General features: G+C 66.1%; 54 protein-coding genes, 1 tRNA gene and 1 other RNA gene (2 of these 56 cut by a window edge). 37 read left to right on the top strand and 19 right to left on the bottom strand.

Annotated features, from left to right (window positions below; genetic code table 11):
* Positions 1-366 carry the end of a DUF4232 domain-containing protein gene (locus tag AC4PRM_RS02155; RefSeq protein ID WP_492038620.1) on the top strand. Its footprint begins 555 nt before the window's first position, so 366 of the gene's 921 nt are visible here — the last part of the coding sequence; its start codon lies beyond the left edge, outside the window; the stop codon is at positions 364-366.
* An 85-nt stretch (positions 367-451) separates the two neighbouring features.
* Complete coding sequence (locus tag AC4PRM_RS02150; protein WP_492038619.1) at positions 452-1,783, top strand: dihydroorotase; 1,332 nt, start codon at positions 452-454, stop codon at positions 1,781-1,783.
* Positions 1,784-1,786: 3 nt separating this feature from the next.
* Here AC4PRM_RS02150 and AC4PRM_RS02145 read toward each other — a convergent pair whose 3' ends face one another.
* A complete protein-coding gene (locus AC4PRM_RS02145) occupies positions 1,787-2,536 on the bottom strand; it encodes a hypothetical protein (RefSeq protein WP_492038618.1) in 750 nt (249 codons plus the stop codon).
* A 74-nt stretch (positions 2,537-2,610) separates the two neighbouring features.
* On the bottom strand, positions 2,611-2,988 hold the full coding sequence (locus tag AC4PRM_RS02140; RefSeq protein WP_492038617.1) for a HesB/IscA family protein: 378 nt from the start codon (positions 2,986-2,988) through the stop codon (positions 2,611-2,613).
* A 65-nt stretch (positions 2,989-3,053) separates the two neighbouring features.
* Between AC4PRM_RS02140 and AC4PRM_RS02135 the strand changes: the two genes are divergently transcribed.
* The 14 genes from AC4PRM_RS02135 (at position 3,054) to lpxC (ending at position 20,288) form a co-directional block, all read left to right on the top strand.
* The gene (locus tag AC4PRM_RS02135) at positions 3,054-4,229 is read left to right on the top strand and encodes a deoxyguanosinetriphosphate triphosphohydrolase (protein WP_492038616.1); all 1,176 of its coding nucleotides are present in this window, start codon (positions 3,054-3,056) and stop codon (positions 4,227-4,229) included.
* Positions 4,230-4,299: 70 nt separating this feature from the next.
* Entirely contained in the window at positions 4,300-5,073 is a 774-nt protein-coding gene (locus tag AC4PRM_RS02130) for an SPOR domain-containing protein (RefSeq protein WP_492038615.1), read from the top strand.
* A gap of 5 nt (positions 5,074-5,078) precedes the next feature.
* Positions 5,079-6,125 carry a beta-N-acetylhexosaminidase gene (nagZ, locus tag AC4PRM_RS02125; protein ID WP_492038614.1) on the top strand — a complete coding sequence of 349 codons (1,047 nt, stop codon included), beginning with the start codon at positions 5,079-5,081 and terminating at the stop codon, positions 6,123-6,125.
* Positions 6,122-6,574: a hypothetical protein gene (locus AC4PRM_RS02120; RefSeq protein WP_492038613.1), complete on the top strand. Its 453-nt coding sequence runs from the start codon at positions 6,122-6,124 to the stop codon at positions 6,572-6,574. Before nagZ ends, AC4PRM_RS02120 begins: the two co-directional genes overlap by 4 nt.
* Positions 6,571-7,392: a segregation and condensation protein A gene (locus tag AC4PRM_RS02115; RefSeq protein ID WP_492038612.1), complete on the top strand. Its 822-nt coding sequence runs from the start codon at positions 6,571-6,573 to the stop codon at positions 7,390-7,392. The genes AC4PRM_RS02120 and AC4PRM_RS02115 overlap by 4 nt, the downstream gene beginning before the upstream one ends.
* Positions 7,389-8,054 (top strand): SMC-Scp complex subunit ScpB, encoded by a 666-nt coding sequence (gene scpB / locus AC4PRM_RS02110; protein WP_492038611.1) that lies wholly within the window; start codon positions 7,389-7,391, stop codon positions 8,052-8,054. Before AC4PRM_RS02115 ends, scpB begins: the two co-directional genes overlap by 4 nt.
* A 198-nt stretch (positions 8,055-8,252) precedes the next feature.
* The gene (gene murC / locus AC4PRM_RS02105; RefSeq protein WP_492038610.1) at positions 8,253-9,692 is read left to right on the top strand and encodes a UDP-N-acetylmuramate--L-alanine ligase; all 1,440 of its coding nucleotides are present in this window, start codon (positions 8,253-8,255) and stop codon (positions 9,690-9,692) included.
* Entirely contained in the window at positions 9,689-10,600 is a 912-nt protein-coding gene (gene murB / locus AC4PRM_RS02100) for a UDP-N-acetylmuramate dehydrogenase (RefSeq protein ID WP_492038609.1), read from the top strand. Before murC ends, murB begins: the two co-directional genes overlap by 4 nt.
* A gap of 12 nt (positions 10,601-10,612) precedes the next feature.
* Positions 10,613-11,548, top strand: a complete 936-nt coding sequence (locus AC4PRM_RS02095) for a D-alanine--D-alanine ligase (RefSeq protein ID WP_492038608.1) — start codon at positions 10,613-10,615, stop codon at positions 11,546-11,548.
* Entirely contained in the window at positions 11,536-12,435 is a 900-nt protein-coding gene (locus tag AC4PRM_RS02090; protein WP_492038607.1) for a cell division protein FtsQ/DivIB, read from the top strand. Before AC4PRM_RS02095 ends, AC4PRM_RS02090 begins: the two co-directional genes overlap by 13 nt.
* Before the next feature lie 21 nt (positions 12,436-12,456).
* Positions 12,457-13,782: a cell division protein FtsA gene (gene ftsA, locus AC4PRM_RS02085; protein WP_373255856.1), complete on the top strand. Its 1,326-nt coding sequence runs from the start codon at positions 12,457-12,459 to the stop codon at positions 13,780-13,782.
* Between the two features lie 196 nt (positions 13,783-13,978).
* Complete coding sequence (locus tag AC4PRM_RS02080) at positions 13,979-17,377, top strand: TonB-dependent receptor domain-containing protein (RefSeq protein ID WP_492038606.1); 3,399 nt, start codon at positions 13,979-13,981, stop codon at positions 17,375-17,377.
* A 249-nt stretch (positions 17,378-17,626) separates the two neighbouring features.
* Positions 17,627-19,186 (top strand): cell division protein FtsZ, encoded by a 1,560-nt coding sequence (ftsZ, locus tag AC4PRM_RS02075; RefSeq protein WP_492038605.1) that lies wholly within the window; start codon positions 17,627-17,629, stop codon positions 19,184-19,186.
* 175 nt (positions 19,187-19,361) lie between these two features.
* Positions 19,362-20,288 carry a UDP-3-O-acyl-N-acetylglucosamine deacetylase gene (gene lpxC / locus AC4PRM_RS02070; protein WP_373255853.1) on the top strand — a complete coding sequence of 309 codons (927 nt, stop codon included), beginning with the start codon at positions 19,362-19,364 and terminating at the stop codon, positions 20,286-20,288.
* A gap of 26 nt (positions 20,289-20,314) precedes the next feature.
* Here lpxC and pgeF read toward each other — a convergent pair whose 3' ends face one another.
* The 3 genes from pgeF to lgt are packed head-to-tail and all read right to left on the bottom strand — an operon-like array spanning position 20,315 to position 23,088.
* The gene (pgeF, locus tag AC4PRM_RS02065) at positions 20,315-21,097 is read right to left on the bottom strand and encodes a peptidoglycan editing factor PgeF (protein ID WP_492038604.1); all 783 of its coding nucleotides are present in this window, start codon (positions 21,095-21,097) and stop codon (positions 20,315-20,317) included.
* The gene (locus AC4PRM_RS02060) at positions 21,094-22,179 is read right to left on the bottom strand and encodes a class I SAM-dependent methyltransferase (RefSeq protein ID WP_492038603.1); all 1,086 of its coding nucleotides are present in this window, start codon (positions 22,177-22,179) and stop codon (positions 21,094-21,096) included. The genes pgeF and AC4PRM_RS02060 overlap by 4 nt, the downstream gene beginning before the upstream one ends.
* 3 nt (positions 22,180-22,182) lie before the next feature.
* Positions 22,183-23,088 (bottom strand): prolipoprotein diacylglyceryl transferase, encoded by a 906-nt coding sequence (gene lgt / locus AC4PRM_RS02055; RefSeq protein WP_492038602.1) that lies wholly within the window; start codon positions 23,086-23,088, stop codon positions 22,183-22,185.
* Positions 23,089-23,276: 188 nt separating this feature from the next.
* Between lgt and AC4PRM_RS02050 the strand changes: the two genes are divergently transcribed.
* The 3 genes from AC4PRM_RS02050 (at position 23,277) to AC4PRM_RS02040 (ending at position 24,942) form a co-directional block, all read left to right on the top strand.
* On the top strand, positions 23,277-23,564 hold the full coding sequence (locus AC4PRM_RS02050) for an accessory factor UbiK family protein (RefSeq protein WP_492038601.1): 288 nt from the start codon (positions 23,277-23,279) through the stop codon (positions 23,562-23,564).
* A gap of 64 nt (positions 23,565-23,628) precedes the next feature.
* Positions 23,629-24,132: a type III secretion system chaperone family protein gene (locus AC4PRM_RS02045; protein ID WP_449495841.1), complete on the top strand. Its 504-nt coding sequence runs from the start codon at positions 23,629-23,631 to the stop codon at positions 24,130-24,132.
* Positions 24,133-24,135: 3 nt separating this feature from the next.
* Positions 24,136-24,942, top strand: coding sequence for a pyrroline-5-carboxylate reductase family protein (locus tag AC4PRM_RS02040; RefSeq protein ID WP_492038600.1), 807 nt, complete (start codon positions 24,136-24,138; stop codon positions 24,940-24,942).
* On the opposite strand, the gene AC4PRM_RS02035 is transcribed toward AC4PRM_RS02040, so the two are convergent.
* The 3 genes from AC4PRM_RS02035 to AC4PRM_RS02025 all read right to left on the bottom strand — a co-directional run bounded on the left by AC4PRM_RS02035 (position 24,932) and on the right by AC4PRM_RS02025 (position 27,594).
* Entirely contained in the window at positions 24,932-25,426 is a 495-nt protein-coding gene (locus AC4PRM_RS02035) for a hypothetical protein (protein WP_492038599.1), read from the bottom strand. The two genes, AC4PRM_RS02040 and AC4PRM_RS02035, sit on opposite strands and share 11 nt — an antisense overlap.
* An 86-nt stretch (positions 25,427-25,512) precedes the next feature.
* Positions 25,513-26,856, bottom strand: coding sequence for an ATP-binding protein (locus tag AC4PRM_RS02030; protein ID WP_492038598.1), 1,344 nt, complete (start codon positions 26,854-26,856; stop codon positions 25,513-25,515).
* Between the two features lie 6 nt (positions 26,857-26,862).
* Entirely contained in the window at positions 26,863-27,594 is a 732-nt protein-coding gene (locus AC4PRM_RS02025; RefSeq protein WP_492038597.1) for a response regulator, read from the bottom strand.
* A gap of 88 nt (positions 27,595-27,682) precedes the next feature.
* On the opposite strand from AC4PRM_RS02025, the gene AC4PRM_RS02020 reads away from it, so the two are divergent.
* Positions 27,683-28,561, top strand: coding sequence for a branched-chain amino acid aminotransferase (locus tag AC4PRM_RS02020; protein ID WP_492038596.1), 879 nt, complete (start codon positions 27,683-27,685; stop codon positions 28,559-28,561).
* On the opposite strand, the gene AC4PRM_RS02015 is transcribed toward AC4PRM_RS02020, so the two are convergent.
* Complete coding sequence (locus AC4PRM_RS02015) at positions 28,552-29,163, bottom strand: TetR/AcrR family transcriptional regulator (RefSeq protein WP_492038595.1); 612 nt, start codon at positions 29,161-29,163, stop codon at positions 28,552-28,554. The two genes, AC4PRM_RS02020 and AC4PRM_RS02015, sit on opposite strands and share 10 nt — an antisense overlap.
* Positions 29,164-29,247: 84 nt before the next feature.
* Between AC4PRM_RS02015 and AC4PRM_RS02010 the strand changes: the two genes are divergently transcribed.
* The 4 genes from AC4PRM_RS02010 (at position 29,248) to thrC (ending at position 33,917) form a co-directional block, all read left to right on the top strand.
* A complete protein-coding gene (locus AC4PRM_RS02010; protein WP_492038594.1) occupies positions 29,248-30,360 on the top strand; it encodes an aldo/keto reductase in 1,113 nt (370 codons plus the stop codon).
* Positions 30,361-30,558: 198 nt separating this feature from the next.
* On the top strand, positions 30,559-31,830 hold the full coding sequence (locus tag AC4PRM_RS02005; RefSeq protein WP_492038593.1) for a NupC/NupG family nucleoside CNT transporter: 1,272 nt from the start codon (positions 30,559-30,561) through the stop codon (positions 31,828-31,830).
* A 16-nt stretch (positions 31,831-31,846) separates the two neighbouring features.
* Positions 31,847-32,467: a glutathione S-transferase family protein gene (locus tag AC4PRM_RS02000; protein WP_373255842.1), complete on the top strand. Its 621-nt coding sequence runs from the start codon at positions 31,847-31,849 to the stop codon at positions 32,465-32,467.
* A 67-nt stretch (positions 32,468-32,534) separates the two neighbouring features.
* On the top strand, positions 32,535-33,917 hold the full coding sequence (gene thrC, locus AC4PRM_RS01995) for a threonine synthase (protein ID WP_492038592.1): 1,383 nt from the start codon (positions 32,535-32,537) through the stop codon (positions 33,915-33,917).
* A gap of 13 nt (positions 33,918-33,930) precedes the next feature.
* On the opposite strand, the gene hemF is transcribed toward thrC, so the two are convergent.
* Entirely contained in the window at positions 33,931-34,809 is an 879-nt protein-coding gene (gene hemF / locus AC4PRM_RS01990) for an oxygen-dependent coproporphyrinogen oxidase (protein WP_373255840.1), read from the bottom strand.
* A 45-nt stretch (positions 34,810-34,854) separates the two neighbouring features.
* Positions 34,855-35,310 carry a tRNA (cytidine(34)-2'-O)-methyltransferase gene (locus AC4PRM_RS01985; protein WP_487922942.1) on the bottom strand — a complete coding sequence of 152 codons (456 nt, stop codon included), beginning with the start codon at positions 35,308-35,310 and terminating at the stop codon, positions 34,855-34,857.
* Between the two features lie 138 nt (positions 35,311-35,448).
* Here AC4PRM_RS01985 and petA point away from each other — a divergent pair, with 138 nt between their 5' ends.
* From petA to AC4PRM_RS01950, 7 genes are all read left to right on the top strand, one after another.
* Positions 35,449-36,045, top strand: a complete 597-nt coding sequence (gene petA / locus AC4PRM_RS01980; protein ID WP_492038591.1) for a ubiquinol-cytochrome c reductase iron-sulfur subunit — start codon at positions 35,449-35,451, stop codon at positions 36,043-36,045.
* Positions 36,046-36,058: 13 nt separating this feature from the next.
* Positions 36,059-37,387 carry a cytochrome b gene (locus AC4PRM_RS01975; RefSeq protein ID WP_373255837.1) on the top strand — a complete coding sequence of 443 codons (1,329 nt, stop codon included), beginning with the start codon at positions 36,059-36,061 and terminating at the stop codon, positions 37,385-37,387.
* Positions 37,388-37,395: 8 nt separating this feature from the next.
* Complete coding sequence (locus AC4PRM_RS01970) at positions 37,396-38,262, top strand: cytochrome c1 (RefSeq protein WP_492038590.1); 867 nt, start codon at positions 37,396-37,398, stop codon at positions 38,260-38,262.
* Between the two features lie 145 nt (positions 38,263-38,407).
* On the top strand, positions 38,408-40,054 hold the full coding sequence (locus AC4PRM_RS01965) for a M28 family metallopeptidase (protein WP_492038589.1): 1,647 nt from the start codon (positions 38,408-38,410) through the stop codon (positions 40,052-40,054).
* 82 nt (positions 40,055-40,136) lie between these two features.
* Complete coding sequence (locus AC4PRM_RS01960; protein ID WP_492038588.1) at positions 40,137-41,735, top strand: M28 family peptidase; 1,599 nt, start codon at positions 40,137-40,139, stop codon at positions 41,733-41,735.
* A 76-nt stretch (positions 41,736-41,811) separates the two neighbouring features.
* Positions 41,812-42,240 carry a thiol-disulfide oxidoreductase DCC family protein gene (locus tag AC4PRM_RS01955; RefSeq protein ID WP_492038587.1) on the top strand — a complete coding sequence of 143 codons (429 nt, stop codon included), beginning with the start codon at positions 41,812-41,814 and terminating at the stop codon, positions 42,238-42,240.
* Entirely contained in the window at positions 42,237-43,898 is a 1,662-nt protein-coding gene (locus tag AC4PRM_RS01950) for a saccharopine dehydrogenase family protein (RefSeq protein ID WP_492038586.1), read from the top strand. The genes AC4PRM_RS01955 and AC4PRM_RS01950 overlap by 4 nt, the downstream gene beginning before the upstream one ends.
* Here AC4PRM_RS01950 and AC4PRM_RS01945 read toward each other — a convergent pair.
* The 5 genes from AC4PRM_RS01945 to AC4PRM_RS01925 all read right to left on the bottom strand — a co-directional run bounded on the left by AC4PRM_RS01945 (position 43,862) and on the right by AC4PRM_RS01925 (position 47,395).
* Entirely contained in the window at positions 43,862-44,980 is a 1,119-nt protein-coding gene (locus AC4PRM_RS01945) for a beta-ketoacyl-ACP synthase III (protein ID WP_492038585.1), read from the bottom strand. The genes AC4PRM_RS01950 and AC4PRM_RS01945 overlap by 37 nt on opposite strands.
* 148 nt (positions 44,981-45,128) lie before the next feature.
* Positions 45,129-45,962, bottom strand: a complete 834-nt coding sequence (locus AC4PRM_RS01940; RefSeq protein ID WP_492038584.1) for an HpcH/HpaI aldolase/citrate lyase family protein — start codon at positions 45,960-45,962, stop codon at positions 45,129-45,131.
* Complete coding sequence (locus AC4PRM_RS01935) at positions 45,962-46,639, bottom strand: SDR family NAD(P)-dependent oxidoreductase (protein ID WP_492038583.1); 678 nt, start codon at positions 46,637-46,639, stop codon at positions 45,962-45,964. The genes AC4PRM_RS01940 and AC4PRM_RS01935 overlap by 1 nt, the downstream gene beginning before the upstream one ends.
* Before the next feature lie 136 nt (positions 46,640-46,775).
* A complete protein-coding gene (locus tag AC4PRM_RS01930; protein ID WP_492038582.1) occupies positions 46,776-47,270 on the bottom strand; it encodes a GAF domain-containing protein in 495 nt (164 codons plus the stop codon).
* A 49-nt stretch (positions 47,271-47,319) separates the two neighbouring features.
* Positions 47,320-47,395 (bottom strand) — tRNA-Ile (locus AC4PRM_RS01925).
* Positions 47,396-47,595: 200 nt separating this feature from the next.
* On the opposite strand from AC4PRM_RS01925, the gene AC4PRM_RS01920 reads away from it, so the two are divergent.
* Positions 47,596-48,357 carry an SIMPL domain-containing protein gene (locus AC4PRM_RS01920; protein ID WP_492038581.1) on the top strand — a complete coding sequence of 254 codons (762 nt, stop codon included), beginning with the start codon at positions 47,596-47,598 and terminating at the stop codon, positions 48,355-48,357.
* Position 48,358: 1 nt separating this feature from the next.
* On the opposite strand, the gene AC4PRM_RS01915 is transcribed toward AC4PRM_RS01920, so the two are convergent.
* Positions 48,359-48,679 (bottom strand): hypothetical protein, encoded by a 321-nt coding sequence (locus tag AC4PRM_RS01915; RefSeq protein WP_492038580.1) that lies wholly within the window; start codon positions 48,677-48,679, stop codon positions 48,359-48,361.
* Positions 48,680-48,756: 77 nt separating this feature from the next.
* Complete coding sequence (gene panD / locus AC4PRM_RS01910) at positions 48,757-49,113, bottom strand: aspartate 1-decarboxylase (RefSeq protein ID WP_373255826.1); 357 nt, start codon at positions 49,111-49,113, stop codon at positions 48,757-48,759.
* A gap of 213 nt (positions 49,114-49,326) precedes the next feature.
* On the opposite strand from panD, the gene sppA reads away from it, so the two are divergent.
* From sppA to AC4PRM_RS01895, 3 genes are all read left to right on the top strand, one after another.
* Positions 49,327-51,102, top strand: a complete 1,776-nt coding sequence (gene sppA / locus AC4PRM_RS01905; RefSeq protein ID WP_492038579.1) for a signal peptide peptidase SppA — start codon at positions 49,327-49,329, stop codon at positions 51,100-51,102.
* A gap of 112 nt (positions 51,103-51,214) precedes the next feature.
* A complete protein-coding gene (locus tag AC4PRM_RS01900; RefSeq protein WP_492038578.1) occupies positions 51,215-51,535 on the top strand; it encodes a hypothetical protein in 321 nt (106 codons plus the stop codon).
* An 18-nt stretch (positions 51,536-51,553) separates the two neighbouring features.
* Complete coding sequence (locus tag AC4PRM_RS01895; RefSeq protein ID WP_487922953.1) at positions 51,554-52,315, top strand: N-acetylmuramoyl-L-alanine amidase; 762 nt, start codon at positions 51,554-51,556, stop codon at positions 52,313-52,315.
* Between the two features lie 154 nt (positions 52,316-52,469).
* Here AC4PRM_RS01895 and AC4PRM_RS01890 read toward each other — a convergent pair whose 3' ends face one another.
* On the bottom strand, positions 52,470-52,928 hold the full coding sequence (locus tag AC4PRM_RS01890) for a hypothetical protein (RefSeq protein ID WP_487922954.1): 459 nt from the start codon (positions 52,926-52,928) through the stop codon (positions 52,470-52,472).
* Positions 52,929-54,334: 1,406 nt separating this feature from the next.
* Between AC4PRM_RS01890 and rnpB the strand changes: the two genes are divergently transcribed.
* Positions 54,335-54,715: RNase P RNA component class A (gene rnpB, locus AC4PRM_RS01885), an RNA gene on the top strand.
* A gap of 539 nt (positions 54,716-55,254) precedes the next feature.
* A protein-coding gene (locus tag AC4PRM_RS01880) for a division/cell wall cluster transcriptional repressor MraZ (protein WP_292172912.1) crosses the window boundary here: on the top strand, positions 55,255-55,378 show its start. 332 nt of this gene lie beyond the right edge of the window; the window shows 124 of its 456 coding nt (coding positions 1-124); it begins with the start codon at positions 55,255-55,257; the stop codon falls past the right edge of the window.

Below are 55,378 nucleotides of genomic sequence, written 5' to 3'. Positions count from 1 at the left end.
AACACGGGCACCCAGGCCTGCAGCCTGACCGGCTATCCCGCCGTCACCGTTCAGGATCGACAGAACCGCACCCTCAGCGCGATCCGTTCCGAGACGACGCCCGGCAGCTATCTGCGGGCCGGTCAGGCTCCGGCCCCGGTCAATCTGGCCCCCAATGCCAAGGCCTTCTTCGACATCGCCTGGAATGTCGTGCCGAACGAAGGTCAGGGCCAGACCACCTGTCCGTCGGTCACCCGCATCCGCGCCACGGTGCCGGGCGACGAGACCGCCGTGACCCTGGCCCAGGCGCTGACACCCTGCGGCGGGCGCATCCGCATCAGCCCGTTCCGCGCCGAGGCCGAGCCGGAACCCGCCTCCGCCGAGTGAGCCGCAAAAAAGTCGGTTCGAACCTGCGCAAGGGTCGCCGGGCCGCGCTATAAGGCCGTTCTCGCTCGCTGCCAGGACCTTCGCCATGACCCAGACCTACGACCTGATCGTCCGGGGCGGCGAAGTGGCCAATCATGCGGGACGTGGTCTGGCCGACGTCGGTGTCCGCGACGGCCGCATCGCCTTCATCGGCGATCTGTCCCAGGCTTCGGCGGGAGAGGTGGTCGACGCGACCGGCCTGACCGTCCTGCCCGGCGTCATCGACACCCAGGTCCATTTCCGCGAACCGGGCCTGGAGTGGAAGGAAGACCTCGAAACCGGTTCGCGCGCCGCGGCCCTGGGCGGCGTCGTCGCCGTATTCGAGATGCCGAACACCAATCCCAACACCACCGATCCGGCCACGCTTGAGGACAAGCTGGCTCGCGCCCGCGACCGGATGTGGACCGACCACGCCTTCTACATCGGAGGCACCCACGGCAATGCGGCGTATCTGGGCGAGCTGGAGCGGCTGCCCGGCTGCTGCGGGGTCAAGGTCTTCATGGGGGCCTCGACCGGCGACCTCCTGATCGCCGACGACGACGGCGTGCGCGAGGTCCTGTCGAACGTGAGCCGTAGAGCCACCTTCCATTCCGAGGACGAATACCGTCTGGCCGAGCGCCGCGACCTGGCCCGTCCCGGCGACTGGACCAGCCACACCGACGTGCGCGACGCCGAGAGCGCCATCATGTCTACCCGCCGCCTGGTCCGCCTGGCGCGCGAGGTCGGCCGGCGCATCCACGTCCTGCACGTCTCGACCGCCGAAGAGATCGCCTTTCTGGCCGAGCACAAGGACGTCGCCACCGTCGAGGTCACGCCCCAGCATCTGACCCTGGATGGTGACGAGGCTTACGAACGCCTCAAGGGCTATGCCCAGATGAACCCCCCGATCCGCAACGCCCCGCACATCGCGGGCCTGTGGCATGGCATTCAGCAGGGTGTCGTCGATGTTCTGGGTTCCGACCACGCGCCGCACACGATCGAGGAAAAGGCCAAGCCCTATCCGGCCTCACCCTCCGGCATGCCGGGCGTCCAGACCCTCGTGCCCGTCATGCTGACCCATGTGGCGAACGGAAAGCTGTCGCTGGAGCGGTTCATCGATCTGACGTCCGCCGGGGCCCAGCGCGTCTTCGGCACCGCGAACAAGGGCCGCATGGCCGAGGGCTATGACGCCGACCTGACCCTCGTCGATCTGAAGGCGAAACACACCATCCGGCATGAGGACATGGCCAGCCGCTGCGGCTGGACGCCCTTTGACGGCTTCGAGGCGACCGGCAAGGCCGTCGCCACCCTCGTGCGCGGTCGCGTGGTCATGAAGGACGGCGAACTGATCGGCCAGGCGCACGGTCGGCCCGTGCGGTTCATGGAGACCTTGGCCTGAGCCTCAGTAGTAGGGGTCCATAGACCGGATATTGCCCGAGGCCGTCACGCGGCAGATCGAGCGATAGCTTCCTGTGGCCATGGTCAGTTCCAACTCCCCGTTGCCGGCATCGCGCACGCTGATCGGGACGCTGGAGCCATAGGGGCGGTTCTGGAACTCGTCCGCGCGACGCGAACACGCCTGCTGCGCGGCATCCGGGGCACCGCGAACCCACCGGCTGTTGGAGTGACGGCGGTTGCTGGCCTCGGCCTCACCCGCCAGATAGCCGTCGTGATAGCCTTCGGTCTCGTGGCGATCGTCATAGTCGGCCCCGTAAAGCGCCGCCTGATAGCCGCGCTCATACTCCCGATCGTGATCCCGATCCGTCTCGCCGTGCCGCCGGTTGTGGGACGCCAGCGCCGCGACCAGCCCGATCAGGGCCACACCGGCCACCGCTGCTGCGGCTCCGTCAGACGAAGAGTTGCTGCCTTCGCCACACTCGCTTCGCCCGGCCTGATTGATGGAATCGTACCGCCCGTCCCGCGTCATGATCGACACGCATTCGTCGCCGCGCCGCCAGTAGGTCATGCGACCGTCGCCGACGACCTCGCTGCGGTCCGTGGCCTGATAGCCCCTGCGCTGAAGTTCGCCCTCGGCCTGTCCGGCGCGCGCCCCGACCATGTCCGACAGTCTAGGGGGCGTCTGGGCCGATGCGGTCGAAGCCAGACCGACGGTGAAAGCGAGTGATGTGGCTGCAAGGCGGCGTGCGAACATGGTGGTTCTCCCTTCCCTGACGAGAGAAAACCACGATACGCAGACGGGTTCCAGCACAGGCGTGCTTAACGCCCTCAGATCGAGAAACTGACCCCGCAGCCGCAGCTGGAGGCCGCGTTCGGATTGCGGATCACGAACTGCGCGCCCGCCAGTTCATCCACCCAGGCGATCTCCGACCCCTTGAGGAAGGGCAGGGAGACGGCGTCCACCAGGGCGGTCTGTCCGTCGTTATCGATGCGGATGTCGTCGGCCTCTGCGGCCTGGACCAGATCCAGCCGATACTGGAAGCCCGAACAGCCGCCGCCGTCGACGGCGACGCGCAGCATGACCGGATGGCCCTCGACTTCGCCCAGTTTCGCCAGCCGTTTCGCCGCGCTGTCGGACAGCGACAGGCCGTGCCCGCCGGTGGCCGGGGAAATCTGGAACGGGGCTGGAGATTGGACGGTGCTCACAGGCCTCTATATGAGGCGCTGACGGGCGACCGCAACGGTCGGCCCCATCAAATGAGCCGCTACCCGTGTCCTTTGACCGCGCGCCCTACGCCGAATACCCCGAACACAGCCGGGGTCGCCTGACCCACGAGCCCATCAGCCGCACGCGCAACGCCTATGCCCGCGACCGCGACCGCATCATCCACGCCACCGCCTTTCGCCGCCTGAAGGAAAAGACCCAGGTCTTCGTGGCGCATGAGGGCGACCACTATCGCACCCGCTTGACCCATAGCCTGGAGGTCGCCCAGATCGCCCGCTCGCTGGCCCACGCCCTGCGGCTGGACACCGATCTGGCCGAGACCGTGGCCCTGGCCCATGACCTGGGCCATCCGCCGTTCGGCCATGCAGGCGAGGACGAGCTTCAGGCCCAGATGCTTCCCTGGGGCGGCTTCGACCACAACGTCCAGACCTTCCGCGTCGTCACCGAGCTGGAGGAACGCTATCCCCAGTTCGAGGGCCTGAACCTCAGTTGGGAAACCATCGAGGGCGTCATCAAGCACAATGGCCCGGTCAACCACATGCTGGCCGAGCCCGCGTGGAAGGCCGTCGCCGACTATGCACCCCGCTGGGACCTGCGCCTGGGCACCTTCGCCTCGCTGGAGGCCCAGGCTGCGGCCATCGCCGACGACATCGCCTATAACAACCATGATGTGGACGACGGGGTCCAGGCTGGCCTGTTCACCCTCGACGACCTGGCCCAGGTGCCCCTGATCGGGCCGATCCTGCATCAGACCCGCCGCGACTGGCCCGACATCGACGAGCGGATGATCCGCATCGAGGCCGTGCGCCGCATGATCGGGGCCATGGTCGAGGATGTGCTGGCCGAGACCGAAGCCCGCATCGAGGCCGCAGGCATCCGCTCGACCGAGGACGTCCGCACCGCAGACCGCACCCTGGTGGCCTTCTCGCCGCAGATGCTGGCCGACCTGGGCGTGCTGCGCCAGTTTCTGTACCAGCGCATGTACCGCCACTACCGGGTCAACCGCACCCGCAGTCAGGCCCGGCGCATCCTGGCCGAAATGTTCCAGCTGTTCATGGCCGAACCCGAGACCATGCCGCCGGAATGGTCCGGCAAGGCGGGCGTGGCGGACGAGGCGAAACGCGCCCGCGCCGTCTGCGACTACATCGCCGGCATGACCGACCGCTACGCTATCGAGGAACACAAGAAGCTGTTCAGCCTCGACCTCGCCCTCGATCTGTGATTCCTGACGGCGGGGCGGCTAGACTGATCACCCGCGCCTCCGATTCGCGCGGACACTGAAGGCGCGACCGATGTCACACGAAGATCCCTATCGTCCGAACACAGGCCGCGACCGCGGGGCCTATACGCCGCCGACCGACGACGACCTGCCCTTCGACCGCCAGAGCTATGACCCGCGCCGTCCGCGCGGCGGCGGCAACGGCGGTGGTGGCGGCAAGGCCCCGCCGGTGACCCTGATCGTCAGCGCCCTGGTGCTACTGGCCATCATCATCGGCATCGTCGTCATGTTCAACATGGATGGGCTGTCGCCGTCCGAGGATGCGCCGCCCGCCGTCGGCACCGTCGTCGGCGAGATGAAGACCGCGCCGCCCGTCGACGCCCAGCCGGTCGATCCCGCCGCCGGCATCGACGTCTATGACAATGCCGGGGGCGTTCCGACGACGCCTCCGACCTTCACCGCCCCGCCGGAAGAGGTCCAGCCGCGTCCCGAACCCCGTCCGCTGGATGCTGCCCCCGTCGTCCGCCCGGCCCCGACGCCTGCGCCCTCGCCACGCCCGACAGCACCGCCCGCCGAGACCCGCCCCGCCACACCAGCCACCACCGGCGGCAGCGCCAGCGTCCAGATCGGCGCCTTCTCCACGCCCGGCATCGCCGAGACCCAGTACAACGCTATCGTCGGTCGCTATTCCCGCTTCACCCAAGGCGGTTCGCGCCGCATCCAGGAGGTCCAGTCCTCTAGCGGCTCGACCCTGTATCGCACCAGCGTGGCGGGCCTCAGCCGCGAACAGGCCACCGGCCTGTGCAATGCGATCAAGGCCTCCGGCGGCGACTGCATCGTGCGCTGACCGGGGTGACCAGCGCCGCCATATACGGCTGTAGCGGCCATCGCCTGACCGACGAGGAGCGGGCCTTCTTCGCCGAAGTCTGCCCCTGGGGCTTCATCCTGTTCCGGCGCAACATCGACAGCCCGGATCAGGTTCGCGCCCTGACCGCCGATCTGCGTGACAGCGTCGGCTGGGACGCCCCCATCCTGATCGATCAGGAGGGCGGGCGGGTCCAGCGCATGGGCCCGCCGCACTGGCCCAAATATCCGCCCGGCAATGCCTATCTGAAGGCGACCAACGATCCGCTGGCCGCGCGCGAACTGGTCCGGCTGGGCGCACGGCTGATGGCGCATGATCTGAGGGCCGTCGGCATCACCATCGACTGCGTGCCCGTGCTGGACGTTCCGGTGCCTGGGGCGCACGACATCATCGGCGACCGCGCCTATGCGACCGATCCCGCCACCGTGGCCCAGCTCGGCCGCGCCGCGGCCGAGGGGCTTCTGGCAGGCGGTGTCCTGCCGGTCATCAAGCACATGCCGGGGCACGGACGGGCCTTCGCCGACAGCCACAAGGAACTGCCGACCGTCCATGCCGACCTCGACACCCTGGACGCCTGGGACTTCGCGCCGTTCAGGACCCTGTCCGACATGCCGATCGCGATGACGGCTCACATCGTCTTCACCGCCATCGACGAAAAGCGCCCCGCGACCCAGTCGAAAAAGGCCATCAAGCTGATCCGCCGGCATCTGGGCTTCAACGGTCTGTTGCTGTCGGACGACCTCGTCATGAACGCCCTGTCCGGCACCCTGACCGAGCGGGCCGAGGCCTCGCTGAAGGCCGGCTGCGACCTGGTCGTCCACTGGAACGGCGACATGGCCGAGATGCGTCAGGTGGCCGAGGGCACAGGCAAGCTGAAAGGCGGGGCCAGGCGGCGCGCCGACGCCGCCCTGGCCCGCATCGTCCACACGCCCGAGCCGCTGGACGCGTTCGAGGCCCGCGCCCGTTTCGACGCGATGCTGGCCGGAAAGCTGGATGCCGCCCGCGGGCCAGATGTTGGCGAGGCGCAGGCATGACACGCCATAGTTGGCTCGGAATCCTGACACTCGGCGCGCTTGTGAGCGGCTGTCAGACATCCTCGCCGCAGCTTCAAACCTACCGCAGTCTCTCCGGCCAGGCGCAACTGGAATACGCAAGGTCGCTGGCGATCCAGGACCGCCTTGACCTGTATCACGCCCAATATCGTGTGAAGCGTCATCCGCGCGACAGCAGTCTTTCGATCGCCTTCGTCGACGCCGGCCAGGCGGGCTTCGATGCCACGATGGCGCGGATCGACAGCCGTAGTGCCTTCAATGAATACGTCTGGGTATTGAAAGCGATCGATGCTGGCCAGGGCATCGACCTCTGCCAGCCGGCCTACCGGGATGCGATCCTACGGCGTGCCACAGCGGTCGGTCTGCACGGGTCGGACCTGACCTACATCACCTTTGAAGGCTGCAGCCTGCATGACGGCGAGCGGGGATGACCGAAGCCTTCCAGCCCAATCTGGACTTCACCGCCGTCGAACAGGTCGATGCGCGCGAGGCCTTCGTCGTCGATCTGGACGGCTATGAAGGCCCCCTGCATGTCCTTCTGGCCTTGGCCCGGACGCAAAAGGTCGATCTGCTCAAGCTGTCGATCACCCGGCTGGCCGAACAGTATCTGGCCTTCGTGCACGAGGCGCGGCGCAGGAATTTCGCCCTCGCGGCCGACTATCTCGTGATGGCGTCCTGGCTGGCCTATCTGAAGTCCCGCCTGCTGCTGCCCCGCACCGAAAAGGGCAAGGGCGAGGAACCACCGGCCGAGGAAATGGCCGCCGCCCTCGCGTTCCGTCTGCAGAAGCTGGAGGCGATGCGCCGCGCGGTCGAGGCGATCACCAGCCGCCCCCAGCTGAGGCGCGACGTCTTCACGCGCGGCGACCCGGAGGCCACCGTCATCGTCCCGTCCGACCGCATCGACGCCAGCCTGTACGAACTGATGGCCGCCTACGTGGCCCAGCGGCGGCGCGAGGAGCAGCGGCGCTATAATCCCGGTCAGCGGGTCGAGGCCTTCGCGCTGGAAGCGGCCCGCGACTGGCTGCGCGACATCCTGCCCCGCATGGAAGACTGGACACCGCTGGACCGCGTCGCGCCCGAGCGCACCGACACCGACGGCCCCTCCCAGGCCAGCTTTACCGCCTCCACCCTTTCGGCCAGTCTGGAACTGGTCAAGGAGGGGGCGATGGACGTTAAACAGGCGACGGCCTTTGCCGAGGTGTATCTGAAGCGGCGGGGGCAGGGGATGCCGCTGGAACTGACGCCATGATCCAGTTCGCCCCCGACGACACCGAGATCGAGCGCCGGGTCGAGGCCCTGCTGTTCGCCGCTTCGGGCCCGCTTTCGGCTGCCGAGATCGCCCGCCGCCTGCCTGAGGGTGCGGATGTCGGCGGCGCCATATCGGCCCTGCGCGACCGCTATCAGGGGCGGGGGGTCGAGCTGGAATGCGTCGCCGATCGCTGGCGCTTCCGCACGGCCGCCGACCTGTCCTTCATGATGACCGAAGAACGGGAAGAGCCGCGCCGCCTGTCGAAGGCCGCGCTCGAGACCCTGGCCATCATCGCCTATCACCAGCCCTGCACCCGCGCCGAGATCGAGAGCGTGCGCGGTGTCTCCCTGTCGCGCGGCACGCTGGACCTGCTGCTGGAGATGGGCTTCGTCAAGCTGAAGGGCCGCAGGCGCACGCCCGGTCGCCCCGTGACCTATGCCACCGCCGACCGGTTCCTGGAGCATTTCGGACTGTCCAATCTGTACGATCTGCCCGGCGTGCAGGAGATGAAGGCCGCCGGCCTGCTGGACCTGTCCATACCCGTCGGCTTCGAGGTCCCCGACCCGTCCCGCGCCTCCGACGGCGATGATGAGCCCCTTCTGCCCGGCGACGAGGACAGCCCCGAGTTCGCGCAGGATTTCGTGGCCGAGGACCAGAGCTGAGGCGGCGCGTTGGTTGGACGACAAAACAGAGTCCACTCAGTCCACTCGGTCCACCTATCTGCAACACTCCCCTTTAAATGGCATCATGGCATGCGGTCACGTCAAAAGCGGACGCAGGCATCAGGCCACCCCCATTCTTCGCCATGGACTGGGAAAGGATCACCTTGCGTCGCTCCCCCCGTTTGCTAATCCGCTTGGATGATCGCTCGCCTTAGACCCGTCCCCTTCAATCTCGGCCCCGTGCATTTCGTCGGCATAGGCGGCATCGGCATGAGCGGCATCGCCGAGATCATGCTCAAGATCGGCTATTCGGTTCAGGGCTCGGACGCCAAATCGTCCGCCAATACCGAGCGGCTGGAAAAGCTGGGGGCCCGCATCTTCATCGGCCATGACGCCGCGCACGTCAGCGAGGGCGTCTCGGCGGTGGTCTATTCCACGGCGGTTCAACCGACCAATCCGGAAATGGTCGAGGCCCGCGCCCGCCGCATCCCCCTGGTCCGCCGGGCCGAGATGCTGGCCGAGCTGATGCGGCTGCAATTCTCCATCGCGGTCGGCGGCACCCACGGCAAGACGACGACGACCTCCATGGTCGCGGCCCTGCTGGACGCGGGCGGACTGGACCCCACCATCGTCAACGGCGGTATCATCAACGCCTATGGGACCAACGCCAAGGTCGGGGACGGCGACTGGATCGTGGTCGAGGCGGACGAGAGCGACGGCAGTTTCCTGCGCCTGAAATCCACCGTGGCCATCGTCACCAATATCGACCCGGAACACCTGGATCACTACGGCGACTTCGACGGGGTGCGGAAGGCCTTCGTCGATTTCGTGGAGAACATCCCCTTCTACGGTTTCGCCGCCGTCTGTCTGGATCATCCGGAGGTCCAGCGTCTGGTGGCCGCCATCGATAACCGGCGTCTGGTCACCTATGGCCTGAACCCCCAAGCCATGGTCCGGGCCGAGAACATCGACATGGGCCCCGACGGCTGTCGCTTCGACGCCGTCTTCAAGGGCGCGGGCACAGAGGCCGACGAAACGCGGATCGAGGGCCTGCACCTGCCCATGGCCGGTGGGCACAACATCGCCAATGCGCTGGCCGCGATCGCCGTCGCGCGCGAGCTGGACGTGGACGACGCCGCCATCAAGGCCGGTCTGGCCGGCTTCGGCGGGGTCAAGCGGCGCTTCACCACCACCGGCGTCGTAGGCGGCGTGCGCATCGTCGATGACTATGGCCACCACCCGGTCGAGATCGCCGCCGTCCTAAAGGCCGCCCGCCAGGTGGCCCAGAACGCAGACGGCCACGGCCGCGTCATCGCCGTGGTCCAGCCGCACCGCTACACCCGCCTGCGCGACCTGATGGAGGAGTTCTCGACCTGCTTCTCCGACGCCGACGCGGTCATCGTCGCCGACGTCTATCCGGCGGGCGAGGAGCCCCTGAACGGCATCGACAAACACGCCCTCGTCGAAGGTATCCGCCGCTTCGGCCACCGCTCGGTGCAGCCGCTGGAGGGGGTCGAAACCCTGGCCGGTGTTGTGGCCGACGAGGCCAAGTCGGGCGACTTGGTCGTCCTGCTGGGCGCCGGCGATATCACCCAGTGGGCCTATGCCCTGCCGGGGCAGTTGGAGGCGCGGTCTTGAGCTGGCGAGACAGCCTTCCCTCCGTCCGCGGCAAGCTGCTGCTCGACGAACCCCTCGCGCCCTTCACTTGGTTCCGCGTGGGCGGAAGCGCTGACGCCCTGTTCATTCCCGCAGACCCCGACGACCTCGCCGACTTCCTGAAGGCAGTCGACCCGTCCGTCCCCGTGACCGTCCTCGGCGTCGGCTCCAACGTCATCGTGCGCGACGGCGGCGTTGAGGGTGTGGTCATCCGGTTGGCCGGGCGCCCTTTCGCCGGGATCACGACCGAGGGCGACACCATTACAGCGGGCGCGGGCGCACTCGATTCCATGGTCGCCAAGGCCTCGGCCAAAGCCGGGCTTGCAGGGCTGGAGTTCTATGCGGGCATTCCCGGCACCATCGGCGGGGCCCTGACCATGAATGCGGGCTGCTATGGCTCGGAAACCAAGGACATTCTGGTCTCGGCCTGGGGCCTGACGCGGTCGGGCGAGCGGGTGGATTATACCCTGGCTGACTTCGGCTACACCTATCGCCACTCCGAGGCACCCGCCGACATTATCTGGATCGAGGCCACCTATCGCGGCACGCCTGATGCACCCGAGGCCGTCGCCGCCCGCATCAGCGAGATCACCAGCCGCCGCGAACAGACCCAGCCGATCCGCGAAAAGACCGGCGGCTCCACATTCAAGAACCCGCCCGGCCATTCCAGCTGGAAACTGGTCGACGAAGCGGGCTGGCGCGGAAAGCTCCACGCCGTCACCGGCGGCGGGGCCATGTTCAGCGAACTGCACTCCAACTTCATGATCAACCCCGGCGAGGCGACGGCCGCGGATATCGAAGGATTGGGAGAAACAGTCCGCGCGGATGTGAAAAGTAAACTCGGCGTAAACCTTGATTGGGAGATCAAGAGGATCGGCCGCCCGCTCTGAGTTCATTGCCCCATGACCCGCCCCCTCGCTGATCTGCACGTCGCCGTCCTGATGGGCGGACTGTCGTCCGAGCGCGAGGTGTCGCTGTCGTCCGGTAAGGGTTGCGCTGACGCTCTGGAAGGGCAGGTGGCCAGGGTCACGCGCGTCGACGCGGGCCGCGACCTGGCCCAGGTTCTGGCCGCGCTCAAACCCGACGTCGTCTTCAACGCCCTGCACGGCGAATGGGGCGAGGACGGCTGCGTCCAGGGTATCCTCGAGACGCTGCAGATCCCCTACACCCACTCCGGCGTGCTTTCGTCGGCGCTGGCGATGGACAAGGACAAGTCCAAGGCCGTGCTGCGGGCCGCAGGCGTCGTCGTGCCGGGCGGCGGCCTGTTCGACCGGTTCGCGGTGGCCGCAGGGCACGTGATCCCGCCGCCCTATGTCATCAAGCCCAATGCGGAGGGCTCTTCCGTCGGCGTCTATCTGGTGCGGGCAGGCGAGGGGCCCTGTGCCGCCCCCGCCGCCGACGACTGGACCTATGGCGATCTGGTGATGGTCGAGCCCTTTATCGCCGGGGCCGAACTGGCCGTCACCGTCATCGGCGAGGCGACCGGCCCACGCGCCCTGACCGTCACCGACATCACGCCGACCAAGGGCTTTTACGACTACGAAGCCAAATATGCGCCGGGCGGATCGCGCCACGTGCTGCCGGCCCAGCTGCCGCCCGCCGTGTTCGAAAAGGCCCTGCGTCAGTCGGAGCTGGCCCATGTCGCCATGGGCTGTCGCGGCGTGTCCCGATCGGACTTTCGTTATGACGATATTAACGACGATCTCGTCTTGTTGGAGGTCAATACCCAGCCCGGCATGACCCCCACGTCTCTGGTTCCAGAGCAGGCGGCCCATGTCGGTATGGACTACCCAACCCTGGTCCGATGGATGGTGGAGGACGCCTCATGCCCGCGGTAGTGCGCGGCGGTCGGCGACAGAGCGCCGGCCAGCCTCCCAAACGCGCCGCCGCCCCGAAATCGGGTGGTCGCGGACGTGCGCCCAAAAATGCACCCAGAAACGCACCAGGCGTGCCCGGCAAGATGGCCGTCCTCGGCCGGATGGACATGTCGCCCCGTGCCGTGATCATTGCCATCGTCGCCGGGGTCGTCGTCCTGGGTGGCGTTCTGGCGACCGGCGCGCGAGCCGAGCGGATCGGGAACTCCCTGTCCAATGGCGTGGACGGCGCAACCGCCGCCATGGGCCTGAAGCTGACGCAGGTCGATATTCGCGGCTCATCGCCCGAAGCCAATGCCGCCATCCGCCGGGCCATAGCCGTCACCGCCGACCAGCCGATGACCTCTCTCGACCTTGATGCCATCCGGCAGCGGGTCGAACAGGTCGGCTGGGTCAAGGAAGCGCGCGTCGTGCGCCTGCTGCCCGACCGGCTGGTGGTTCAGGTGATCGAACACGACCGTCTGGCCGTATGGCAGTCCGGAGGCCGCAACTTCGTGGTCGACGGCAAGGGGCAGGTCATCGAGGGAGCCGATGCGGGTCGCTATCCGAATCTGCCGCTGGTCGTCGGGGCCGGAGCCAATGAGACCGCGTCTGAAATCCTGCCGCTGATCGCCGAACGTCCGCGCCTGCAGAGCCGCGTTGAAGCGCTGGTCCGCGTCGACAATCGCCGCTGGAATCTGCTGCTCAAGGATGGCGGCCTGATCCAGCTGCCGGCCACAGAACAGGAAGCCGCCCTAATCCGCCTGGATGCGCTGGATCAGCGCGAGCGGCTGCTGGAGCTGGGCTTTGCCCGTATCGATCTGCGAACGCCCGAGGAGCTGGCCGTCCGGCGCTCCGACAGCGCGACCTGACAAGAACAAGAAGAGACGATCATGGCTGGCCGCACCACCGACAAGACGATCAACAGCGCAAAGGGCGCGGCTGGACGCGCGCCCGTCGTGGCCGCACTGGACCTGGGCCAGTCCAAGGTCGCCTGTTTCATCATGAAGCCCGAGGGCGTGCGCCACGCCGATCGCACCATCCGGGTCGCCGGTGCCGGTCACGTCCAGTCGCGCGGCGTGCGCGGTGGCGGCATCGTCAATATGGACGAGGCGGCCCAGGCCATAGGCCACGCCGTCGAACGGGCCGAGAAGGCGGCGGGTTCGCCTGTCTCCGGCGTCGTTGTCACGACCGCCATCGGCCAGATGGCCAGCCACAGGGTTCAGGCCCGGGTCTCCCTGGGCAGCAATCCCGTCGGCGACGCCGACCTGGCACGCGCCATCGCCATGGCCCTGGCTCAGATTCGCTATCCGAACCGCCGTCCGATCCACGTCCTGCCGATCAACTGGTCGGTCGACGGGGCCAGGGGCGTGCATGATCCGCGGTCGATGCGCGGCACCTCGCTCGGCCTCGACCTGCTAGTCGTCTCCATGGCCGAGAGCGCCTTCAACGGCCTGAGCCATTGCCTTGAGCTGGCGCATCTCGACCTTCAGGGCGTGGCGTCTGCGCCCGTCGTCTCGTCCCTCGCCGCGCTGGAAGACGACGAGATGGATCTGGGTTGCGTCTGCATCGACATGGGGGCCGGCTCGACCACGGCGGCGGTGTGGGCCGGGCGGTCCTTGCTGCATATCGAATCGATCAACGTCGGCGGAGACCACGTGACCTCCGACATCGCTCGCGGCCTGTCGACCAGCCGCGCCGGTGCCGAGCGTCTGAAGACCCTGCACGGTTCGGCCATGGCCAGCGCCAATGAGGACCGCGAGATGCTGGAGGCCCCGCCGCGGGGCGAGGACACGTCCGCCGGCTCCGTCGTCGTGCCGCGCGCCATGCTGAAAACCGTCATCGCCCCCCGGGTCGAGGAAACGCTGGAGCTGTTGCGCGACCGACTCAAGGCCGCGGGCGTTCTGGAACCCGGTGCCGGCATCGTCCTGACCGGCGGGGCCAGCCAGCTGAACGGCGTGCGCGAACTGGCCGTGCGGGTGTTCGATCGCCCTGTGCGTCTGGGCAAGCCCCAACGTGCGCCACATTTGGCGGATGCGGCTTCCGGACCCGCCTTCTGCTCGGCGGCAGGCGTACTTCTGCGTGCGGCCTACGGCCCGCGTGAGGCCGTCTCGGCCCGCAAGCTGATGTCACGCCAGATCACCGCCGCTGATGGTCCCCGCGTCCACCAGGGCGGCTTGGTGGCCCGGATGGCGGGCTGGCTGCAAAAAAACCTGTAGTCGCGGCCGCCTGCCACACGGCGATATGTGATCCGTGACGAGACTGTGTCCAGATTGTAACATCAATGGCCCTGATTGGTCGCCAAGTGGACACAATCGCTTGCCGTGGACGGCGATGCTGTTAAGCGTGAAACCAAGTGGATTGTGCCGTTCGGCGATCCGCGTCTCGAATCTTTTATCTGGTGGGGCCTTACACATGGTTTTGAAGCGCAAGTATCTCTTCGGTACGACGATCCTCGCGGGCGTCATGGCCGTTATGGCTCCGGCCTTCGCTCAATCCGCTCCTGTCTCGCAGGACCCGGAAGCGACCGAAATCGGCGACGTTGTCGTTACCGGTTCGCGTATCCGTCGTGACCCCACCACGGTTGCCGCCCCGATCCAGACGATCCAGGGCACGGACCTGCTGAACACGGGTCAGGCCACGGTCATCGACTACTTGGCGACCATTCCCGCCCTGTCCAACTCGCTGGTGCCTTCCGACACCACCGGCTCCGGCCTGAACGACGGCGGCCTCGAGTTCGCCAACCTGCGCTCGCTGGGTTCAGGCCGTACGCTGACGCTGGTTGACGGTCGTCGTCACGTTGGTTCGTCGGCGGGTACTCTGTCGGTCGACGTGTCGACCGTTCCGCGCCTGCTGATCCAGAACATCGAGATCATCACCGGTGGTGCCTCGTCCGTTTACGGCGCCGACGCCGTTTCGGGCGTGATCAACTACACCCTGCGCAAGGACTATGAAGGCCTCGAGATCGACGCCAACTACGGTGAACTGGTCCAGGGTGGCGACGCCGCGACCCGCCGCGTCTCCGTGCTGGGCGGTATCAACCTGCTGGACGATCGCCTGAACCTCTATGCCTTCGGCGAATATGAAAAGGCCGACTCGGTCCGCTCGGACCAGATCGACTGGATCGCGCGCAGCCGCGTCGCCCTGGGCATCGATGCCGACCCGACCAACCCGGCTATCGGACGTGCGACCGATGGTTTCATCGACCAGGCGGAGTTCTATAACGCCCGTCGTCTGGACCGCCCGCAGTGGGGTTCCACGACGCTGGCCAACATGCAGCGCCCCAGCGCGACGACCGATCCCGACATTCCGGTCGCGGCCTGCCGCAGCTTCTCCACATCGGGTAACTGCTTCAACGTCGATCCGGCCTACACCTACTGGTTCGATGGTACGACCGCCCGTCTGGCGGACTTCGGTCAGCGCATCGGCAACACCGGTGCCAGCCGTCCCTGGAACATCGGCGGCGACGGCGAGGCAGCGGGCCTGACGGCCTTTGATGCCCTCACCCGTTTCCCCGAACAGGAAGCCCAGCGTTATCAGGTCGGTGCCAACTTCCAGGTCAACGACAACATCCGCGCCACTCTTGAAGCGAAATACACGACGGAAGACGCCTTCGACCAAGGCCAGTTCTCCTTCTGGGATATCTTCATCGTCGACGCCGGCCTGGCCTGCGGTGGCACGCCCTTCGGTTCGCCGGCTCGTACCTGTAACGGTGGTTCGCTGTCGGGTCCGGGTCTGATTGGCGGCACCAGCTCGTTCGCCACGCGTCTGGACAATGCCTTCCTGCCGGCCAACCTGGTCACGGCCATCCAGAACAACACCTTCATCCCCTATGCCAACCCGACCGCTACGGCGCCGGGTGCGCCTGGGGCTCCGGTTGCCGCGCCGATCGCTCTGCACCGCGGCTTCGGTATTCCGCGTACACAGACCAACAACCGTGAAATCCAGCGTTACGTTGCGGCTCTGGAAGGCAGCTACGACCGTATCGGCTTCATCAACAATGCCAACTGGGGCGTGTCGTACACCCGTGGCGAGATGAACAACACCAACCTCGAAACCGGTCCTGACGCGATCCGCTTCGGTCACGCGATGGACTCGGTTGTCGACACCGGTGGTGAAGTCAACGGTCGTCCGGGCGAAGTGGTCTGCCGGGTCCGCCTGCTGGCCGCCCGCGGCATCGCCATCCAGGAGCAGAACCCTGGTACGGCCACCCAAGTTTACACCGACCCGACGACCAACCCAGAAATCGCCGGCTGCGTTCCCTTGAACGTCTTCGGTAAAGGCAATCAGTCGCAAGCCGGCATCGATTACATCTCGGCTTCGGTTACGGTCGAGGAAACCAACATCCAGGAAAGCGCCGTCGCTACCTTCGGTGGTGAACTGGGCGACTTCTGGGGTGCGGGTGCCATCGGCTTCGCCGTCGGTGCCGAGTATCGCCGTGAATACACCGACGGTATCGGCCGCAACCGCTCGACCAACGGTCGTCTGCTGCAGCTGAACACCGGTCCGGACTTCCTGGGCGTCGAATATGAAACCGAAGAGTTCTTCGGTGAAGTCGCCATCCCGCTGTTCCGCGACAGCTGGCTGGGTGAGTTTGCCGAACTGAGCGGTTCGTATCGCTACTTCGACTACACCACCTCGGGTACGGGCGACGTCTACGGCGTCAGCCTGGTCTACCGTCCGATCCGGGACATCACGTTCAAGACCAGCTTCAACACGGCCTTCCGGGCCCCGAACCTGACCGAGAACTTCCGTCCCAACGTTCAGACGTTCGTGAACCCGCCGTTCACCGACCCTTGCGACTCGCGCGCCATCGCGGCCTTCGCTGGTGACAACGCTGCCACGATCCGCGCCAACCGGATCGCAAACTGTACGGCACTGGCGGCTGAACGGGGCCTGACCTACGACTTCGACAACAGCACGACTACGGTCGATGACGACTACCGCCCAACCTACGGCTCTGGCATCGCCAGCGTCCTGGGTGGCAACCCCGATCTGCGTCCCGAGACGTCGGAATCGTTCACTTTCTCGACGGTCCTGCGCCCCCGGTTCATCCCGAACTTCAGCCTGGTGCTCGACTACTACGAGATCACCATCGACGACGTCATCGTCACGCCTGGCGGCCAAGCCATCGCCGAGCAGTGCGTGAACGGTGCCGAACTCGACGACCTGGCCTGCAGCTTGGTTCGCCGCAACAACCCGAACAACGACGCGGATCCGTTCAACGTCTTCAAGATCGGTGGACCGGTTGGCGATCCGCTGGGTGGCTTCACCCTGCAGACCCTCAACTTCGCCAAGCTTGAAACGCGCGGTCTGGACATCACGGCCAGCTACAGCATCGACACCGAAGAAGTGTTCGGTGTGAACCTGGGCCAGATCGGCTACCAGCTTGGCGCCCTGTGGCTGATCGAACAGAAGCAGTTCACCAGCCTAACGAACCCGAACGAGTTCGGCGATCTGGCGACCGGCGTCTTCTATCCGCGCTTCGAAGGTACGTCGCGACTGACCTGGGCACCGAACGACAAGTTCAGCATCAGCTGGCTGGCCGACTTCATGGTGGCGCAGGATCTGAACAAGATCCGCAACGTCGTGGCCTCCGGTAACCTCGATCAGTCGCCGACCGACTGGTACGACACGGGTAACTTCGTCCGCCACGATGTGAACGTCCGCTATGACGTCACCGAGCAGCTTCAGCTGCGCGCTGGTGTCACCAACCTGACGGACGTCGAGCCGCCGGCATACCTCGGCTTCGCATCGACCTTCGACCCTTACGGCCGTCGCTTCTTCGTCGGTCTGAACTACAAGGTGTTCTAAGAAGTATCGCTTCCAGGAAGCACGGAAAGGGCGGCTCGCAAGAGCCGCCCTTTTTCGTTTCGCTGTGGATGACCCCCGGCAAACTGCGGCCAAGGTTAACGATTTCCGTGGCATGCGGACCGACTCAAGTTATCCGGTAACCTTCTCTTAAGCAGTTTGGGCGTTTCCTTAACGCGCTCATAACCAATGCGAATCGGCGGGGATTTCGCATCGGAGCTGCAGGGCAGGGTCGGATAGGGTCTACAGAATATGTCTCTCTCGCTGGTACGTCCGCAAAGCGCGGATCTGAAACCCCGGATCGTCGTCTTCGGCGTGGGTGGTGCAGGCGGCAATGCCGTCAACAACATGATCGACGCCGGCCTTGAAGGGGTCGAGTTCGTCGTCGCCAACACCGACGCCCAGCACCTGAGCTTTGCCAAGACCGACCGTCGGGTCCAGCTGGGCGAGACGATCACCCAAGGCCTGGGCGCGGGCGCTCACCCTGAAGTCGGCATGAATGCTGCCGAGGAATCCGCCGAGGAAATCTACGGGCACCTGGAAGGGGCCCACATGGTGTTCATCACCGCCGGCATGGGCGGCGGCACCGGCACCGGTGCGGCCCCCGTCATCGCCAAATGCGCCCGCGACCGCGGTATCCTGACGGTCGGCGTCGTGACCAAGCCCTTCACCTTCGAAGGTCGTCACCGCATGCGTCTGGCCGATGCGGGCATCGCCGAGCTGCAACGCTACGTCGACACCCTGATCGTCATCCCCAACCAGAACCTGTTCCGCGTCGCCAATGAGCGGACCACCTTCGCCGATGCCTTTGGCATGGCCGACCAGGTCCTGCACTCGGGCGTGCGCTCGATCACCGACCTGATGATCCTGCCGGGCCTGATCAATCTCGACTTCGCCGACGTCCGCGCCGTCATGTCCGAAATGGGCAAGGCCATGATGGGCACGGGCGAGGCCTCGGGCGACGACCGCGCCCTGATGGCGGCCCAGAACGCCATCGCCAACCCTCTGCTGGACGAGACCAGCCTGAAGGGCGCCAAGGCCGTGCTGGTCAACATTACCGGCGGCATGGACATGACCCTGCTGGAAGTCGACGAAGCCGCCAACGCCATCGCGGGCGAAGTCGATTCCGACGCCAACATCATCTTCGGTGCCGCCTTCGACCCGGCCCTGGACGGCAAGATCCGTGTGTCCGTCGTCGCCACAGGCATGGAAGACCTGGCCGTGGCCAAGGCCCCGCCGGCCGCAACCTCGTCAATCATCGACAGCCGCCGCTCGACCCCGACCTATGCACCGCGCGCCGCCGAGCCGGTTCGCAGCGAGCCCGTCCGCTCGGAGCCTGTTCGTTCCGAGGCCGCGCCCGTGGTGCCGAGCTTCCAGTCCGCTCCGGCCTACCAGGCTTCGACCTATCAGGCCCCCGCGCCGGAGCCCGTACGCGAGCCGGTGATCCACGTCGCCGAGGATCGCAAGCTCGATCCCATCGTCGATCCCTGGGTCGAGGAGTACGAAAGCGCCCCACGCACGGCTGCGGAGGCTCCGGCCCCGCAAGGCGACCTCTACATGGATCGCGGTTACCAGCAGCCTGCTCCTCAGGCGCGCGAAGAGCAGCCGGCCTATGACGACTATGACGACCGGGACCACCGCAAGAGCGGCTGGAGCCTGTTCGGGCGTGGCAAGCGCCAGCCCCAGCCGCAGCCGCAACAATCGAACTATGCGCCCCAGATGCGGCCGACCAGCTCGGCCCAGCCCGCACCGGAGCCGGAGGCCCAGGACGACCTGGAGATCCCGTCTTTTTTGCGCCGTCTGGCCAACTAGGCCAGCGCAAAGACTGATCCACCGCCTCGGCCCCCAGGGCCGGGGCGGTTTTTCGTTGGGCCCCAGTTCCTTGATCCAGTGTGACGGTCCCATACCGAAACAATCCGAAACCGGACTTTGATTTCGCTCTTGCGAAAGGCCGGGTACATCGCTCCTCAGGCGAAATCCGCTAACCATGTCGCCGTGCAAAACGAGAGTGTCTGTGCCCGCCAGTTTCGACCACCGCCAGAGGACGACCGTCGCGCCCGCGATCATCGCCGGCGTGGGCGTGCACACGGGTGACCGTGTGCGTCTGGCTGTGCGCCCGGCGGCCGAGGGCACCGGCATCGTCTTCGTCCGCACCGACATCACCGACCGCGACAATCGCATCCCGGTCTCGGGTGAGGCGGTCGTCGATGCCCGCCTGAACACCATGATCGAGAATGCGGCGGGCGTTCGCCTGTCGACCATCGAGCATCTGATGGCGGCGTTCGCAGCCCTGGGCATTTCCAATGCGGTGATCGAGGTCGATGGCCCCGAACTGCCGATCCTGGACGGCTCGGCGCTTCAGTTCGTCCAGTTGCTGGACCGCGCCGGTTTCCGCCGCCAGTCGGCCCCCGTGCGTTACATCGAAATCCTTGAGCCGATCCGCGTTCAGGACGGCGACAAGTCCGCCGCCCTTCTGCCCTGCGACCGTTACGAGATGCGGTTCGAGATCGACTTTCCCACGCCCGTCATCGGCAATCAGGTTGTGGATTTCGTCGTGGACGAAGACACCTTCCGCACCGAGATCATGGCCGCCCGCACCTTCGGCTTCGCCCATGAGGTCGAGGCTCTGCGCCGTGCCGGCCTGGCCCGCGGCGGCAGCCTGGAAAATGCCGTGGTCATCGACGGCGACCAGATTCTGAACCCCGGCGGTCTGCGGATGGAACGCGAGTTCGTCCGGCACAAGGCGCTGGATGCCATCGGCGACCTGTATGTCCTCGGCGCGCCCCTTTTGGGCCGCTATGAAGGCGTCAAGGCCGGTCACGCCATCAACAACCTGCTGGTCCGCGAACTGCTGGCCAATCCACAGGCCTGGCGCGAAGTGACCCGCGTGCCTGAAATGGCGATGGCGGGCTGACCCTCATCGCATCGCAGGCGATGTGATCACCCCAGGCTGATCGCACTCATCATCCGACCGAAATCCGGCTCTTCATTCAAGTGCGCCCGGCGGTTGGAGAAGAACCGCATGCCATCTGCCCGCGTGTCATGCCCTGTCCAGGCCGCCTCTCCGACCCCCGCCTGTTCCAGCCGCCACAGGACGAAGCCGGGCAGGTCGAACAGACGCTTGTCCGCCGCCGCACCCTCCGCGAAGAACTGTCCGCTGCCGGGGTCGTGGTGCTCGAACCGTTCTTGATAGTCGGCCCCGACCTCATAGCTGGATTGCGCGATACAGGGACCGACGACGGCGACGATACGGCGGGGATCCGCCCCCAGCGCCTGCATCGCGGCGACCGCTGAGTGGACGATGCCGCCCAGGGCCCCCTGCCAGCCCGCATGGGCGGCGCCGACGATGCCTGCCTCGACATCGGCCAACAACACAGGCGCACAGTCGGCGGTCAGGACGGCGCAGATCGGGCCGGGCGTGGCGGTGACGACGGCATCGCCCTCGGGCCGGTCTCCACGCCAGCCCGCCTCGGCCACGCGGGCGACGGCGGAATGGATCTGGTAACAGGCGGCCAGATCGTCGGGGCTGCCACCCATGTGTGCGGCGATGCGGCGGCGGTTCTCCTGTACGGCGGCGGGATCGTCGAATGAGCCGACACCGGTGTTCAGGCTGTCGTACAGGCCGGTCGAGACGCCACCCAGTCGCGTAAAGAAGCCGTGGCGAATACCCGCCTTGTCCAGCAGCGGATGGGTGATGGGGGACAGGGTCGCTGCGCCGGTCATGCCTCGAAGCCCGGTACCACCAGTGTATGCGGCGAGAAGATCGCGCAGACCTTGAACAGGGTGCCCATCTGGTCGTCGGCGGTCAGACGGGCCAGCTGGCGGTCGATCACGGGTGCGGCCTCGGGACGGCCGTCCTTCAGCCGGTCGGCGCGGGCCTCGATGCCCAGCAGCTGCAGGAACTCCCCCTGACCCCTGCAACCCGTGACGTCGGCCTCGGCGCGAACGGCGGCGTCCTGGACGGTAGGAAAATCGGCCCACTGCGTCAGGTCGGTCTGGCCCGGTGCGTCGAGGGGATCGACCTTCTGGTGCCGACGCAGGCCTTGCAGGGTGTCGCCGGGCTCGGGCCTCGACCGCCCATAGTCGACCAGCAGAGCCGCGCCGGACGTCGCCTTAATCAGGGTCGCCACATCACGCCCGAACGCCGCCTGCTGATCCGAAATCTCGACGGTCTGGCCGGGCTCGACCGAAAAGTCTGGGCGTTTGAACCCGCCGCTGATGGCGACCAGCCCGAAGGTCAGACCACCCTCGTCTGTGACGCCCACGCGCCGTTCGGCCCAGCCGTCCTCGGTCTTCACGAACTGGCGGGCGGGCAGGCAGTCCAGCACCTCATTGGCGATCAGGATGACCGGCGCGTCGGTCTCCACCTTGCCAAGATCAGAGACCCAGCGGGGATGCACGTCGCTGTCGGCCAGCATGCGCGCCTGGGCGGCACGCAGAGGCGGGCTCGGCTCGATCAGGACCAGATCGACGGCCTGCAGGAAGTCGGGAGCCAGCCGCGATGCCCGCAACGCGTCGGCCATCAACGTACCGTCGCCGGGCCCGACCTCGACCAGACGAACCCGCTCTGGTGCCCCCAGTCGCTCCCACGTCTCGACCGCCCACAGGCCGATCAGCTCGCCGAACATCTGGCTGATCATCGGGGCCGTGATGAAGTCGCCGGTCGCCCCGATCGACGGCCGCGTCGCATAGTAGCCGTCCTGCGGATCATGCAGACAGCGTGTGACATAGTCCGCGATGGTCATCGGACCGGTCAGGGCGATCTCGCGGGCCAGTCGCTGGGCCAGGGTGGAGGCCGGCTCCATAAATCAGGCCGCCTGCACCGGCGGACGGCTCCAGGCACGCCAGATCAGCCACGCCCCGATCAGCATCATCGGGATGGACAGCATCATGCCCATCGTCAGACCAAGCGGCAGGTTCTCGAGACCCGCATCCGGCTGGCGCACGTTTTCCAGCGACGCCCGGATCAGACCGTAGCCAAACAGGAAGATGCCGGAGACATAGCCCGGCTTCTTCAACAGCCCCCATTTGTAGACGGCGAGCCACAGCACCCCGAACAGGATGATGCCCTCAAGCCCCGCCTCATAAAGCTGGCTGGCGTGACGGACCATGTCACCGGGGCCGAACACCTGTCCGGTCGGATCCACATACTGACATGATGGGCCGAAGATATCCCTGATGCGGTCGTTACAGAAGTTGACGCCCCAAGGCACGTCGGTCGGGCGGCCGTACAGCTCGCCATTGATGAAGTTGGCCAGCCGCCCGAAGCCCAGGCCGATCGGCACGACCGGCGCCACCAGATCGCCCAGGCTCAGCAGCCTGATCTTGTTCTTCCAGGCGAACCAGACGATGGCCAGGCTGACCCCGATCAGTCCGCCGTGGAAGCTCATGCCCCCGTCCCACAGCCGGAACAGCCCCAGCCGCTCGCCCCAGGTCGCTCCGGTGAACAGGTCGCCATACAGGTGCGGCTGGTAGAAGAGGGCATAGCCGAACCGTCCGCCCAGGATGATGCCCAGGGTGATCCACAGCACCAGATCGTCGACCTGAACCGTCGTCGCCGGTGGCTGACCCGGAGCCCACACGGCCGCGTTCTTCGCCAGGCGATTGGCGTACCACCAGCCCAGGACGATGCCCGCCACATAGGCCAGCGCATACCAGCGCAGATCCAGCGGACCGATGCTGATCAGGACCGGGTCGAAATCGGGAAAAGGCACGCGGCCTCCTTCAAGGCTGTGGGTCGCCCCGCTTTAGCAAGCGGCTGCGTTACCGTCGCGGGATTTTGCAGCCGAACGCTGTGATGGGGACATACTGATGCCATCGGGCGCATGGACATCAAGGTTTCGTTTACCATAACGGGCCGACCATCATCACACTCAGTCCTGCTGAGTCGGAGAGAGTTTCCATGCAGACGCGTAACCCCATCCTCGACGAATTCGCCAAGCTGACGACCGGAGCCATGGGTCTGGCGCAGGCCGCCGGCGAAGAGGCCAAGACCGCCTGGCGCGCCCAGACCGACCGCATGGTCGCCGAGATGGACCTGGTCCGCCGCGACGAGTTCGATGCGCTGAAGGCCGAGATCGCCGCTCTCCGCTCAGAGATCGCGACGCTGAAATCTGTTCAAAAGCCGACAAAGAAGCCTGTCGCGGGAACGTCCACAGCGTCTGTTCCCCCTGAGGACGCAGTCGGTTGAGCCGAATCTGCGAACCCGCCTACGGTCGTCGCATGGGGTGTGAGTCGCGCCCGGAGAGTATTTGATGGACGCTGTCCGCCCTGAAGAAGTCGATGTCCCGCACGATCCGCTGGATGTCGTCGAACACGTCCTGGTGGCGGAAAACCTGCCGTTCGACCGCACGGACGAGGGCGATGTCGCTTTCGCACTGGCCGGCGACTGGAAGGACTATGAGCTGTGGTTCGCCTGGCGGCCCGAGGGGGATTGCCTTCAACTGTGCTGTGCCCTGGACCTTCAGGCGTCCAAGTCTCGCCGCGCGGCCGCCTATGAACTGGTCGGCCTGATCAATCAGCGCACCTGGATGGGCCATTTCGAGGTCTGGGCCGAGGACGGCGAGATCGTCTTCCGCCACTCGCTGGCCCTGCCGTTCGGCGAGCGCCCGACCCTGGCCCAGGCCGCCTCCATGATCGACGCGGCGGTCGAGGCTGCGGATCGGTACTACCCCGCCTTCGACTTCATGATCCGCGGCTCCAAGAAGCCCCAGGACGCTATCGCCGCCTGTCTGTTCGAGACCGTCGGCACGGCTTGATCCATGACGACTGACCAGATCTCAAACGGCGTCATCCTTCTGGGCTGTGGACGTCTGGGTTCTTCTATTCTGGAAGCCTGGCTCAAGACGGGCGCGGTAGCTCCGGCCGATCTGATCATACTGACACCGTCCGAAAAGCCGGCTTCGCAGGTCGCGGCGGATCGCGGCGCGCGGATCAATCCGGCCTTGAACGAGATTGGTCAGGCCCGGACCCTCGTCATTGCCGTCAAGCCCGCCAAATGGCGTGAAGCGCTGACGCCCCTGATGGACCATCTGCATCCTGAGACCATTTTGATCTCCGTAATGGCGGGTGTTCTGGCCACGGATATCGAACAGCTTTCCGGCCGGCGGGTCGCTCGCGTCATGCCGACTACGGCCGTGGCTCAGGCCAGTGGTGTCGCCGCCGTGTGGTCGAACGCGCCAGCGGGCGTGACGCGGGCCAAAGCTCTGTTCGATCCCCTTGCGGATGTCGTGGAGTTGGACGCCGAGGCACGCATGAATGCGGCAACGGCAGTCGCCGGCTCGGCACCCGCCTTTGTCTATGCCTTCACCCAGGCCCTGGCGCGTGCGGGCCAGGCCCAAGGCCTTGAGCTCGATGCGGCCGCGAGGCTGGCCGCGGGCGCGCTGCGGTCAGCTGGCGCTGGAGCCGCGACAGGTGCTTCTCTTGAAGACCTGGTCGCGCGCATTGCGTCGCCCGGAGGAACCACCCAGGCGGGTCTGGATGCCATGGCCGAAAGCGGCGACCTGGATCGCGCAGCCGAGGCTGCGGTCAAGGCCGCCGTGTCCCGCGCAGGCGAACTCAGCGCGTAACGTAGCGTCCGTCGGCCAGATTCACGGCCAGACGACGATAGGCGCGATCCGCATCCTGCCAGGTGCCAAAGCCCCGAACGTCGGCAATATTGCTGCTGTACCAGTCGTATCTGACCGGCAGTGTCTGGCCTTCAGCCGTTGTGATCGTCCCTTCGATCGTCGCGCCACCGATGGAGACGCTGCGGGTGCCGTCCAGACCAAGGCGATCGACCAACTGCTGGAAGGTCGGGCGGTTGGGTTTGAGGTCGGTCAGCACAAGGTCGATGGTCGCGCCGTCGAGGGCACCGCGATTGATCAGGGTAGACTGGACAACGCCGACGAGTCGCGTGGCCTGTTCGCTGACGTCACGATCGCCCAGTTCATCGACCTTGGCCTGAAGCTCGTTTCCAAGAGTGACATTGATGGTGGGCGGCTCGGCCAGGGCAGGGCTGGCGGCCAGGGCGACTACGGCACCCAGAGGTGCAAAAAAGGCGAGTTTACGCATGTTCAAACACTCCAAAGCCCCTGTGCACTCAAGATGCGCCCAATGGCTCCGCTTCGCCAGACCCTGCGCCGAAATGTGATCGGCACCTATTCCGGCAGTCGAATGACCGCCTTCAGCCCCCCAAGGTCACTGCGATCCAGGGTGATGTCGCCGCCGTGTCCGCGGGCCACGTCGCGCGCGATGGCCAGCCCCAGACCAACACCCTTGCTGTTCTGATTGCGCGAGGCGTCCAGCCGGGAAAAAGGGCGAAAGGCCTCCTCGTGCATGTCGTCCGGAATGCCGGGGCCATCATCCTCGACCATGATCTCCAGCCCGCCGGAGGGCAGGGCTCGGGCTGACAGCCGGACATGCTCGCCATGCACGGCGGCATTGCCCGCCAGATTGGTCAGGGCCCGCTTGAAGGCCAGGGGGCGAAGCGACGCGGTCAGTCCAGGTTGCGCCGCGATTTCGACCTTGGCCCCGGCCCGCCGGGCGTCATCACCCGCAGCGCGCAGCAGATCGTTGACGGATATCGACTGCGTCGCCTCGCCCGCCTCGCCCCGCGCGAACGCCAGATACTCGTCGATCATATGCTCCATCTCGTCCAGGTCGCCCTTCATGGCGGTCTGCCGCTTGAAGGGCGGGGCCAGGGCCAGTTCCAGCCGCAGACGGGTCAGCGGGGTGCGCAGGTCGTGGCTGACGGAGGCCAGCATGGCGGTGCGCTGATCGATGTGACGCTGGATCCGCTCGCGCATGGCCATGAAGGCGGTGGCGGCGGCGCGGACTTCCTTTGCACCGTGGGGCTTGAACCGTTCACGCGCCTCGCCCCGCCCGAAGGCCTCTGCGGCATCGGCCAGCCGTTCGATCGAGCGAACCTGGTTGCGAATGAACAGCACCGCGATCGACAGCAGCAGCACAGTCGCGATCAGCAGCCACAGCACGAAGATATGCGCTTGGGTCGCCACCGCTCGCTCGCGCGGCGCGATGATCCGCAGGACGCCTTGCGGCTGCTGAACGCGGATGTCGACATAGGCGGGGTATCGGGTCGTGTCGAACCAAACCGGCTGATCCACCCGGTTCTCCAGCGCCTTGCCTAAGGTGCGGTCGATGACCCCGACGGGGCCCCGCCGGACGTTCTCCGGCAAGGTCGCCCCGTCCTGTAGCGCGATGGACAGGGACATGGATCGCTGGGCCCGGTCGGCGATGACGGCCAGGTTCTGGGGCGTCGGATCGTCGGCATAGCTTTCCGTCGCCCAGGCGACGTCGCCGGCCAGGCCGTCGGACAGGCGCGCCGTCACCGTCTGCCAGTGCATGTCGAAGAACGCCCAGGTCACCGCTACCTGCATGACCAGCACCGGCAGGACGATGATCAGCAGAGACCGCCCCCACAGCGAGGTCGGCAACCGCCGCTTGAGCACCCGCGCCCAGACGTTAAAGGGCAGCAGCCTCATGCGTCGTCAATCCGGGGCCAGCATATAGCCTATGCCGCGTACGGTCTGGAGATAGCGGGGGTTCTTGGGATCGACCTCCAGCTTGCGGCGCAGGCGCGTGACCTGGACATCGACGGCGCGGCCGGTGATGTCGGCGGTATCGGGCGACAGGCTCATCCGCTCGACCGGGGCATGGGCGTGAATGGCCAGGGTCTTGAGCAACTGGGCCTCGGCCTCTGTCAGGCGCAACGGAGCCCCGTCGCGCGACAGTTCCAGCCGTTCCATGTCGAACACCGCCGGACCCAGCTTGATCTCGCGCGGTGTCAGGGGCTTGCCCCCGGTCCGTCGCAGGATGGCATCCACCCTCAACGCCAGCTCGCGCGGGTCGAAGGGCTTGGACATATAGTCGTCGGCCCCGCGCGACAGCCCTTCGATCCGGTCGTCGGGATCGCCCTTGGCCGTCAGCAGCATGACCGGTGTCTTGGAGGTCTCCGCCTGGGACCGGATCCAGCTGGTCAGGTCAAAGCCGCTCTCGCCCGGCATCATGACATCAAGCACAATCAGGTCGAACTCGATCAGTTCGACCAGACGACGCGCGGCGGCGGCGTGGGCGGCCCCGGTGACACGGTATCCCTCGCGTGCCAGGAACTCCTTCAGCAGGTCGCGAATGCGGTCATCGTCGTCGACGACCAGCAGATGGCGGCCTGCGCCGGGGCCGGCGATGGGGCCCGAACGGCCGCTGCTGCGCGAATCGGTCATGCGGATACGCCCGCGCCATGCCGACAGGCGTTGACCTGAGGCTTTTCGACGGGTCTAAAACCAGCATCGCTACGGGAGACGTTATTCAATGGCCTTCGTTCCTTTCGACGATCGTGACGGCTGGATCTGGATGGACGGGCATTTCGTGCCCTGGCGGGACGCGAAAACGCACGTTCTGACCCATGCACTTCACTATGGCTCGTCGGTCTTCGAGGGTGAGCGTATGTATGCGGGCGAAATCTTCAAGCTGACCCCGCATAGCGAACGCCTCAAGCGTTCTGCAAACCTGCTGGACTTCGACCTTCCGTATAGCGTGGCCGAGATCGACGCCGCCTGCAAGGAAACCTGCGCCAAGATGGGGCTGGACGACTGTTATGTACGCCCGGTGGCCTTCCTGGGCTCCGAACAGGTCAGCGTCACGGCCAAGAATTCCAAGGCCCATGTCGCCATCGCCGCCTGGGAATGGCCGTCCTATTTCGACCCGGAGACCAAGGCCAAGGGCATCCGCCTGGAGTGGGCCAAATGGCGTCGCCCCGACCCGGCCACGGCCCCTTCGGCGGCCAAGGCGGCGGGTCTGTACATGATCTGCACCATGTCCAAGACGGCGGCTGAAAAGCGCGGCTTCTCCGACGCCATGATGCTGGACTGGCGCGGCTACGTTGCCGAGGCGACCGGCGCCAACGTCTTCTTCGTTCAGGATGGCGTGCTCCACACCCCGCCCATCGACGCGATCCTGGACGGCATCACGCGTCAGACCGTGATCGAAATGGCCAAGGCCAAGGGGATCGAGGTCATCGTGCGCCATATCCGGCCCGAGGAACTGTCGAGCTTCAGCGAATGCTTCCTGACCGGCACGGCCGCAGAGGTCACACCGGTCAGCGAGATCGGCGAATACCGCTTCACGCCGGGCGCGCTCAGCCTGGGCCTGATGGAAGACTACGGTCGTCTGGTGCGGCGTCAGCGCTGAGGCCAGGCCGTCATGGCGGACCGGGCAATGCGCAGCAACTTGTCGCGTGATGCACCGTCACGCGCCAGAGTCGACGAGCCCTGGATAATGGCCGTCGTGTGCGCCGCCAGGATTTCGGCGTCCGTGTGCGGGGGCAGGGTGCCGTCGGCCACCTCGGCCTGAATACGCGCCCTCAGATGCGCCTCGACGCCGTTGCGAATGGCCGAGAGATGCGCCTGCACATCCGCCGCTTCTGCGGACACGCTGATGGCCGAGGTGGCCAGCATGCATCCCGGCGGCGTCTCCTCGCCCGTATAGGCGATGGCGGCGCCTTCCATCAGGACCTGAGCGGCGTCGCGCGCCGAGGGGGCCGCATCGATGATCGCGGTCGGCGACGATCCACCGGACAGATACAGGCTGACCGCCTCCAGAAAGAGCGCCTTCTTGTTCCCGAAGGCGGAATAGATGCTGGGTGCCGTCACCCCCAAGGCACGGGTCAGATCGCTGAGCGATGTCGCCTCATAGCCGTGCCTCCAGAACAGCAGCATCGCCTGTTCCAGGGCGACCGCGCGATCAAAGGAGGGCGGGCGTCCGATCCGGCGCGGTTCCGTGTGCGACTCCATTTCCATAACGATCAATATGAAACTATTGACGCAGGACCGCAAGACGCGCAGAGGGTTTCATATCAATCGATAGAAAACCAAGCCATGACCCTCACAGACTATCGCACCCTGGGACGGTCCGGCCTGGTCGTCAGTCCGCTGGCGCTCGGCACCATGACCTTCGGCACCGCGCGGTGGGGGTCCGGCGAAGACGTGTCGCGCGATGTGTTCAATGCCTACGTCGATGCAGGCGGCAACTTCGTCGATACCGCTGACGTCTATTCGGGTGGTCGCAGCGAAGAGATGGTGGGCCGCTTCATCGCCGAGCGCGGCCTGCGCGACAAGATGGTCATAGCCACCAAGGCGGGGTTCAACACCGGGGCCTGGCCGCTGGCGGGCGGCAATGGCGCGAAACATCTGACGCGCGCGCTGGAGGGGTCGTTGACGCGGCTGGGCACCGACTATGTCGACCTGTTCTGGGCGCACGTCTGGGACGGCGTCACCCCGGCGGAGGAGTTGCTTGAAACGATGGTGAGCCTCGTCCGGTCGGGCAAGATTCGCTACTGGGGCATGTCCAACAGTCCGGCCTGGTTCGTCGCCAAGCTGGCGACGCTGGCGGCGGCGCGAGGCCTCCCCGGTCCGATCGCGCTGCAGTATTTCTACTCCCTGGCCAATCGGGACATCGAGGACGAGCATGTGCCTCTGGCCCGGGATTTCGGCCTGGGCATCGTGCCGTGGAGCCCGCTGGCCTATGGCCTGCTGGCCGGCAAATACGACCGCGCGACGGTCGAGGCCGGTGCCCCGCGCGCCGGTGGCCTGCCCCGTGACGCCGCCACCTCCGAGGAGGCGCGCCCCGAGGGTGACAAACGTCTGGACGGAGCCAATCCCTTCGGCGACAGCCTGTTCACCGAGCGCAACTGGCGCATCGTCGATGTCCTGCGCCGCATGGCCGAGGAGACGGGTCAGACCCCGGCCCGCCTGGCCCTGGCCTGGGTCGTCGGCCGACCCGGCGTGACCTCCACCCTGATGGGCGTCAGCCGCGCCAGCCAGGTCACCGACAACGCGACGGCCTTGCAGGTCCAGTTCTCACCCGAACAGCGCGCCGAACTCGACGCCGTCAGCGCCGCCGAACCCCGCCTGATCTATGGCCTGCTCCAGCCCGCCATGCGCAAGAATGCTGTCTTCGGGGCCGATGTGACGGATCATCGGGGCGGATAGGGCGGCGACGAACCTGCGACCAGTTCTGAGGTGCCCTCGTGCCAGTCTGCGCCGCACGAAGGCCCGACCGCTGAAGCCTGACGTGAGAGAAAGTAGAGTCACTCTCACAGACTCTCACTTCACCTCTTGCCAGAGCTTCATCCGCGGCGTTCAAGCGATCTGGGACCGGCGTGGCCGGGGTGGGGAAGATCACGCATCATGTTCAGCCTGCTGAACCTTCAGAGCCTGCTGGGTCTGGTCGTCATCGTGGCGGCCTGCTGGGGCCTGTCCGAGAACCGCAAGGTGTTTCCGTGGCGGCTGACGCTGGGGGCCATCGCGGTCCAGGCGGGCTTGATCTTCGTCACCTTTGCCGTGCCGGGCTCGCAGGTCGTGCTCGACGGCATCAACAACGGCGTCAAGGGACTGGAACTGGCGACGGAGGAGGGGACCAAGTTCGTCTTCGGCTATCTGGCCGGCGGGGCCCAGCCCTATCCGGTGCAGGACGAACTGGCGCTGTTCACCTTCGCCTTCAAGGTCCTGCCGCTGATCCTGGTGATCTCAGCGCTCTCGGCCCTGCTGTGGCACTGGAAGATCCTGAAGTGGGTCACGCACGGCTTCGGCTTCATATTCCAGAGGACCATGGGACTGGGCGGGGCGTCGGCCCTGGCCGTCGCGGCCAACATCTTTCTGGGCATGATCGAGAGCCCGATCGTCATCCGCGCCTATCTGGACAAGCTCACGCGGTCTGAGCTGTTTCTGATGATGGTCGTCGGCCTGGCGACCGTCGCGGGCTCGACCATGGTGGCCTATGCCTCGATCCTGGCCCCGGTCCTGCCCAATGCGGCGGGCCATGTGCTGGTCGCCTCCATCGTCTCGGCCCCGGCGGGTGTGCTGCTGGCCCGCATCATGATCCCGGAGACGCCGGGGCAGGGCGGGGCGGTTGCCGACTATGGCTCGGCCCTGAAATACGACAGCGCCATCGACGCCATCGTCAAGGGCACGGCCGATGGCCTGATGGTGGTGCTGAACATCTCGGCTGTGCTGATCGTGTTCGTGGCTCTGGTCGCTTTGGTCAATGTGATGGTCGGCGGCATCGTGCTGTTCGACGCGCCGCTGACCGTCGAGCGGGTGCTGGGCTGGCTGTTCATGCCGGTGGCCTGGCTGACCGGCGTGGAATGGGCCGATGCGGGCAAGGCGGGCGGCCTTCTGGGCGTCAAGCTGACCCTGACCGAATTCGTGGCCTTCATCCGGCTGGGCGGCATTCCCGACGGCGAGATCACCGAGCGCACCCGCATGCTGATGACCTACGCCCTGTGCGGCTTCGCCAACATCGGCTCGGTCGGGATCACCGTGACGGGCCTGTCCGTCCTGATGCCCGAGCGCCGCGAGGAAGTCCTGGGTCTGGTGTGGAAGGGTCTGTTCGCCGGCTTCCTCGCGACCCTGATGACGGCGGCGGTTGTCGGTGCCATGCCTGCCGCCATATTCCGTTGAACCGGAGACCCTGACGATGAAGCTCTACACCTCCCATCGCGCCCCCAATCCGCGCCGCGTTCGCTGGGTCATGGCCGAAAAGGGCATCGAGGATGTCGAACTGGTCGAACTGGACATCATGGTCGGCGAGCACAAGACGCCGGAATACCGCGCCCGCGTCGGCGTGCCCCACGTCCCGTCCCTGACCCTGGACGACGGCACGACCATCTCCGAATCTATCGCTATTGGCCGCTACCTGGAGGCCCTGTACCCGGAGCCCAATCTGTTCGGCCAGGACGCGCGCGAACAGGCGATCGTCGAGATGTGGATGCGGCGGGGCGAGTTCTATCTGGCCAATCCAATCATGCTCAGCGTGCGCCATTCGCATCCGGCCCTGGCCGCGCTGGAGGCGACCCAGCTGCCGCAGGTGGCGGACTACAACAAGGTCTCGGCCGAGCGGTTCATGAAGACGCTGGACCGGCATCTGGCCGATCGCGAGTTCATGGCCTTGGACCGGTTCACCATCGCCGACATCGTGGCCGTCGTCGGTCTGGATTTCGCTCGCCTGGTCAAATACCGCCCGCCGGAAGAGTTCACCCATCTGGCCCGCTGGCTGGAGGCCTGCCGTGCCCGCCCGGCAGCGAAAGCCGGGGCCTGACGCACGGTTCTTGTTGCGTCGCGGCATGGCGACCTGTTGGATGATCTGACCAATCATCGGACCGCCCATGCCCGCTGCTGCATCGATCTACATCAGTACCCGGGGCCAGAGCCCCGCCATAGACTTCGCCGAGGCCTTGTTGCGTGGCGTGGCCCCCGACGGCGGCCTGTATGTGCCCAGCCGCTGGCCCGCCCTGACTCCCGAGGCGATGACCGCCCATTCGGCGCGAGAGGTGGCTCATGCCGTGCTGCATCCCTTCGTCGGCGATGCCCTGCCGGACGAGGCGCTGACGCGGGCGACCTGGCGTCTGACTGAAGGGTTCCTGGAGCCGGAGGTGACGCCCCTGGTCCAGATCGGCCCCAATCTGCACATGCTGGAGCTGTTCCACGGCCCGACGGCGGCGTTCAAGGACTACGCCATGCAGATGGCGGCGGTGCTGGCCGAGGCGGCGCTGAAGCAGAGCGGACAGAGGCTGCTGTTGATCACGGCGACCAGTGGCGACACCGGCGCGGCTGCGGCGCGCGCCTTTGCGGACGTCGAGGGGGTGGAGTTGGTGATCCTGCATCCGCTCGACCGCGTCTCGCCCATCCAGCGCCTGCAGATGACGACCACGGGCGCGGACAATGTCCGCAATCTGGCGGTGCGGGGTGACTTCGACGACTGCCAGCGGCTGGTAAAGGCCTTGCTGGCCGACGAGGGCCTGCGTGACGGGCGGCGGCTCAGCTCCGTAAACTCCATCAACTGGGCGCGGCTGGCGGGCCAGATTCCCTACTATGTGACGGCCGCACGCGCGCTGGGCGACGCGGCCCCGTTGGCGACATATGTGGTGCCGACCGGCAATTTCGGCGACGCCTTCGCGGGCTGGGGCGCGCAGCGGATGGGCGTGCCGATGGATGGCCTGGTCGCGGCCACCAATCGCAACGACGCCCTGGTCCGCGCGCTGAACACCGGCGTCTATGAGCGCACCACGGCCACCGCGACCGCCAGCGTCAGCATGGACGTCCAGGCCCCCTCCAACTTCGAGCGGCTGGTGTTCGAGGCCTCGGGCCGGGACGCCGACCTGACGCGCGGCCTGTTCGAGGACTTCGCGCGGCACGGACGGGTCCAGATCCCCGACGACCTGCTGGGAGCCTTGCGCCGCGAGGTGTCGGCGGTCGCCGTGACCGAGGCCGAAACAGCCGAGGAGATCGGCCGTACCTATCGCGAGACAGGCCGCGTCATCTGCCCCCACACGGCGGTGGCCCTGACTGCGGCGCGCCGACTGAACCGCCGCGACGGCCCGGTGGTCGCCCTGGCCACAGCCCATCCGGCCAAATTCCCCGAGGCCGTACGTTCCGCCATCGGCATCGAGCCGGAACGTCCCCAGCAACTTCGGGGTCTGGAGGGGCACCCAGAGAGGTTCGAGACGGTTTACGCCGATCTGGCCTCGGTTCGCGCAGTCATCGCCTGAACTTGGACCCTCGCTAAGGCCACTTCACCACCGGCGGCATGGAACTGAGGATCGAGTCGACATTGCCGCCGGTCTTCAGGCCGAACATGGTGCCCCGATCATAGAGCAGGTTGAACTCGACGTATCGACCGCGCCGGACCAGTTGCTCTTCACGCTCTTCTGGCGTCCAGGGTTCGACCATGCGGCGAGCGACGATCTCGGAATAGGCGAACAGGAAGGCCTCGCCGACGTCGCGGGTGAAGGCGAAGTCTCGGGCATAGTCGCCGCTGTCGTGGTGGTCGTAGAAGATGCCGCCGGTGCCGCGAGGCTCGTTACGATGGGCCAGCCAGAAGTAGTCGTCGCACCACTGTTTGAACTTCGCATGATAGGCCGGATCGTGGGCATCGCAGGCCGACTTCATGGCGGCGTGGAAGCCCAAGGTGTCCTTGGCGTCCGGATGTCGATCAACATCCAGCACCGGCGTCAGGTCCGCCCCGCCGCCGAACCAGCTTTTCGTCGTCGAGATGAAGCGTGTGTTCATATGCACCGCCGGGATGCGCGGGCTGACCGGATGGGCGATCAGGCTGATGCCGGTGGCATAGAAGCGCGGGTCCTCCGCAGCACCGGGCACGGTCTTCGCATAATCCGCGGGAAAGGTGCCATGCACGGTCGAGCAATGCACCCCGACCTTTTCGAACAGCCGTCCGTGCATCATCCCCATGACGCCGCCGCCACCTTCCGGTCGCTGCCACGGCGTGCGCTCGAACCGACCGGGCTCACCGGGGAACAACTCCGCCGACGCCTGATCCTCCAGCGCTTCGAACGCCAGATGGATGCGGTCGCGCAAGGCTTCGAACCAGGCGCGGGTCTCGGCCTGCTTCAGCTTAAGGGGATCCGTGGTCACGTCGCTCATAGCCAAGTGTCTAGTCCCTCGCGGGACGGGGAGGGAAGAGACACGTCAGCGCAACGTCAGACCGCCCGTCTGTCTCAACCCCTCCCATAGCGCCATGCCGGCGCTGACCGACAGGTTCAGTGAGCGCGCCTCTGGGCGGATCGGTATGACAACGCGGGCATCGGCGGCGGCATGGACGTGGTCGGGCGCCCCGCTGGTTTCGCTGCCGAATAGCAGGGTGTCGTCGGGCTGGAAGGTGAAGGTGTCCAGCGGCGTGGCCCCCCTGGTCGTAAACAGGATCAGGCGACCGGGCCCACGATCCCGCTGAAACGCATTCCAATCGGCGTGGCGCGTCAGGTGGCCGAGCGGCCCGTAATCCAGGGCCGCGCGCTTCATGGCGCGGTCGTCGAAGTGGAAGCCTGTCGGCTCGATCACATGCAGGTCCACGCCGAAACAGGCGCTCAAGCGGATGCTGGCGCCGACGTTCTGTGGAATGGCCGGTTGAAAAAGGGCGAGACGCATTCTAAGGCCCTCTTACGCGTGGCCCGGGGGCTTGTCGCGGTCTTAATTGCGACTGTTTCGCAAGTGGCGTCAGCAACTTGCGTCGATGAGCCGCAAATCCAGACCGGGTCAGGACAAGGGTTTTTCGCTAAAGCGTTCATGCCGCGACAAACGCCGTCTTCAGACGCGCGACACGCGGCGCATGAGGAGTGTGACGTGGCCGAATCGGTCGTGACTGAGAACAACGAAAGTGGCGAAGCCACCCGCCGGGACTTCATCCACATCGCGGCCGGTGCTGCGGCTGTCGGTGCCGGGGCCATGGTCGTCTGGCCGCTGATTAATTCGATGAATCCGGCCGCCGATACCCTGGCGCTGTCGACCATCGAATTCGACCTGACCAAGGTTCAGGAAGGCCAGCAGGTCGTGATCAAATGGCAGGGCAAGCCGGTGTTCGTGCGCTATCGTACGCCCGCCGAGTTGCAACGTGTCGTCAGCGAGGGTGCCGTCGGCAGCCCGGCGCAGACCGACGTCGAACGCACCAAGGCCGGTCACGAAAAGTATCTGGTGGTCATCGGCTCCTGCACTCATCTGGGCTGCGTGCCGACCTTCAATGCCGGGGACTTCGGCGGATGGTTCTGCCCGTGCCACGGCTCGCACTACGATGCGTCCGGACGTATCCGTAAGGGCCCGGCCCCGTTGAACCTCGTCGTGCCGGAGTACCAGTACGTCTCCGACACCCGCGTGCAGATCGGTTGATTAGGTCAGAAGCATGAGCGATCACGAATCCACCTATGTGCCCAAGACCGCCATTGAGCGGTGGATGGACACCCGCCTGCCGATCATCCGCTTCGGGGCCGACTATATGTCGCTGCCGACGCCGAAGAACCTGAACTACTGGTACACCTTCGGGGCCATTCTGGCGCTGTGCCTGGTCGTGCAGATCGCCTCGGGCATCTTCCTGGCCATGCACTATGTGCCAAATACCGAAATGGCCTTTGCCTCGGTCGAGCGCATCATGCGTGACGTCAACGGCGGCGACCTGATCCGCTACACCCACGCCAACGGGGCCTCGATGTTCTTCATCGCGGTCTACATCCACATGCTGCGCGGCCTCTACTACGGCTCCTACAAGGCCCCGCGCGAGATGATCTGGATCATGGGCTGCGTGATCTTCTTCCTGATGATCGCGACCGCCTTCCTGGGCTACGTCCTGCCCTGGGGCCAGATGTCCTTCTGGGGTGCCGAGGTGATCACCAATCTGATCGGGGCCATCCCGGTCATCGGCGAGCCGGTGCTGATCTGGCTGCGCGGCGGCCCGGCGATCGACAATGCGACGCTGAACCGCTTCTTCTCTCTGCACTATCTGCTGCCGTTCGTGATCGCGGGCTGTGTGGTCCTGCACCTGTGGGCCCTGCACCACGCCGGTCAGAACAACCCCGTCGGAATCCTGATCCCCAAGGATCGCGCCAAGAAGGACATGCTGCCCTTCCACCCGTACTATACGGTCAAGGACGGCTTCGCGATCATCCTGTTCCTGATCCTGTTCGCCTTCTTCGTCTTCTTCATGCCCAATGCCCTGGGCCATGCGGACAACTACATTCCCGCCAACCCGCTGGTGACGCCGGCGCACATCGTGCCCGAGTGGTACATGCTGCCCTTCTACGCCATCCTGCGGGCGGTTCCGGACAAGTTCGGCGGCGTGGTCGCCATGTTCGCGGCCATTGGCGTCCTGTTCGTCCTGCCCTGGCTGGACACGTCCAAGGTGCGGTCGATGCGCTATCGCCCGACGATGCGGACCTTCTTCATCATCTTCGTGATCGTGGGTCTGGGACTGGGCTGGTGTGGTGGGCAACTGCCTGACGCCCCCGTCATCGGTTCGTTCAGCACCTTCACCCTGATCGACGGTGACCTGAACTCCTACCTGTGGCTGACGCGCTTCCTGACCCTTTACTACTTCGCCTTCTTCCTGGTGATCATGCCGCTGGTCGGCTTGCGTGAGACACCGCGCCGGATCCCTGCGACCATCTCCGAGCCGGTGCTGGGCACCAGCGACGCCATGAGCGGGGCCGTTCCCGCCTCGGCCGAGAAGAAGGGCTGATCGCGACCATGACCCTGAAGACGAACACCATGAAGAAGACCCTGGTCATGATCGCCGCCGCTGCCGGGCTGGCCCTGGCGGCTTCGCCCGTCCTGGCCGCCGGTGAGGCCAAGCACCCGCGCTCGGGTGGGTTCTCGTTCGAGGGGCCGTTCGGGTCCTTCGATCAGGGCCAGCTGCAGCGCGGTTACAAGGTTTACCGCGAGGTCTGCTCCGCCTGCCACGGCATGAACCTGATGTATTTCCGAACCCTGGCCGAGCCGGGTGGTCCGTTCTACGACTCGCATCAGGAAAACCCCGCCGCCAACCGCTTCGTGAAGGTCCTGGCCGCCGAGGTCCAGGTGCCGGATATCGATTCGGAAACCGGTGAACCGATCATGCGCGACGGCATTGCCGCCGATCGCTTCCCCGATCCCTATCCGAACGCTGTCGCTGCTGCGGCGGCGAACGGTGGCGCGGCCCCGCCTGACCTGTCGGTCATGGCCAAGGCGCGTCACGATGGGGCCAACTACATCTACTCCCTGCTGTCGGGCTACAAGGCCGCCCCTGCGGGCCTGCAGATCCTGCCCGGCCAGAACTACAACCCCTATATGGCCGGCGACCTGACGCCGTTCTGGACCGGCGAGGGCCCCGTGCCCTACGGCGGCTTCATCGCCATGGCCGCGCCGCTGCGCGACGGTCAGGTGACCTATGATGATGGTTCCGCCCAGACGGTGGATCAGTATTCCAAGGACGTCGCCGCCTATATCGCCTGGGCCTCGGATCCCAAGCAGGTCCAGCGCAAGCAGGCCGGCGTCGGTGTGATGGTGTTCCTGTTCCTGTTCGCTGGCATCACCTACATGAGCTACCGCCGCATCTGGAAAGGCGTGGCCCACTAAGGCTCGCTGTCTAGGTCGAACGATCAGCCCGCCCGGCTCCGGCCGCGGCGGGTTTTTCGTGCCTCGCCCTCCCTGATCGCTGCATCGACACCGCCGGATGCCTGTCCTAACGTCAGGCCATCCAGAGACTTTGAAGGTGCCTTCCATGCGTTTGTCCGTGTCCGCCGCCGCCCTTGCAGCAGCCCTGATGATGTCCGCCCCCGTCTTGGCCCAGCAGGCTCCGACCTTCGACACGGCCCGGCTGTCGGAACATGCCCGCGTTCTGTCCGACGACAGCTTTCAGGGGCGCGGCATCGGCACTCCTGCTGAGGAGATGGTCGTGCAGTATCTGAGCGAACAATATGCGGCCGCCGGCTTCCAGCCCGGTGGCCCGAACGGCCAGTGGACGCAGGACGTGACCCTGAACCGCTTCACCGCCTCCAACATCCAGGCGCAGCTGAAGGTCGGTGACGACACCATTCCCCTGACGCAGGGCGAACAGATCGTGGTCTCGACCCGACTGCCCGGCGACCACGTCATGCTGATGGACACGCCTCTGGTCTTCGTCGGCTACGGCATTGATGCGCCGGAGCGCCAGTGGGACGACTTCAAGGACGTCGATGTGCGCGGCAAGATCCTGGTTGTTCTGGTCAATGACGCGGACTTTGAACAGCCCGAGCTGGACACCTTCGGCGGTCGGGCCATGACCTATTACGGCCGCTGGACCTACAAGTATGAAGAGGCAGCGCGTCAGGGCGCGGCGGGCGTCATCATCGTGCACGAGACCGCCCCGGCCTCCTATGGCTGGGCCACGGTGACCAACAGCTGGTCCGGCCCGCAGTTCGATATCGTGCGCCAGAATGCGGCGGCCGAGCGGGTGCCGATGGAGGCCTGGATTCAGCGCGACGTGGCCGTAGACCTGTTCCAGCGCGCCGGCCAGGATTTCGAGGCCCTGAAGGTTGCGGCCCGGAGCCGCGACTTCCGCCCGGTCGAACTGGAAGGCGCGACCTTCAGCGGCATGTTCGACGTCGCCACCAGCCAGATCACGACCCGCAATGTCCTGGCCCGGCTGGAAGGCACGACCCATCCGGACGAGACCATCCTCTATACCGCCCACTGGGACCACATCGGCGTGGGCGCACCCGATGCCGAAGGCGACACCATCTTCAACGGGGCGGTCGACAATGCCACCGGTACGGCGGGCCTGCTGGAGATCGCCCGCGCCTTTGGAGCCGGGCCGCGCCCCGAACGCTCCATCGTGATGATCAGCTTCACCGCCGAGGAGAGCGGCTTGCTAGGGTCGGAGTTCTACGCGTCCAACCCGGTCTATCCGCTGGCCAAGACGGTCGGCGGCTTCAATGCCGACGCGATGAACGTCTATGGCCGCACGGCCCGCTATGGCATCACCGGCTATGGCCAGTCGGACTTCGACGAACGGATCGGCGCAGAGGTCGAGGCGCAAGGGCGCGAGGTTCAGCCGGACGCCAATCCCGCCTCGGGCGGCTATTTCCGCTCCGACCACTTCCCTTTGGCCAAGCGCGGCGTGCCGATGACTTATGGCGGTAGTACAGGCGATTTCCGCGACGAGCCGATCGCCGCGCGCGAGGCGACCCGGTCGGGATACGGTCGCAGCCGCTATCACCAGGCGGCGGACGAATGGTCGGCGGACTGGGATCTGACCGGTCAGGTCGAGGACCTGCAGGTGCTTTACGAAGTCGGTCTGGACCTGGCCAACAGCCGCGATTGGCCCGCCTGGAAGCCGGGCTCTGAGTTCGCGCCTGCACGTGAGGCGACTGCGGCTGAGCGCCAATAGGCTTCATGACCAAACTGTAACGGGCGCGGCGGTCGCTGCACCCGTATGGCCGCACAAAACCTTTTTCGGACGGAGCTTTCCGATGTTTCGCAAGATGATGAGTGGCGTCGCCGTCGCCGCCGTGCTGCTCGCCGCCGGCGCCGTTCAGGCCCAGGACTTCTCTGCCGCCCACCTCAGCGACGGCATCCGCACTATCAGCGACGACAGCTTCCAGGGCCGCTATCCGGGCACGGAGGGCGAGCGCATGACCTTGGCCTGGTTGCAGGCGCAGTATGAGGCCATGGGCCTGCAACCGGGCGGGCCGAACGGGCAGTGGCTGCAACCTATCGAACTGAAACGCTATACGCCTGCGCGCCCGGCGACGGCCAGCTGGAGCGGCCCTGACGGCCAGTCGCGCCCGCTGACGGTCGGCACCGACATCGTGTTGCGCGCGGTCAGCAATGACGGCAAGGCCGACGTCCAGAATGCGGGCGTCGTCTTCGCCGGCTACGGCATTTCGGCCCCCGAGCGGAACTGGGACGATTACGGCGACCTCGATGTGACGGGCAAGGTGGTCATCGTGGTGGCCGGTGAGCCTGAGGGCGACCTGTTCAACGGGGCCTATGCCACCAACTATCAGTCCGGGGCCTACAAGGCCGATGAGGCCAGGCGGCGTGGGGCCATCGGCGTGATCACCCTGGTCCCGCGCGTCGGGGGCGGCAATGACCGTCGCCGGACGCTGACCCCCGGTGCGGCCGACACCGAATTCTCGGGCGCGATGACGGTCGAGGTCGCGACGGCCCTGGCCCAGGCGGCCGGCGTCGATCTGGCCGCGCTGTTGCCCACGACGGCGGCCGGTCAGTTCAAGGCCGTGGCCCTGCCGGGTGTCAGCCTGTCGGTCAGTGCAGAGGAGACCATCGACACCCTGGTGACCCACAATCTGCTGGCCCGGATCGAAGGCAGCGAGCGCCCGAACGAGACCATCGTCTATTCCGCCCACTGGGACCACGTCGGGGGTGAGGAACAGCATCCGGGCATGACCGGCGACAACATCTTCAACGGGGCCTGGGACAATGCGTCAGGCACCATCGGCGTGCTGGAAACCGCGCGCCAGTTCAGCCAGGCCACGCGTCCGAAACGCAGCCTCGTCTTCGCCCATATGGCCGCCGAGGAGATGGGCTTGCTGGGGGCCTATGGCTATACCGCCGATCCGGTCTGGCCGCTGGAGACGACGGTCGCGGACATCAACATCGACATGCTGCCGCTGTCGGCCCCGACGAAGGACCTGGCCATCTTCGGCAAGGGGCAGAACGACCTGGAGGACCGGCTGGAAGTCCTGGCCCAGGCCGAGGGACGCTATGTCACCGACGACCGCGAGCCGGAGCAGGGATATTACTACCGCTCCGACCACTTCCCCTTCGCCCGCGCGGGCGTGCCGGCCCTGATGCCATGGCACGGCGTCGATCTGGACGAAGGCGGCACGGCCGTGGGCCTGCCGGCTTATCGGGCCAAGTTCGGAGCCGACTATCACAAGCCCAGCGACGAATGGTCCGCCGATCTGGACTTCAGTTCGGCGGTCGAGAACCTGACCCTGCTGTATCGCCTGGGCTCGGACCTGGCCAACGGCACCGACTGGCCGACGTGGAAGCCGGCCTCGGAGTTCGGGGCGGTGCGCGCGCGGACGGATAGCGCGCGGCAGTAGACCCACTGCGCGGTATGTCTCCTTGTGACGGGCCTCGTGCCGTCGCAAGGTCGCCTGTGATGCAGCAGGTGATGTCATGAACCGGTGGTCGTCGCGTCCCGCGCCGGGCGAGCCGGACGGCCTGATCCTGTTCGACGGGGTCTGTGTCTTCTGCTCGCGCTGGGTCCGGTTCGTGATCGATCGCGACACGCAGCGCCGTTTCCGCTTCGTCGCGATCCAGAGCGAGGCGGGCCGGGCTCTGGCCATGCGATATGGCATAGACGCGGACACGCCCCAGACCAACGCCGTCATCCTGGACGGGCGCATCTGGTTCAAATCGGATGCTGCGCTGGCGGTGCTGAGTGCGCTGCCGTCGACACGGGGGCTAGGCATGCTCCGCGCCGTTCCGACGCCGCTCCGAAATCCGATCTACGATCTGATCGCGCAGAATCGCTATCGCATTTTCGGTCGAACCGATGCCTGCATGGTGCCATCAGCCGAAGACCGCGACCGGTTCATCGCGTGACGCGCGTCCTGGTCATCGGCGCGGGCGGCGTGTTTGGCTCGCGCTTGGCCGAGGGGCTGTTGCGCAACGGGTTTGCTGTGGTCCTGGCCGGGCGAGATGCGGCGCGGGCACAGTCGGTTGCCCGGCGTCTGCGGGCCATGTTCCCCGATGCGGAAATAGCGACGGCGCGGATCGATACCGCGACCTTGACGCCTGCGGATCTGACGACGACCGGCGCGACCATCGTCGCCGATGCCGCCGGACCGTTTCAGGGTGCCCAGCCGACGGTGGCGCGGGCGGCGATCGCGGCAGGCCTGTCCTATGTCGATCTGGCCGATGGGCGGGATTTCGTGGCGGCGTTTCCTGCCTTGGACGCGGCGGCCAGGGCGGCGGGCGTGGTGGCTCTGACAGGGTGCAGCTCGACGCCAGCCCTGTCGCACGCCGTGCTGGACCGCCTCACGCTGGGGTGGCGCGAGGTGGTGTCGGTCGAGGTCGCCATCTCGCCTGGCGCGAGGGCTCCGCGCGGCCTGTCGGTCATGCAGGCCATCCTGTCCTGGCTGGGGCGGCCGGTGCGGGTGTTCTACGACGAAGGCTGGGCCGAGCGGCGCGGATGGGGCGGGCTGTATCGTCGGGAATTCGGACGGGCCGGGCGGCGATGGGTCAGCCTGTGCGAGACACCGGATCTGGACCTGCTGCCTTCGCGGTTCAGGCCGAGGGATCGGGCTCTGTTTCTGGCGGGGCTGGAGCCTTGGCCTGCGCATCTGGGGGCGTGGGTGCTGGCCAGGCTGGTCGCGGTGTTTCGGTTCGATCCGGTGCCGCTGGCGGGTCTTCTGGTTCGCCTGTCTGCCTGGGCTTCCTTTGTCGGTTCGGACCGGGGCGCGATGCGGGTCGAGGCCCTGGGAGTCGATGGGGAGGGGCGGGCGGTGCGCGCCGTCTGGCGTCTGGTCGCCGAGCCGGGGGAAGGGCCTGTGACGCCCAGCCTGCCGGCGCTGGCGGCGGGCCGGTTGCCGACGGGAGCCGGGCCGTGCGTCGGCCTGCTGTCGCTGGACGCCATCGAAGCGGAGATGGAGCCGCATGGCCTGGCGACCGAGATCATCGAGACGCGAGCCAGCCTGTTCGCCCGCGCCATCGGCCCGGCCTTCGAGACCCTGCCCGAGGCGATCCGGGTCCTGCACGAGACGCCGGGTCGATCGGTCTGGCGAGGGCGGGCGATGACCGAGAGCGCGGCAACCCCTTTGGCGGCTCTGGTCGCAAGGATTGTCGGCTTTTCGGGTGGACAAGCGGATTGCGAGGCCGAGGTTCGGATCGATGCGGACGGGGAGCGATCGATCTGGCGGCGACGGATCGGCGGGCAGGCGTTCGTCAGCGTGCTGTCGAAACCCGCGGAAGGTGGCCGAATCGAGGAGCGGTTCGGGGCCCTGAGTTTCCGGTTGCGGCTGACGCCTGAAGGCGAACGGCTGATTTACACCGTCGAGGGGTGGCGGATGGGGCCGGTCTCCCTGCCGCAGGCGCTTGCCCCACACACGCGAACTCACGAAAGGATCGACGCCGAAGGGCGGTTCGTCTTCGACGTCGAGATATCAGTGCCGTTGATCGGGCGTCTCGTCCGCTACTGCGGCTGGCTTGAGCGGGACCGGCAGGATCAGCGCTTCCTGACGAAGACCGTACCCGCCGAATAGCCCGCGCCGAAGCTGCAGATCAGGCCGGTGTCGCCGGGGTCGAAGCCGTCGTGATGCAGGTGGAAGGCGATGATCGAACCGGCGGAGGAGGTGTTGGCGTAGTCGTCCAGGATGATGACGTTCTCATGCGGCTCGGGCTCGCGACCCAGGACCTTGCGGCCGATGAACTGGTTCATGTTGATGTTGGCCTGATGCAGCCACATCCTCTTGAGGCTTGTGGGATCGATGCCCAGGTCGCCCGCATGGTCGACGATCATGTCCGACACCATCGGTACGACGTCCTTGAAGACCTTGCGGCCCTGTTGGATGAACAGCTTGTCGGGGGCCCCGATGCCTTCAGGGGCGGCGTTGTTCAGGAAGCCGAAATTGTTGCGGATGTTGTTGGAGAAGCTGGTCTTCAGCCGGGTGCCCAGCACGTCCCAGCCGCCGGGTCCTGCGGTATCGGACGATTCCACGATTACGGCGGTGCAGACGTCGCCGAAGATGAAGTGGCTGTCGCGATCCTTGAAGTTCAGGTGGGCGGAGCAGACCTCCGGATTGACCATCAGCACGGCCTTGACCGACCCGCCGGTGATGAAGTCCGCCGCCGTCTTGATGCCGAAGGTGGCGCTGGAACAGGCGACGTTCATGTCGAAGGCGAAACCCTCGATGGCCAGGGCCTGCTGAACCTCGATGGCCAGGGCCGGATAAGGGCGGGGCATGTTGGAGGCGGCGCACAGGACCGCGCCGATCTCGCTGACCGGCTTGCCCCAGGCGGCGATGGCGTCACGAGCGGCCTTGACCGCCATCTCGGCCATGATCGACAGCTCGTCGTTCCCGCGCTCGGGGATGTTGGGGGCCATACGTTCGGGGTCCAGAACGCCCGCCTTATCCAGAACGAAGCGCGACTTGATGCCCGAGGCCTTTTCGATGAACTCGACCGAGGACGGCGTCAGGGGGGCGACGTCGCCTTCGACGATCTGGGCCGCGTGCTCGGCATTATAGCCGTCGGCATAGGCGTTATAGGCCGTGACCAGTTCTTCATTGGAGATCGACTGGTCGGGCGTGAACAGCCCCGTGGCGGCGATGACGGCGTGTGTCATGTTGGTAAGGGGCCCTATCACTCGACGCGCGGCGTCTCGTTGCTTGAGGACGCTCGGCCCTCGGGTTGGTGCCGGTCGCCTGGGCGCGTCCGGTACGTGGATCTGTGCTCTAGATAGGCGTCCGCAATGCGGCGGTCGAGAGGGGGTATCAGGGGTTCGTCGTGGCTTGCGCCAGCACGCGTTCGGCGGCGGCCAGATGCAGGCGCTCGACCATCTGGCCGTCGATCTGGATCGCGCCGCGTCCAATCGCATCGGGCGCGTTGAAGGCGGCGACGATGGCGCGGGCATTGGTGATTTCGGCCTCGGTGGGCGCGAAGGCGGCATTGGCCCCGACGATCTGGGACGGATGGATCAGGCTCTTGCCGTCGAAGCCGTACAGGCGACCCTGGGCGCATTCGGCGGCGAAGGCTTCGGAATCGGCGAAGCGGTTGAAGACGCCGTCGATGGCCAGAAGGGCGTGGGCCCGGGCCATGGCGACCACAAGCGCCAGCCAAGGCTTCAGCGGCTCACGGTCGGCGGAGAGGCCGGTCCAGAGCATGGTGGCCAGATCGTTGGTGCCCAGCATCAGGGCCTCAAGCGGGCCACCGCTGGCTGCGATGTCGTTCAGGGAGAACAGGGCGCGTGGCGTCTCCACCATGGCCCACAGGGCGGTGCCTGACCTTAGTCGGCTAGAAAGGGTGTGGACGGTGGCGGCGTCCTCGACCTTTGGTGCGACGATGAGGTCAAGGGGGGTGTCCGCGAGGGCCGCAAGGTCGTCGGCTCCCCATTCGGTGTCGAGGGCATTGATGCGGACGCCCAGGCGCGGGCCGAAGCCGCCCGCTCGAACCGCAGCGACGGCGGCGGCGCGCGCCTCGATCTTGGCCTCGGGCGCTACGGCGTCTTCCAGATCGAGGATGGCCACGTCGCAGGTGAGGGTGCGTACCTTCTCGACGGCCCGGGCATTGGAGGCCGGCAGATAAAGGACGCTGCGCGCGGGTCGCATCACACCCGGCCCGTGACTGGCACCAGCGCCCCGGTCATGGCGCGGCTGTCGGGCGAGGCGAGGAACAGCATGACCCGCGCCAGATCGGCAGGCGCGACCCAGGTCGAAGGATCGGCATCGGGCATGTCGGCACGGTTGCGCTCGGTGTCCAGGATGGAGGGCAGGACGGCGTTGACCGTGACCGACGTGGTCTTCAACTCCTCGGCCAGGCTTTCGGTCAGGCGATGCACCGCCGCCTTGGAGGCCGCATAGGCCCCCATGCCCGCCGCGCTGCGAAGGGCGCCATTGGCCCCGACATTGACGATCCGGCCTTCATCCGATGCCTTCAAATGGGGCAGGGCGGCGCGGCTGGCGTTCAGGGCGGTGGTCAGGTTCAGGGCGAACATCCGGTCCCAGGCGGGCTTGTCGTCGTCGGTCGTCTGCCAGACGAAGCCGCCCGCGATATTCAGCAGGGCGTCGATGCGGCCAAAGCGGGTCATGACGGCCGCGATGGCCTTGTCCGCCGCCGCCGCATCCGTCAGATCGACGCCGCCCAGTTCCTGAACCCCCGCCGGAGCCGCATGGCCCATGGCGTGGTCGATGATGGCGACACTCAATCCGTCCGCCAGGGCCTGTTCGACTACGGCCCGGCCCAGATCGCCGTGACCTCCGGTGACGATGATGACGCGGTTGCTCATTGTCGGCGCTCCGAAAAATACAGTCCACTGAGTCCACTCAGTCCACCTGGTAGGGTCAGCGCTTTGACCGCGCCGCCGGGGTGCCAGCGTGGCAGGGTCGAAAGACTATGTCATGAGGCTGCGTCAAATTCGGTCGTCAGGCGGCGAACACCTTGGCCATCAGCCGCTCCAGAGCCTCCGCATCCACCGCATCGAAGGCGGCGACCTCCGTGGCGTCTACATCGAAGACAGCGAGCAGTCGGCCCGACGCATCCAGCACCGGCACCACGATCTCGCTGGCCGAGCGGGCGTCGCATGCGATGTGGCCGGGGAAGGCGTGGACGTCCTCGACGATCTGGGTCTGGCACGTGGTCGCCGCCGTCCCGCAGACGCCGCGTCCGAAGGCGATCCGCAGGCAACCCAAGGTGCCCTGGTAGGGGCCGACGACCAGTTCGTCCATCTTCGTCTCATCGACCACATAGAAGCCGGTCCAGAAGAAGATGGGAAAGGCATCAGCCAGCATGGAGGAGACGGTGGCCATGCGCGCGATGCGATTGGGCTCGCCGTCCAGCACGGCCAGGATTTCGGCCTCGACCTCGGCATAGCGGGCGGCCTTGTCGGCGGGGCGGTCGTCGCGGGCGATGTAGGACATGGGGTCTCCGGGCAGTGGACAGCCCCGATGTAGGTTTCGTTGGCGGATTTGGTAGGCGTGGAGGGACTCGAACCCCCAACCAGACCGTTATGAGCGGTCGGCTCTAACCATTGAGCTACACGCCCGCCGTGGCCGTGGCCTAGCAGGGCGGTGGCGGCCTTGCCAAGAGCGGGTTGCAACCACAGGCCTGTCTGCGAATTCATCCAGATGAACGGCGTCTGTCGCCGTCGCCGTCCCGGCGTTCAGGCGGACAGCGTCACTGTGCGGTCACGGTTGATCGACACGGTCACTCCGGATGGATCGTCACTGAGTTACGGAGACCAAGATGAAAACCCTTTCCCGCGCCCTGGTTCTGGGCGGCGTAATGATGGCGTCGGGCCTGATGACCACCACCGCCATCGCCCAGTCACAGCCGAACGGCGGCGCGCCCCTGACCATCCAGGCGGTGACCGAGCGCCCGTCGCTAAACCTGTCGGCCTATGGCGAGGTCAAGGCCGCGCCGGACATGGCCACCATCAGCTTCGGCGTGGTGACGGAAGCCGCCACCGCCGCCGAGGCGATGCAGCAGAATGCGACCCGCATGACCCAGGTCATGGCCGCCCTGCGCCGTGCCGGGATCAACGAACGCGACGTCCAGACCAGTGGCCTGAACCTGTCGGCCCAGTATGACTATGTCCAGAACGAGCCGCCGAAACTGCGCGGCTATCAGGCCAGCAACCGAGTGATGGTGATCATCAACGACCTCAGCAAGGTCGGCACCACCGCCGACGCCGTGGTCGCCGCCGGGGTCAACCAGATCGACGGGATCAGCTTCGGTCTGAAGGACCCCTCCGCCGCCGAGAACGAGGCGCGTCGTCTGGCGGTGCGCAATCTGCAGGCCAAGGCGGCGCTGTACGCCGACGCCCTGGGCACGCCGCTGGGCAGCATCCGCTCGCTGTCGGAAGGCGGCGGCTATGCGCCCCAGCCGCCGATGCCGATGTATGCCGTGCGGGCCCAGTCGATGGGTGCGGCCGACTCGACCCCGGTCGCGGCGGGCGAGCTGACGATCCGCATCGACATCACGGGCGTGTACGACCTGAACCGCTAGGTCAGAGTGGCGATCCTTCCTCGTCCGTCGCGGGCGGGGAGGGGTCGTACGTCCATTCCCGCGCGACCACCATCAGCAGGGCGACGTTGAAGCCGTAGCCGATGACGAAGAAGGCCAGGGTCGTGACCGAGTCCAAGCCTGCAGCCAAGGGGACGAGGCTCCACGGAGCGGTCAGGATGCGGGCAGGCAGGAAGCTGAAGCTGTCCAGCGACAAACCCAGCGCGGTCAGCCCGATCGGCGTCGCCATCATGATCGCCGCGCTGCCTGCCAGCACATAGGCGACGAACAGCGGCCAGCGCAGGGCAGACAGGATGCGGATCATGGGTCGCTCGACTTCAGGCTGTCCGGGTGCAAACTCTCAGAGAGAACGCCGCTGTCGGCCTGTGGTCAAGCCAGGTTTCAGGCCGCGCGCTTGATTGCGTTGCCGTCGTCCAGCAGCACCACAGAGGGGCTCCACTGCCGGGCCTCTTCCTCGGGCATCTGGCCGTAGGTGACCACGATGACCTTGTCGTTTTTCTGGACCAGGCGGGCAGCGGCACCGTTGACGCCGATGACCTTCGAACCGCGCGGAGCCTCGATGGCATAGGTGGTGAAGCGCGCGCCATTGGTGATGTTCAGCACATCGACCTGTTCGTGCGGAAAGATGCCGGCAGCCTCCAGCAGCTCCATGTCGATGGCGATGGAGCCTTCGTAGTCCAGATCGGCCTGGGTCACCGTCGCGCGGTGCAGTTTGGCCTTCATCATCGTGACCAGCATGGGCGTGCGGTCCATTAGACGCGGGGCAATAGGCCCCCGCTCGCAGGCGGCTGATATAGGGGTTTCGATGCGGCTCATCAATGCGCGTGTTGCAGCGCAGCGTAAGTGCCGTCGGCCCGGCTTGATTACGGGACCTTCATTTGACCGGGGCGGAGGCCGCCCTATGCTGGCCCAAGGGCCAGTGCCGGTCCGGATCAGGTTTTCGACGACACCATGAAGCAATTCTTCCTGACCATGGGCGGCGTGTTCGCCGGCCTGCTGCTGTTCTTCGTGGTCATTCCGGTCGTCTTCATCAGCATCATCGTCGCCTCCGCCTCGTCCAAGCCGGCGACGCCCGGCAATACGGTCATCGAGCTGGACCTGCGCGAGGGCGTGACGGACCAGACGCCGACCAATCCGTTCGCGGCGTTCGGCGGCTCGGGCCTGTCGACGCTGCAGATCGTCGACACCCTGGCCCAAGCCGGGGACGACGCCAAGGTGAAGGGCCTGCTGATCCGCCTGCCCGAGGCAGGGATGACGCCCGCCGCCGCCGACGAGATCCGACAGGCCATCCGCCGCTTCCGCGCCAAGGGCAAGACGGTGATCGCACACAGCCAGGGCTTCATGCCCATCGGCACCGCGGTCAGCAGCTATATGGTCGGCGCATCGGCGGATCAGCTCTGGATGCAGAACACCTCGGCCTTCCAGCTGGCGGGCTTTTCGGCGGACTCCATCTTCCTGGGCCGCGCCTTCGAACGCTACGGCGTCGATGCCCAGTTCGAGCAGCGCTACGAATACAAGAACGCCGTCAACGAGTTCACCGAAAGCGATTTCACGCCCGAGCACCGCGAGGCGATGTCGGCCTGGATGACGTCCATCTATACGACGTCGCTGGCCAATGCGGCACAGGATCGCAAGCAGACGCCCCAGGCCCTGCGCACCGTGATCGAAGCCGGGCCCTATTCCTCGGCTCAGGCGCTGCAGAACCGGCTGATCGACAAGATCGGCCAGGTCGAGGAGGCCGAGGCCGAGATCAAGCGGCTGGCCGGTAGCGGCTCTGAGCTGATGGAGTTTTCCGACTATGCCTCGTCCAAGGGGGAGCGCGCCGGCTCGGGCAGTTCGGCCATCGCCATCGTGGGTGGTGAAGGCGCGATCATGACGGGCACGGGCAGCGGCGGCTTCGGCGGCGGCTCGCAGATCAGTTCCGACGACACGGCCGAGGCCATCTATCAGGCGATCGAGGACAAGAGCGTCAAGGCCATCGTCTTCCGCGTCTCCTCGCCTGGCGGTTCGCCTGACGCCTCGGAGCAGATCCTGGCGGCGGTGCGCGCGGCCAAGGCGGCGGGCAAGCCGGTGGTGGTGTCGATGGGCGACTATGCGGCGTCCGGCGGCTACTGGATCAGTTCGGAGGCCAGCTGGATCGTGGCCCAGCCCTCGACCCTGACCGGCTCCATCGGCGTTTTCGGCGGCAAGTTCGTGCTGGCCGATGCGCTGGGCCGGTTCGGCGTGGATATGCGGGGCCTGTCGGTCGGCGGCGACTATGCCAGCGCCTTTTCGCCCTCGCAGCCGTTCACGCCCGAGCAGCGCACGGCCTTCGCGGCCCAGATCGATCGGACCTATGACGAGTTCATCACCCGCGTCGCCACGGGGCGCAAACTGTCGCCCGAACGCGTGCGCCAGATCGCGCGCGGCCGGGTCTGGACCGGTGCGCAGGCACAAGGCCTTGGCCTGGTCGATCAGCTGGGCGGTCTGACGGAAGCCGTGGCCAAGGCACGCGAACTGGCCCGGATTCCGGCCGGCGATTCGGTACGCTTTAAACGCTATCCGACGCCGCAGTCGCCGTTCGAGGCCCTGTCGGAAGCGTTTGGCGTGTCCAGCGAGGCGGCCAGGGTCTTGGTCGGCATCGGCGGCGTCATGAACGATCCGCAGGCCGAGGCCTTGGTGCGCCGGGTCCAGGCCGATCGGGCGCGGGCATCGGGGGCGACGGTCCTGGCCGATCAGCCCTACTGAGACGAAACGACGCCCTGCACCGACCTGTGATGCTTCGGTCATTGACGGTTCATGTCGATGGACCGACATTGCTGCCAAGGCGTTGTTCGCAGCGCCCAGCAAAGGTGAAGACATGAGCCCGTCCGACCGCATCGCCCTCGGCCCGCAAGGCCGCCGTTCCTCCGGCAACCTGTTCGCGCCGGTGGTGTGGCTTGGCGGCGTGATCGCGACCATGGTGGCGATGGCCGTCGGGGCCGTCCTGGCCGTATTCGCCGCCGCCGCTGTGGCCGTGTTCGCCGTGTTCGCCGCCGTTCTGGTTTTCTTTGCCGGACTGGCCCTGAGGGCGCGTCGCCGGATGACGGTTCGCAACCGCCGCGCCGACGACGGCGTCATCGAGGCGCGCAAAGTCGATGGGGCCTGGGTCGCCTATGGCTGGGAGCGGACGGGCCGCTAGAGACGTTCAGGGAGGATCATGTTGATCGTCCGCGACGTCCCGTCCCCGAATTTCGATGCCCGGCGCGGCCCGCCAGACATGCTGGTGCTCCACTATACCGGCATGCAGACCGCGGAGGCCGCGATCGCGCGGCTGTGCGACGCGGAAGCCAAGGTGTCGGCCCACTATATCGTCCATGAGGACGGCTCCATTCTGAAGCTAGTGCCGGAGGAGCGGCGGGCCTGGCATGCGGGGCGGGGCGTCTGGCTGGGCGAGACCGACTGCAACGCCGCCTCCATCGGCATCGAGATCGTCAATCCGGGACATGAGTTCGGCTATCGCGACTTTCCCGAGGTTCAGATCGATGCGGTGATCAGCCTGATCGCCGACATCCGCACCCGCTGGACCATCCCCGACAACCGCATCATCGCCCACTCCGACCTGGCCCCCGACCGCAAGCAGGATCCGGGCGAGCGGTTTCCGTGGAAGCGGCTGGCAGGCGCAGGCCACGGTCTGTGGTTCGAACCGGCGCAGGAGCGGGTCGCGGCGCTTGGTGTGCCGCTGAAGGTCGGGGACGAGGGGCTGGGCGTCATCGTCCTGCGCGCCGGCCTGCACCGGCTGGGCTATGGCCTGCCCCCTGGTGGTGACTATGACGAGGCGACCCGGCTGACCGTCGAGGCCTTCCAGCGCCACTGGCGACCGGCGCAGGTGGACGGGGTGGCGGACGGCGAGACGCGGGCGACGTTGATGGGCGTGCTCCAGCTGGCGACGGCGGAGAGCGCAACCGGGGTGCTGAACTAGCGGGGCGGCCAAGAGTGTGGGTTTCCCAGGCTTGGCGGATGTCGGACACGTTTGCTGCCCAACCACCCTGCCAATGTCCGCTTTCGGCGTTAAAGCCTACGAGCGCTTTCGACCCATAGCGGACATTCGGGAGGTCAGCCCGACATGCTGTTGGCTAGGAACGATGCAAGTTTAGACCAATGGCCTCGAACTCATCATAGGCCCCGTCGCGCTGAACGCCCAACTTAGACAAGGCGGCATTAATTGGCCAAGTAAGCTCGGTCGCGTGGGTCGGTTGGTAGGCGGGCGGTGCGGATAGGCGGCCGTCCTGAAAGAGCGCGGAACCTTGACCTCCCGTCCCGCCAAAGTAGCGGGTTTCGACATAAGCGAACGCGGTGCCCTTCGACAGGGAGGAGAGCAGCTTCAACCAAGCTGGATGCATATAGTCGAAAATACCGTCGTCCTCGTCGCCTTGCCGCTCGAAATCCCCCGCAAGCCGTTCGACATCTTCATCAGCGATCAGGATTAGGCTGAACCCTTGAGCCAACTCAAAACGGCGGGTTAAATCGCATTCCTGCGCAATCTTCTCCATCGGCCCTGTCGGTCCGATGAGGCCGCTGATCCAATGTGCCATCCTTGTTTCCGGTTTCAGCGTCCGCTTTTAATCTGCAGCGACGGTCTGCTTCCGACCCAAAGCGGACGTCCGTACCTCAGCATTTTATTATCGCAACGCTCGCTCGAAGTCGGCTAGAGGAAAACGTGGCTGTTGGCAGGAACTAGTATACATCCGGCTTCGCCGCGCGTTCGTAAAGACAAGCACTTCGCGTGAGCGCGCGAAACTGACGCCGCAGGTACTGCCTTCTGGGCCAGGATAATGAGCGATACGGCGAACCGATTGATGCGCCCCTTTGAGAGTTCGCGTCACTCGAAATTCAGTCACGACGTTTCCTTCGCTCCCGCCCGGTCCACGTTCGGGTAAGGTCGAAACTACCGTTCCTAAGAACGCCACTTCAGTCGCGTTAAGTTGGTCTGCCGCGCTTCGCCATTGCGCGCATTCGCAAGCCCAAGCCGCGCTTGCGATCAGAACTGCCGATCCGGCTATGAAAGGCGGGATGATCGAGCGCATGTCACGCGGATTTTACGGACTTTGCAATCTAGGTCCAGCCTGTCCGCCGATGACGCAAATCCGACTGTCCGCAATCGACCCCTGGCGGTCGTTCGGAATGTCGGCTCGCGGGCACTAGGCTGAGTGTCTGCTTTCTCGCAGCGACCTGGTGTCCGCAATCGACCCATTGCGGTCCTTCGCAGCATGCCGCAACCTGAGGCCTGGAAGCACAGCGTTATTGGGGGAATGGATGAGGCTGCTTCTATCGCTGTGCGTCGCAGCATTCTCTGCCGCCAATAGCGACGCTCTCGGCTGCACGCCGTCGCTTGTTATGACGTCTGCATGGGCAAGTGGGCCGAACGCATCAAGCCCGGTGCAGTCAGCAACCACGCAACAACGAGAGCTTCGGACCGCATCTGACAGCATATTTTTGGCCGAGATCAGCGCGCAGCGTCGTGTCGGCCCTACGGACATCGAGACCACCTACACGCCGATAGATGTCCTACAGGGACCATACACTCCCGGGCTGTCCTTGAGCTTACGTATTCATGCAGGGAGTACCTGTCGCCGAAGCGAGTCTGTGGGCGATTTAGCGGTGATCTACGCCAGAAGCGAAGCTGACGATTGGTCAATCATCGCGGCACTTCGTCCTGAGGATGTGCTGGATCCAGACTTCGCCGTTCCCGTTCATGACCTGGTCCGTCGGCACCGTCGTGGCCAACCTGGAAACATACCGGCTCCGGTTTATCCCGACTGACTACAGACGTTGCAGTGGCGATTGTATCCATCTCCGGCTTTTCATCGTCCCCCGTGCGCCCTCGCTGACTTCGCGAAATGTCCTAAGATCACTGTCCGCTTCCTACCCATTGCGGACCTTGGCGAAGTCCGTTGAGCCGGCGTTGACCTGCGCGGCGCAAAAGCGCACCTAGCGGCCGTCAGACGGCCGGGCGGTCGCGGCGGGGGTTTCGGCCTCGGTCGAGGAAAGTCCGGGCTCCACGGTGAAAAGGCGGCGGGTAACGCCCGCCCGGGGTGACCCGAGGGATAGCGCCACAGAAAGCAAACCTCCGGACCTGCGGGACCGGTAAGGGTGAAAGGGTGGGGTAAGAGCCCACCGCGTCTCTGGTAACAGCGACGGCATGGCAAGCCCCGCCTGGAGCAAGACCGAATAGGGACGTTGCGCGGTTTCGATCGCAGGGCTCACCGCCCCAGACGTCCGGGTAGGTCGCGAGAACCGTCCAGCGATGGGCGGTCCAGATGAATGATCGTCACTGCACTTCGGTGTGGAACAGAACCCGGCTTACAGGCCGTCTGACATTTTTTTTCCAAGGGGAAGGGCGCTAACGCTCAGCTCGCGGAGCCTCGCTGCTTGAGCGCTTTTTTCCAAGTGGAAGAGCGCTAACGCTCGCGACGCGGTCGCTCGCTGCTTGATCGCATCACCTCCCTGTCGCGCAGCGATGGGGAGGGGGACCGCGCGTAGCGTGGTGGAGGGGGCGGCGCGGTCGAGAGGGGTTAGCGCCTCGACAGGCGAACGCCTACGCCGCCCCCTCCGTCACGGCGCATATTTGCGCCGCGCCACCTCCCCATCCGCGACGCGAATGGGGAGGTCAGCCGTTAACGCCTGTGTCAGCATCGCGGCGCGATAACAGTCCACAGCCTGTCTATACTTTGCATGTTCCGTGTATGTTCACGGACATACTGGCATCTCGAGCCCAATTGAGGTTAATCCTCGTCAACTAATCCCATTGAGGCCCATTCAATCCCATGCTATCCCATTCGTACTGAGTGGGGTGAGGCATGCGCCAAGCGGCGCCAACGGATCAGAGGGGCGGGTCGAAGGGCCCGAGTTGGGGCAATCGTGTTTCTCGGAACCTATGAGAAACAGTTGGACGGAAAGCGGCGCCTGCTGATCCCGCAGGAGTTCCGCACCGCCGACAACGGAGCCCAGAACGGCGTCTTCTGCTTCTTCTCCATCGCCTCGG

The organism is Brevundimonas sp. DW-iso22, from assembly GCF_058725425.1.
The sequence above is the reverse complement of the archived record's forward strand: the minus strand, read 5'-3'. Positions and strand labels throughout refer to the sequence as shown.

What these genes read in the sequence shown, in the direction of transcription:
- AC4PRM_RS02150 (WP_492038619.1), top strand. Translation starts at nt 452, where the DNA reads ATGACCCAGACCTACGACCTGATCGTCCGGGGCGGCGAAGTGGCCAAT.
- AC4PRM_RS02145 (WP_492038618.1), bottom strand. Translation starts at nt 2,536, where the DNA reads ATGTTCGCACGCCGCCTTGCAGCCACATCACTCGCTTTCACCGTCGGT.
- AC4PRM_RS02130 (WP_492038615.1), top strand. Translation starts at nt 4,300, where the DNA reads ATGTCACACGAAGATCCCTATCGTCCGAACACAGGCCGCGACCGCGGG.
- AC4PRM_RS02120 (WP_492038613.1), top strand. Translation starts at nt 6,122, where the DNA reads ATGACACGCCATAGTTGGCTCGGAATCCTGACACTCGGCGCGCTTGTG.
- AC4PRM_RS02115 (WP_492038612.1), top strand. Translation starts at nt 6,571, where the DNA reads ATGACCGAAGCCTTCCAGCCCAATCTGGACTTCACCGCCGTCGAACAG.
- scpB (WP_492038611.1), top strand. Translation starts at nt 7,389, where the DNA reads ATGATCCAGTTCGCCCCCGACGACACCGAGATCGAGCGCCGGGTCGAG.
- murC (WP_492038610.1), top strand. Translation starts at nt 8,253, where the DNA reads ATGATCGCTCGCCTTAGACCCGTCCCCTTCAATCTCGGCCCCGTGCAT.
- AC4PRM_RS02095 (WP_492038608.1), top strand. Translation starts at nt 10,613, where the DNA reads ATGACCCGCCCCCTCGCTGATCTGCACGTCGCCGTCCTGATGGGCGGA.
- AC4PRM_RS02090 (WP_492038607.1), top strand. Translation starts at nt 11,536, where the DNA reads ATGCCCGCGGTAGTGCGCGGCGGTCGGCGACAGAGCGCCGGCCAGCCT.
- ftsA (WP_373255856.1), top strand. Translation starts at nt 12,457, where the DNA reads ATGGCTGGCCGCACCACCGACAAGACGATCAACAGCGCAAAGGGCGCG.
- AC4PRM_RS02080 (WP_492038606.1), top strand. Translation starts at nt 13,979, where the DNA reads ATGGTTTTGAAGCGCAAGTATCTCTTCGGTACGACGATCCTCGCGGGC.
- ftsZ (WP_492038605.1), top strand. Translation starts at nt 17,627, where the DNA reads ATGTCTCTCTCGCTGGTACGTCCGCAAAGCGCGGATCTGAAACCCCGG.
- lpxC (WP_373255853.1), top strand. Translation starts at nt 19,362, where the DNA reads ATGTCGCCGTGCAAAACGAGAGTGTCTGTGCCCGCCAGTTTCGACCAC.
- pgeF (WP_492038604.1), bottom strand. Translation starts at nt 21,097, where the DNA reads ATGACCGGCGCAGCGACCCTGTCCCCCATCACCCATCCGCTGCTGGAC.
- AC4PRM_RS02060 (WP_492038603.1), bottom strand. Translation starts at nt 22,179, where the DNA reads ATGGAGCCGGCCTCCACCCTGGCCCAGCGACTGGCCCGCGAGATCGCC.
- AC4PRM_RS02050 (WP_492038601.1), top strand. Translation starts at nt 23,277, where the DNA reads ATGCAGACGCGTAACCCCATCCTCGACGAATTCGCCAAGCTGACGACC.
- AC4PRM_RS02045 (WP_449495841.1), top strand. Translation starts at nt 23,629, where the DNA reads ATGGACGCTGTCCGCCCTGAAGAAGTCGATGTCCCGCACGATCCGCTG.
- AC4PRM_RS02040 (WP_492038600.1), top strand. Translation starts at nt 24,136, where the DNA reads ATGACGACTGACCAGATCTCAAACGGCGTCATCCTTCTGGGCTGTGGA.
- AC4PRM_RS02035 (WP_492038599.1), bottom strand. Translation starts at nt 25,426, where the DNA reads ATGCGTAAACTCGCCTTTTTTGCACCTCTGGGTGCCGTAGTCGCCCTG.
- AC4PRM_RS02030 (WP_492038598.1), bottom strand. Translation starts at nt 26,856, where the DNA reads ATGAGGCTGCTGCCCTTTAACGTCTGGGCGCGGGTGCTCAAGCGGCGG.
- AC4PRM_RS02025 (WP_492038597.1), bottom strand. Translation starts at nt 27,594, where the DNA reads ATGACCGATTCGCGCAGCAGCGGCCGTTCGGGCCCCATCGCCGGCCCC.
- AC4PRM_RS02020 (WP_492038596.1), top strand. Translation starts at nt 27,683, where the DNA reads ATGGCCTTCGTTCCTTTCGACGATCGTGACGGCTGGATCTGGATGGAC.
- AC4PRM_RS02015 (WP_492038595.1), bottom strand. Translation starts at nt 29,163, where the DNA reads ATGGAGTCGCACACGGAACCGCGCCGGATCGGACGCCCGCCCTCCTTT.
- AC4PRM_RS02010 (WP_492038594.1), top strand. Translation starts at nt 29,248, where the DNA reads ATGACCCTCACAGACTATCGCACCCTGGGACGGTCCGGCCTGGTCGTC.
- AC4PRM_RS02005 (WP_492038593.1), top strand. Translation starts at nt 30,559, where the DNA reads ATGTTCAGCCTGCTGAACCTTCAGAGCCTGCTGGGTCTGGTCGTCATC.
- AC4PRM_RS02000 (WP_373255842.1), top strand. Translation starts at nt 31,847, where the DNA reads ATGAAGCTCTACACCTCCCATCGCGCCCCCAATCCGCGCCGCGTTCGC.
- thrC (WP_492038592.1), top strand. Translation starts at nt 32,535, where the DNA reads ATGCCCGCTGCTGCATCGATCTACATCAGTACCCGGGGCCAGAGCCCC.
- hemF (WP_373255840.1), bottom strand. Translation starts at nt 34,809, where the DNA reads ATGAGCGACGTGACCACGGATCCCCTTAAGCTGAAGCAGGCCGAGACC.
- AC4PRM_RS01985 (WP_487922942.1), bottom strand. Translation starts at nt 35,310, where the DNA reads ATGCGTCTCGCCCTTTTTCAACCGGCCATTCCACAGAACGTCGGCGCC.
- petA (WP_492038591.1), top strand. Translation starts at nt 35,449, where the DNA reads ATGCCGCGACAAACGCCGTCTTCAGACGCGCGACACGCGGCGCATGAG.
- AC4PRM_RS01975 (WP_373255837.1), top strand. Translation starts at nt 36,059, where the DNA reads ATGAGCGATCACGAATCCACCTATGTGCCCAAGACCGCCATTGAGCGG.
- AC4PRM_RS01970 (WP_492038590.1), top strand. Translation starts at nt 37,396, where the DNA reads ATGACCCTGAAGACGAACACCATGAAGAAGACCCTGGTCATGATCGCC.
- AC4PRM_RS01965 (WP_492038589.1), top strand. Translation starts at nt 38,408, where the DNA reads ATGCGTTTGTCCGTGTCCGCCGCCGCCCTTGCAGCAGCCCTGATGATG.
- AC4PRM_RS01960 (WP_492038588.1), top strand. Translation starts at nt 40,137, where the DNA reads ATGTTTCGCAAGATGATGAGTGGCGTCGCCGTCGCCGCCGTGCTGCTC.
- AC4PRM_RS01955 (WP_492038587.1), top strand. Translation starts at nt 41,812, where the DNA reads ATGAACCGGTGGTCGTCGCGTCCCGCGCCGGGCGAGCCGGACGGCCTG.
- AC4PRM_RS01945 (WP_492038585.1), bottom strand. Translation starts at nt 44,980, where the DNA reads ATGACACACGCCGTCATCGCCGCCACGGGGCTGTTCACGCCCGACCAG.
- AC4PRM_RS01940 (WP_492038584.1), bottom strand. Translation starts at nt 45,962, where the DNA reads ATGCGACCCGCGCGCAGCGTCCTTTATCTGCCGGCCTCCAATGCCCGG.
- AC4PRM_RS01935 (WP_492038583.1), bottom strand. Translation starts at nt 46,639, where the DNA reads ATGAGCAACCGCGTCATCATCGTCACCGGAGGTCACGGCGATCTGGGC.
- AC4PRM_RS01930 (WP_492038582.1), bottom strand. Translation starts at nt 47,270, where the DNA reads ATGTCCTACATCGCCCGCGACGACCGCCCCGCCGACAAGGCCGCCCGC.
- AC4PRM_RS01920 (WP_492038581.1), top strand. Translation starts at nt 47,596, where the DNA reads ATGAAAACCCTTTCCCGCGCCCTGGTTCTGGGCGGCGTAATGATGGCG.
- AC4PRM_RS01915 (WP_492038580.1), bottom strand. Translation starts at nt 48,679, where the DNA reads ATGATCCGCATCCTGTCTGCCCTGCGCTGGCCGCTGTTCGTCGCCTAT.
- panD (WP_373255826.1), bottom strand. Translation starts at nt 49,113, where the DNA reads ATGCTGGTCACGATGATGAAGGCCAAACTGCACCGCGCGACGGTGACC.
- sppA (WP_492038579.1), top strand. Translation starts at nt 49,327, where the DNA reads ATGAAGCAATTCTTCCTGACCATGGGCGGCGTGTTCGCCGGCCTGCTG.
- AC4PRM_RS01900 (WP_492038578.1), top strand. Translation starts at nt 51,215, where the DNA reads ATGAGCCCGTCCGACCGCATCGCCCTCGGCCCGCAAGGCCGCCGTTCC.
- AC4PRM_RS01895 (WP_487922953.1), top strand. Translation starts at nt 51,554, where the DNA reads ATGTTGATCGTCCGCGACGTCCCGTCCCCGAATTTCGATGCCCGGCGC.
- AC4PRM_RS01890 (WP_487922954.1), bottom strand. Translation starts at nt 52,928, where the DNA reads ATGGCACATTGGATCAGCGGCCTCATCGGACCGACAGGGCCGATGGAG.